The organism is Stenotrophomonas sp. 116085_Sma (assembly GCF_056479585.1).
On sequence record NZ_CM151057.1, the window covers coordinates 1,744,533 to 1,801,084 of the forward strand.

The following is a 56,552-nucleotide window of genomic DNA, read 5'->3' on the forward strand; positions in this document are numbered from 1 at the left end:
GGATCAGGGTGGCGCGGAAGTTCTGCAGGAAGATCAGCATCACCAGGAACACGAGGAACACCGCCTCGAACAGGGTCTTGACCACTTCCTGGATCGAGATCTTGACGAAGGTGGTGCTGTCGTACGGCGAGAACCAGGTGACGCCGGCCGGGAAGCTGGGCTGCAGTTCGTCCATCTTGGCGCGCACCGCATCGGCCACGTTCAGGGCGTTGGCGCCCGGCAGCAGCTGGATGGCGAAGGCACCGGTCGGCTTGCCGTTGTACTGGGTATCGAAGCCGTAGTTGTTGGCACCGAAGGCAACGCGGGCGATGTCCTTCAGCAGCACGCGCGAGCCATCAGCATTGGCGCGCAGGATGATGTTCTCGAACTCCTGCGGCGAGCTGAAGCGGCCTTCGGCCGAGACCGTGGCGGTGAAGTGCTGGCCTTCCGGCGACGGGTCCGAACCCAGCGCACCGGCAGCGAACTGCACGTTCTGCGCACGCACCGCTGCCAGCACCTGGCTGGCCGACAGGCCGTAGCCCTGCATCTTTTCCGGGTTCAGCCAGATGTTCATGGCGTACTCGGAACCGAACTGCTGGGTGCTGCCGACGCCGGGGATACGCGAGACCTGGTCGAGCACGCGCGAACCGACGATGTCGTTCAGGGCATCACGGTTGATGGCCGGCGTATCGGACTGCAGCGCGATCACCATCAGGAAGCCGGCGTTGGCCTTGGCCACCACCACGCCCTGCTGGGTCACTTCCGATGGCAGTCGGGGCGTGGCCAGCGAGACCTTGTTCTGCACCTGCACCTGGGCGATGTCCGGATCGGTACCGGTCTCGAAGGTCAGCGTGATCTGCGCACGGCCGTTGGAGGCGGACGAGGAACTGAAATACAGCAGGTGATCGATACCGGTCAGCTGCTGCTCGATCACCTGGGTGACCGATTTTTCAGTGGTGTCCGCACTGGCGCCCGGGTAAGTGGCCGAGACGGTCACCTGTGGCGGGGCGATGTTGGGATAGGACTCCACGCCCAGGTTGAGGATCGCGATCACGCCGCTGAGCGAGATCAGGATCGCAACCACCCAGGCGAAGACTGGATGTTCGATGAAAAATTTAGGCATGACGGAAGGTTCCCGTTACTGCTTGTTCGAATCGGTGGCGGCGGGCTTGGCCGCATCGGCCTGCTCGGGCTTGGCTGCGTCGGCCGGTGCCTTGCCTGCGGCCGGTGCCGCGCCCGCCGGAGCGGCGCCGCCCGCGGCAGGCTTGCCGTTGGCGTCCTGCCCCGGGGTCCACGGCTTGGCCACCGCCGGTGCACCTTCCTTGACCTTCTGCACGCCGGCCACGATCACCTTGTCACCGGCGGCCAGGCCGTCGCTGACCAGCCAGTTGCCGTTCTGTGCGCCATCGGTCTTCACATTCTTGCGCACGACCTTGCCGTCGGCGCCGACCACCATCACGTAGCCGCCGGTGGTGTCTCGCAGCAGGGCCTGCTGCGGCACCAGGAAGGCGTTGTTGCGCTCGCCCAGGTTGGCCTGGAAGCTGACGAAGGCACCGGGCAGCAGGATCTGCTGCGGGTTCGGCAGCAGCGCACGCAGCGACACCGCGCCGGTGGCCGGATCGACCGTGGTCGAAGAGAAGTCCAGCGTGCCCGGCTCGCTGTAGGTGCTGCCATCGGCCAGCTTCACGGCCACCGTGGCCTTGCCGTCGCCGGACAGCGCCAGCGCGCCCTTGGCCTGCTGCGCACGCAGCTGGGTCAGCTCATCCACGCTGAGCGAGAAGTTCACATACAGCGGGTCGAGCTGGTCGACGGTGGTCAGCAGGGTCACATCGCCCTGGCCGACCAGCGCGCCCTCGGTGACCTGCTGCTTGTTGGCCACGCCACTGATCGGCGCAGTCACCTCGGCGTAGCCCAGGTTGATCCGCGAGGAGGTCACTGCCGCTTCGGCCTGCTTGACCGCAGCCAGCGCGGTACGTTCGGCCGATTCGGCGTTGTCCAGGTCGGACTTGGAGACGAACTGCTGCGGCGCCAGGGAGCGGGCGCGATCAGCGGCCACCTTGGCATTGGCGTAGGTGGCGCGGGCCGAGGCCAGCTGTGCTTCGGAGGCGTTGAGCGAGGCGCGCAGCGGCGCCGGGTCGATCAGGAACAGGGTCTGGCCCTGCTTCACCTGCGAGCCTTCCTGGTAGACGCGCTTGAGCAGCACGCCCGGCACGCGCGCGCGGACGTCGGCGCTGCGGAACGGCGACAGGCGGCCGACCAGCTCGCGCTGCAGCGGCAGGGTCTGCGGCTTGGCGTCGATCACGCCCACCTCCGGCGGCGGGGGCATCTGCTGTTCCGGCTTCTTGCAGGCAGCCAGCGCGACAGCAACGGCGCACGTCAAGGCAAGGGTGCGGAGTGGGGCGGTCATCAGGAGGAACTCCGGGGTTGGTTTGTAGGAGGGGCCGGCAACGGCTGTGGCGCGAATGCGCGCAGGAAGCTGTCGACGGAGAACTCTGCCCAGCGCCGACGCAGCAGCGCGTCATCACGATGGGGGGTATGGAAGCGCTGTTTGTCGAAATCCTGACCGGCGATCATGCTCAGCAGCAGTTCGGCCATGAAGTGCGGGTCGTCATGCCGGAGCTGGCCACGCATGCAAACGGTTTCAATCCATTCAGCAAGATGAAGCGTCAGCGCGCCGGCGCCATGCCGGTACAGCGTACGCGCCTCTTCGGGAAACTGGGCCGCGTCGGCAGCGATCAGCCGGCAGGCCTGTCCTACGTGCGGTTGGTTGAAATGCTCCAGGAAGTCGGTGGCGAACTGGAGCAGGCTGGCACGCAGGTCGTCAGTGCGGAGTGCACGGACCATGGCGCCAGTGGCGTGGCCGACATGGCGCTGCATCACCCGGCGCAACAGATCCTGCTTGCTGCCATAGCGCGAGTACAGGGTCTGCTTGGAGCAGCCGGCGTGCTGGGCCACCGCCTCCATGCTCATCTGCATGCCCTGCTGGGCCAGCAGTTCGCGTACGGCGTCGAACACACGCTCATCGCGTGCATCGAGGGCAACGGGTAGGTAAGCCGGGTTCACGCGGTGGACTATACCGTCCAGTTCAGGATTGTGGAATCGCATCGGCGTCGCCGCGTGTGTCTTCCGGTAACACGTTTTGCCGATCCTGTCGGCAGTGCTGAAACAGGTGCCAGCACCGTACCGGTGCGAACTGAATAGGCGTCTAAACCGCAGCAAACCCGAATCTGCTTATTCCGTCCTGCAGCAAGGCCTTTTCGTGCGGTAGGGCTACAATTTCATTTTCCCAACTGAGCAAGCGCATCGCTCTGCCATGAAACCGCAAAATACCGCAGCCAAGACCGTGAAAAACAAGACCAAACCAGCAGAGTCGGAGGTCGCAGTGACCGCTGGTTTCTCCCTGGAGCCGGTGTACACGGCATTGCGCAAGCGCTACCCCGCGGCCGCACAGGCCGAAGCAGTGGCCTTCGCCACTGACTTCTACAAGCGCATGGAGTCGGACGAGTTCCCGCACCACAGCGCTGAAGAGTGGGCCGCTCTCGCGGCTGAGACGCTGGAATTCGCCCGTGCCCGCAAGGCCGGCAAGGCCAACGTCCGCGTGTTCAATCCGACCGCGAAGGCCAATGGTTGGGAATCGCCGCACACCGTGCTGCAGATCGTCAACGACGACATGCCGTTCCTCGTCGATACCGTCACCATGTCGCTGGCCGAACAGGGCGTGGGCGTCCACGTGCTGGGCCACCCGGTGCTGCGTTTCACCCGCGACAAGGCCGGCAAGCTGGTCAAGGTCGGCGAGGGTGATGCCGAGTCGGTGATGCTGCTGGAGATCGACCGCCAGCCGGCCGAAGCCATGGCCGCCATCGAACAGGCCATCAACAAGGCGCTGGACGAAGTGCGCGCGATCGTGCGCGACTGGCAGCCGATGAAGGACAAGGCGCTGGCACTGGCCGACGACCTGGGCAAGCGCCAGCTGCCGGTCGACGATGCCTCGCGCAAGGAAGCACAGGAATTCCTGCGCTGGGCCGCCGACAACCACTTCACCTTCTTCGGCTACCGCGAGTACCGCGTCGAGAAGCAGGGCAAGGAAGAGGTGCTGGCGCCGCTGAACGACACCGGCCTGGGCCTGATGCGCGGCAAGGACAAGTCCGCCGCCCGTCCGGTCAAGACGCTGGCCGCGCAGGGCCTGAACACCACGTCCGGTTTGAAGGATGCGCTGATCCTGACCAAGACCAATGCCCGTTCGCGCGTGCACCGCGCCGGCTACATGGACTACATCGGCGTGCTGGAGTTCGACGCCAAGGGCAAGATCATCGGCGAGCAGCGTTTCCTCGGCCTGTTCACCTCCAGCGCCTACAACCGCCGCCCGTGGGAAATCCCGCTGGTGCGCCAGCGCCACGAGCACGTGATGAAGCAGTCCGGGCTGGCCCCGGCCAGCCACAGTGGCAAGGCCCTGCGCCATATCCTGGAAACCCTGCCGCGCGAAGAACTGTTCCAGTCCAGCGAGGACGAACTGTTCCGCACCGCGATGGGCGTGCTGGGCCTGCAGGAACGCGTGCGCAGCCGCCTGTTCCTGCGGCGCGACAAATACAGCCGTTTCATCTCCGCGCTGGTCTACCTGCCGCGCGAGCGCTTCAACACCGACGTGCGCCTGCGCATCGAAGCGATGCTGAAGGACGCGCTGCACGGCGAGTTCGTCGACAGCTCGGTGGTGCTGGGCGAATCGCCGCTGGCGCAGGTGCACCTGATCGTGCGCCCGAAGCCGGGTGAAATGCTCGACGTCGATACCGCCGAACTGGAGCAGAAGCTGGCCCAGGTGCTGCGCAACTGGCAGGACGACCTGCGCGAAGCGCTGGTGAGCCGCCACGGCGAGACCGAAGGCCTGCGCATCGCCGCCCGCATCGGCAAGGCGCTGCCGGCCGGCTACATCGAAGACAACAGCACCGCGGTTGCCGCCAACGATGTCAGCCAGCTCGACGCCCTGACCGGCCCGGACGACCTGCGCCTGAGCCTGCAGGCCGTGCCGCGCGAAAGCGGCGATGGCCTGCGCCTGAAGCTGTATCGCCAGCTCGACGACATTCCGCTGTCGGACGCGCTGCCGATGATGGAAAACATGGGCCTGCGCGTGATCGCCGAGCGTCCGTACCGCCTGTCGGTCGACAACGCGCCGGTGTATGTGCAGGACTTCGAGGTCGAATCGACCGCCGGCGCGATCGATGCCGCCAGCGTCGATGAAGCCTTCGGCGAGACCTTCGCCCGCGTCTGGCACGGCGATGCCGAGAACGACGGCTTCAACCGCCTGGTGCTGGCCGCTGGCCTGCACTGGCGCCAGGTCGCGATGCTGCGTGGCTACTGCAAGTACCTGCTGCAGACCGGCGTGCCGTTCTCGCAGGCCTACGTGGAAGGCACCTTCGCGCGCTACCCACTGCTGGCCCGCCTTCTGGTCGAACTGTTCGAAGCGCGCTTCGATCCGGCCACCGGTCATGAAAGCAAGGAAGACATCGCCGCTGGCCAGGCCCAGCTGAAGGCCCACCTCGATGTGCTGGCTGCCGGCGACGAGGCCACCCTGAAGGTGCTCAAGACCGTGGTCGACGCCCGCAAGGGTGACCGCGATGCGCAGATGCAGGCCGCGCGCGATGCGCTGCTGAAGCTGATGGACCGCGTGTCCAGCCTGGACGAGGACCGCATCCTGCGCTCGTTCATGGGCGTGATCGACGCGACCCTGCGTACCAGCTACTACCAGACCGATGCCAACGGCCAGCACGGCCATGTCATCAGCTTCAAGTTCGATTCGGCGCTGGTGCCGGACCTGCCGAAGCCGCGTCCGTACCGCGAAATCTTCGTCTACGGCCCGCGCGTGGAAGGTACCCACCTGCGCTTCGGCGCCGTGGCCCGTGGCGGCCTGCGCTGGTCGGATCGTCGCGAAGACTTCCGCACCGAGGTGCTGGGCCTGGTCAAGGCGCAGATGGTCAAGAACACCGTCATCGTCCCGGTCGGCGCCAAGGGCGGCTTCTTCGCCAAGACCCCGCCGGTGAACGGCGACCGTGATGCGGTGTTCGCCAACGGCGTGGCCTGCTACAAGCTGTTCATCCAGGGCCTGCTGGACATCACCGACAACATCGTCAACAACAAGATCGTGCCGCCGGTGGATGTCGTGCGCCACGACATGGACGATCCGTACCTGGTGGTGGCGGCCGACAAGGGCACCGCGACCTTCTCCGACATCGCCAACGGCCTGGCCATCGCGCACGGCTTCTGGATGGGCGATGCGTTCGCTTCCGGCGGTTCGGTCGGCTACGACCACAAGGGCATGGGCATCACCGCACGCGGTGCGTGGGAGTCGGTCAAGCGCCACTTCCGTGCGCTGGGCCGTGACAGCCAGACCCAGGACTTCACCGCGGTCGGTGTCGGCGACATGTCCGGCGACGTGTTCGGCAACGGCATGCTGTTGTCGCGCCACATCCGCCTGGTCGCTGCCTTCGATCACCGCCACATCTTCCTGGACCCGAACCCGGATGCGGCCACCACGTTCGTCGAACGTGAGCGCCTGTTCACCGTGCCGCGTTCGAGCTGGGCGGACTACGACGCCAAGCTGATCAGCAAGGGCGGCGGCGTCTATCCGCGCAGCCTGAAGTCGATCGAGATCACCCCGCAGGTGCGCGAAGCGCTGGGCCTGGACGAAAACGTCAAGGCGCTGTCGCCGAACGATCTGATGAGCGCGATCCTGAAGGCGCCGGTCGACCTGCTGTGGAACGGCGGCATCGGTACCTACGTCAAGGCCGCCAGCGAGCAGCACAGCGATGTCGGCGACCGCGCCAACAACGCGCTGCGCGTGAACGGTGGCGAGCTGCGCTGCAAGGTGGTGGGCGAGGGCGGCAACCTGGGCATGACCCAGCTGGGCCGCATCGAAGCCGCCCAGGCCGGCGTGCTGCTCAACACCGACTTCATCGACAACTCGGCCGGCGTGGACACCTCCGACCACGAAGTCAACATCAAGATCCTGCTCAACGATGTGGTGCGGGCCAAGAAGCTGACCGTCGAGCAGCGCAACAAGCTGCTGGCCTCGATGACCGATGAAGTCGCCGAGCTGGTGCTGAACGACAACTACCGCCAGAACCAGGCGCTGAGCCTGATGGAGCGGATGGCGGTCAAGCGCCTGGGTTCCAAGCAGCACTTCATCCGTACCCTGGAACAGCAGGGCCTGCTGGATCGCCAGATCGAGTTCCTGCCGTCCGACGCCGAGCTGTCGCAGCGCAAGGCACGCGGCCAGGGCCTGACCCGTCCGGAGCTGTCGGTGCTGCTGTCCTACTCCAAGCTGGTGGCGTTCGCTCAGCTGCTGGATTCGGACATCCCGGAAGATCCGTACCTGTCCAAGGAACTGCAGCGTTACTTCCCGACCCCGCTGCAGAAGAAGTACGCCGACGCGATGGAGCGTCACCGCCTGAAGCGCGAAATCATCGCCACGGCCGTGACCAACCAGACCATCAACCGCATGGGCGCCACCTTCCTGATGCGCATGCAGGAAGACACCGGCCGCTCCATCGCCGAGGTCGCCAAGGCCTACACCATCAGCCGCGAAACGCTGGATGCACGCGCGCTGTGGGCGCAGATCGATGCCCTCGACGGCAAGGTGCCGGAGTCGGTGCAGATCGACGCACTGGAAGTGATCTGGAAGCTGCAGCGTTCGTTCGTGCGCTGGCTGCTGTCGCGCCCGGGCGCGATGCCGGGCATCACCGAAGCGGTCAACCGCTACCAGGGCCCGTTCAACGACATCCGCGTTGCTTCGGGCGTGCTGCCGGATTCGCAGCGTCCGACCTACGAAGCCCTGGTGGCGGAGTGGAAGGAAAAGGGCCTGCCGTCCGCGCTGGCGCAGCAGCTGGCCGAACTGCACTTCCTGGAGCCGGCATTCGACATCATCGAACTGGCCCGCACCCGCAAGCTGAAGCCGGTGGACGTGTCCAAGGTCCACTTCCGCCTGGGCGATGCCCTGCAGCTGCCGTGGCTGTTCGAGCAGGTCGACGCGCTGGAGGTCAACGGCCGTTGGCATGCCGTGGCACGTGGCGTGTTGCGTGACGAACTGGCGGCCAATCACCGCAACCTGGCCGGCCAGGTGCTCGGCACCAAGGGCGGCAGCGCGGAGGCCAAGGTCGCAGCCTGGATGGGCCGTGACGACAACAGCCTGCGCTTCACCCTGGCGATGCTGGCCGAACTGGCAGAGCAGAAGACCCTGGACTACCCGACCGTCTCGGTCGCGGTGCAGCGTCTGGGCCAGCTGGCGGCACACGGCGCGTAAGTGAAGTAGTGCCAGGCCACGCCTGGCATGAGTAGAACAGAGCGGCCCCGCGAGAGCGGGGCCGTTCTGTTTCAGCCCTTGACCTTTGCGACCAGCTGACCCGACGCCCGCCGTGAACCTGCCAGGTGGATGACCCGCATATCCGCTGGGACCGTGAGCGCCATGGATGGCGCGATCGAGCCCCCAGGGATGGGTTTACGGCGTGTCCCGGCGGATATGCCGGTCATCCGCCCCACGGGCTCCAACTCCCGGCGCTCGGTTATGCTCTCCATCAAACCTCCCCGGATCCACCGATGAGCGACACCCCCCGCATCGCTTTCCTGGCCAGCACCACCGAGCCCGCGCAGATGGCCCGCGCGGCCATGGTCTCGCGCTATGGCGACTACGCGCCCGAGCAGGCCGACGTGCTGTGCCCGCTGGGCGGTGATGGCTTCATGCTGCAGACCCTGCATCGGCATGGGCACCTGGGCAAGCCGGTGTTCGGCATGAAGCTGGGCACGGTCGGTTTCCTGATGAACCAGTACCGCGGCGACGAAGACGTGCATGCCCGCATCGCCCGCGCCGAGCCGGCCCATCTGCGCCCGCTGGAAATGGTGGCGCTGACCGAGTCCGGTACCAGTACCGGTTCGCTGGCCTACAACGATGTTTCGCTGCTGCGCCAGACCCGGCAGGCCGCGCATATCGGCATCGACCTGAACGGCCAGGAGCGCGTGGCCGAACTGATCGGTGACGGCGTGCTGGTGGCCACCCCGGCAGGCAGCACCGCCTACAACTATTCCGCGCATGGCCCGGTGCTGCCGCTGGGTTCGCACACCATCGCGCTGACGCCGTTGGCCCCTTACCGGCCAAGGCGCTGGCGCGGGGCCATCCTCAAGGCCGACACCGAAGTGCGCTTCCGGGTGCTCGATCCGTACAAGCGCCCGGTCAGCGTGACCGCCGATTCGCACGAGACCCGCGATGTGGTCGAAGTGACCATCCGCGAGTCGAAAGACCGCCGCGTGACCCTGCTGTTCGACCCGGAGCACAACCTGGAAGACCGGATCCTGAGCGAACAGTTCGTTTTTTGAGGACAATGGGCGGCCGGCCGTGCCGAACGCTTGAAGGACCCCCACCGATGGGCGACAACTCTCCCCGTTTGCTGACCGTCGCGGTGACCTCGCGCGCGCTGTTCGATCTGGAAGAAAGCCACGCGCTGTTCGAGAGCGATGGCGTGGCGGCGTATGCCGAATTCCAGCGCCAGCACGAGGACGACATCCTCGGCCCCGGCGTGGCGTTTCCGGTGGTACGCAAGCTGCTGGCATTGAACCAGGGCGCCAGCCCGGAGAATCCGCGGGTCGAGGTGATCCTGCTGTCGCGCAACTCGGCCGATACCGGCCTGCGCATCTTCAATTCGATCCAGCACTACGGCCTGGGCATCATCCGGGCTACGTTCACCGCTGGCGAGCCGACCTGGCCGTACGTGAAGCCGTTCGGCACCGATCTGTTCCTGTCGGCCAATCCGGAGTCGGTACGCAGTGCGCTGCGCCACGGGATCGCGGCGGCGACCATCCTGCCCAAGCCGCCGGGTGAAACCGCTGCTGCGGCGGCTGACCAGATCGATACCGGTCGCCCGGCCGGGCAGCTGCGCATCGCCTTCGACGGTGACGCGGTGATCTTCGGTGACGAAAGCGAGCGCATCTCGCGCGAGCAGGGCGTGGAGGCGTTTGGCCGGCACGAGCGCGAACGCGCCCGCGAGCCACTCAGTGGTGGACCGTTCCGCGGCTTCCTGTCGGCCCTGCATACGTTGCAGGAGGTATTCCCGGCCGGCGAAAGCGCACCGATCCGCACCGCATTGGTGACCGCGCGCTCGGCACCGGCGCACGAGCGGGTGATCCGCACCCTGCGTGAGTGGGGCGTGCGCCTGGACGAAGCGCTGTTCCTCGGTGGTCGCCACAAGGGACCGTTCCTGCACGCATTCGGAGCCGACATCTTCTTCGACGATTCGCAGCACAACATCGACAGTGCGCGCGAACACGTGGCCGCTGGCCACGTACCACATGGCGTCGCCAACGAGGGGTAGGGCCTGGTGGCTGCCAACCCTAGTTGGCGCCGATGCATGGCACTGCCAACCAAGGTTGGCACCCACCGGGGCACTGTGCTCTGGTAGTTGCCAACCTTGGTTGGCACTGCCGTCAGGCCACGGGTCCGATCAAGGGTTACCGGACATCCCCAACTGCAGATCCACCACCTTCCAGCGCAGGCCCTGCGGTTCCAGCACCACCTTCAACGGCGGCTGGCCGGCGCCGCGATCGACGTCGATCACGAAGCGGTCCAGCGCTTCAAAGTGATGCTCGGCGTTCTTCAACGGCCGTGCCGGTTCGGTCGCGCCGAACGCATCGCCGCCCTGCAGTTCATTGCGGCCGCGCTTCCACAGCACGTGGCCCTGCAGCATCGCGCCGATGCCCGTCGGGGTCACCATGGTCTCCACCGCTGCACCGCCGAGCTGGTCGCCCAGGCCGTAGAGCAGGGCACCGAACGGGCTGGCTGCTATATCCGGGCCTGCCTGGCGCACCAGATAGTCGTTGAGCTGTGCGCGCAGGCTGCCGCGCACGCGCGGGAAATCGACGTAGCGCTCCAGTCGCACCGTGTCACGTTCTTCAATGGCCTGGGACAGGCCGTGCACGGTCATGTAGGGGCCGCCGAACCACCACGCGGCCAAGGCCAGGACCAGCAGCACAGCCAGTGCAGTGAGTTTCTTCATGCTGTCCAGACTGCCGCAAGTGAGGCAGCCAGTGGTGAACGGCAGGTGATGCGGCTCAGAACTCCAGGTCCAGTGCCGCGCACAGGTAGTCGACGAACGGGCCGAGCCCAGCCAGGTCCTTGCCCAGCGTGGACAGCAGGCGCGGGCCGGTCATGGTGGCATCGTCCAGCGAGCGCCACATCACCCAGTTGCGGTGCTTGAGGTCGTCAATGAACTCGAAATCGGCCGGGAAGCCACGTGGCGGGCGCACCAGCTTCTCGCTCTCCTCGAAATCGAAGCGCTTGCGCAGCGCCGGGGCATGCGCGGCGGCCTTCCAGCTGCCCGGGTTGTCGAGAATGAAGTGGCGCACGCGGCGCTGCGTCTCGGGTTCTGGATGCCACAGGCCAGCGCCGACGAAGCTCTCGCCGGGCTGCAGGTGCACGTAGAAGGAGGGCGCGGCCACTTCACGGCGGCGCTCATGGAACAGGCGGGCACCCTGCCAGGTCTTGTACGGCGACTTGTCGTTGGAAAAACGCGCGTCGCGATGGATGCGGAACAGCGAGCCACCGACGCCGCGGGTATCGGCGCGGAAGTGCTCGCTGACCTCGGCCAGGGCCGGCTGCAGGTCGCCCAGCAGGCGCAGGAACGGCTGCCGCACGTGGTCTTCGTACTGCTGGCGGTGATCGTTGAACCAGGCCTTGTCGTTGTGCCGCGCAAGGCCGCGCAGGAACTTGAAGCTGGCGTCAGAGAAATAAGTGCTCACAGCGTCTCCTGCAGGTGCTGGCCCCAATCGCGCAGCGATTGCAGCAGCGCCTGGCGCCGGGTGTCATCGGGCGCTTCGGCGGCCAGTGCATCCAGCTGCTGCTGGTACTGGGGCAGGGTGAGTTCGCCCAGGCCGCCGTCTCCGAGCAGGCGCTGGCGGCGGTAATCCTGCCAGCGCTGGCGTTCAGCCGGCGCGAGGCTGTCGGGATGGTTGCGCGCGCGGTAGCGGAACAGCAGCTCGGGCAGGCGCGGGTCACGGAAGCGGCCTTCCAGCGCGGCCAGCTGATCCGGCGCGGTGGTACGGGCCAGGGCCAGCAGCGGTTTGTCACCGTTGCCCAGGAATCCGTCGTACAGCGATGCATCGACATCGGCCACGGTGGCCACGCGCGGCTGGTTGTAGACCTGGCGCGCCTTCTCCGCCAGCTGTGGGGCGAATTCGCGCAGGCGCTCGATCTTGGCGTCGATGGCCGCCACGTCCAGGCCCAGGCGCTGGTGGTCGTCGGCACGCAGGTGGTTCCAGGCGATCAGCGCCGGCACCTTGTTCAGGTGCACCTCCTTCAGCGGCACCCGTGCAACGCCCTCGGGCAGCTCGCTGGCGCGCATGTACAGGCGCTGTGCGATCACATCGGCTGGTAGTGCCAGCAGGTCGTCGATGTCGCCGTCGAGGTCGAACACGATCACCCGGTTGTTGATGGTCGGGTGCACCGCCAGCGGCAGCACCGGCGCCGCGCACAGGCGGCTGGCCGGGTAGCGCATGGAAATGTGCAGCACCGGCTTCATCGCGGTTACATCCAGCAGGCTGCCTACGAAACGCTTGTCGCGCAGCTTCAGGGCGTAGTCCCACAGGCGCGGCTGCGACTGCTTGAACAGCCGTGCCATGCCGATCGTGGCGCGCACGTCGGACAGCGCTTCGTGCGCATCACCCTCGCGCACGTTGTTGGCTTCGGCCAGGTGCTCGAGCTTGAACGAGGTGGCACCGTCCTCGCGCAGCGGCCACTGGATGCCGTCCGGACGCATCGCGCGCATCAGCCGCAGCATGTCCAGCAGGTCCCAGCGCGAATTGCCGTTGCGCCACTCGCGCTCGTACGGGTCATGGAAGTTGCGGAACAGGCCGTAGCGGACGAATTCATCGTCGAAGCGCAGCGTGTTGTAGCCCAGTGCGCAGGTGCCGGGACGCGATAGCTGCTCGTTGATGCGGTCGAAGGCTTCGGCCTCGCTGATGCCCTCGGCCAGGGCCTGCTGCGGGGTGATGCCGGTGACCAGGGTGGCCATCGGCGAGGGCAGCAGATCGTCGGCCGGGCGCACGAAGAAGCTGACCGGGGTGTCGATCTCGTTCAGATCGGCGTCGGTACGGATCGCGGCGTACTGCGAGATGCGCGTGCGCCGCGGGTCCTGGCCGAAGGTTTCCAGGTCGTAGAACAGGAAGCTGTCAGCCATCAGTGCGCGCCCTCCAGGACCGGCAGCTGCGCATGGACCTGTGCTTCCAGTGCGGCCCAGTCGATGTTGTCCAGCGAATCGTGGCCGGCCGTGGCCGCCACCAGCATGTCGCGCTGAAGCTCGGTGCGGCGCAGGGCTTCCGCGTACGGCGTGTGCAGGAAGGTGACCATCGTGTAATGCGGTACGAACCGGGTCGGCCAGCGCCGCTGCAGTTCCTGTTCCAGTTCGCGTTGCAGCAGGAACGCAGGATCAGCCACGCGGTCGCGCATTTCCAGATAGTTTTCCAGCGCCATCTGCTGGATTGCGCGTGCGTTCGGCTTGCGCTCGGCTTCGAAGGCTTGGAACGCGCCTTCCAGGTCGTCCGCTTCCATCAGATGGCGGGCCAGAGCCACGCAATCCTCGAATGCGCAGTTCATGCCTTGCCCGTGGAACGGCACCATCGCATGTGCGGCGTCGCCAATCAGGACCGCGCGGCCCTGCTGGTGCCAGCGATCAAGCGTCAGCGTGCCAAGCAGGCCGGGTGGGTGCTGTTCCCAGTCCGCGCGCAGGTTCGGGATCAGCGGCAGGGTATCGGCGAACTCGCGCGCGAACAGTGCTTCGGCCTGCGCGCCGGTGTTGACCGTGGCGAAGCTGGGATCACCCTGGTTGGGCAGGAACAGGGTGACGGTGAAGGTGCCTTCGTGGTTGGGCAGGGCGATGCACATGTAATGGCCACGCGGCCAGATATGCAGCGCGTTGCGCTCGATGCGGAAGCTGCCGTCGGCGGCCGGCGGAATTTCCAGCTCCTTGTAGGAGTGGTCGAGGAAGGCGATGTCCTCGCCCAGCGGCGCCCGCCGGTTCATCGCCGCGCGCAGCGCCGAGCCTGCACCATCGGCACCGATCAGGGCGTCGAAGCGGATGTCGTGCGGGCTGTCATCGCGGTCGTCGATGAAACGCGCGTAGCCGGCATCGAAATCGACGGTATGCAGGCGGCGGTGGAAGTGCACGGTCGCGCCAGCCTGTTCGGCGAGTTCCAGCAGCGTCGTGTTCAGGTCGCTGCGATGGATCGACCAGATTACTTCGCTGTCGTCGCGGCCGTAGCGTTGCAGCTGCGGTTCGCCTTCGCGCGGATGCACCATGCGCCCGCGCATCATTACCGCGCGCGCCATCACCTCGTCTTCCACTCCCGCCTGGCGCAGGGCGTTGCGCCCGCGTTCGGCCAGCGCCAGGTTGATCGAACGACCACTCTCGTAGTCGGCAATGCGCGGATCGCCGCGGCGTTCGTACAGGGTGATGCGCCAGCCCTGCCGTGACAGCAGGATGGCCAGCAGGGACCCGGCGAGGCCGGCACCGATAATGCTCAACGAGCGGGAAGCGTGTGCGATCAACGAACTGTCCAGCAGTAGGGGAGGGGCCGGCTCAGAGGCCGGCCCAGGCTTCCACTTCCTCGACGAAGTGGTGCACGTCCAGGTAGCGGTTGTAGAGCGGGGTAGGCGAGATGCGGATCACGTCCGGCTCGCGCCAGTCGCCGAGCACGCCGATGCTGCGCAGGTGTTCAAACAGTGCGCGTCCGCGCTCGCGCCCACCGATCACGCGCAATGACAGCTGGCAGCCGCGACGCTGCGGCTCGGCCGGAGTGATGATGTCGAGCACGCCGGACAGGCGTGCGCGTACAAGCGCTTCGAGCATGCCGGTCAGTGCCAGTGATTTGCCGCGCAGCGCGTCCATTCCGGCACGCTCGAACAGGTCCAGCGAGGCGCGCAGCGGCGCCAGGCCGAGAATCGGCGGATTGCTCAGCTGCCAGCCTTCGGCACCGATGGCGGGGGTGAACTGCGGTGCCATCTGGAAGCGGGTGGATTCCTCATGGCCCCACCAGCCGGCAAAGCGCGGCAGCGTGGTGTCGCGGTGATGGCGCTCGTGCACGAACGCGCCGGCCACCGCACCCGGGCCGCTGTTGAGGTATTTGTAGTGGCACCACACTGCGAAGTCGGGTGCGATGTCATGCAGGCGCAGCGGCAGGTTGCCGACCGAGTGCGCCAGGTCGAAGCCGATGCGCGCGCCCTGCAGGCGGGCAGCACGGGTGATTGCATCAAGGTCGAAGGCCTGGCCGGTGCGGTACTGCACGCCAGGCCACAGCACCAGCGCCAGGCGCTGGCCGTGTTCGGCGATGGCGCGCTCGATCGCAGTGAGCGAGATCGTTCCGTTGGCTTCGTCCGGCTGCACTTCCACCAGGCACTCGGCCGGGTCGAACCCATGGAAACGGATCTGCGCTTCCACCGCGTGGCGGTCGGTCGGGAACGCACCGGCTTCCATCAGGATCACCGGGCGCTGCGCGGTCGGCCGGTAGAAGCTGACCATCATCAGGTGCAGGTTCACGCTCAGCGTGTTCATCGCCACCACTTCGCTGGGCAGTGCACCGACCACGCGGGCCAGCTGCGCGCTCACCAGGCGGTGGTAGGACAGCCACTGGGTAGGACCGGTGAAGTGGCCTTCCACCGCCAGATCCCCCCACTGCTTCATCACTTCCTGCACCGCGGCCTGGGCGCCGCGCGGCTGCAGGCCCAGCGAGTTGCCGACGAAGTAGGTCTGCTCGCCGCCGCCATGGCGCGGAATCAGGAATTCGTTACGCAGCGGACGCAGCGGATCGGCGGCGTCCAGGGCAATGGCGTGGGTGCGGCTGAGCAGGTCGGACATGGTCGGGCAACAGGCTGCAACGGGGCTGCCAGTGTAGCGCCTGGGATGGTGGGACCGACGCCCGGAATGCCTGCGTGCCGCTCTTGCTGTAGAGCCGAGCCCGTGCTCGGCTTCGGTGCCCGGCGGCCGAGCATGGGCTCGGCTCTACATGGGCAGGTGCTCAGCCCGCTGCAGGCGCCGGCAGCGGATCCACGTGCCCGCACTGGCTGCAGGTACGCAATTCCAGGCTGGCGTGATAGCGCGCGAACACCTTCGGCAGGTCGGTCTCGATGTTCTGCAGCTGGAAGAACTCTTCGTGCAGCTTGTGGTTGCAGCGCTCGCAGTGCCAGATCACGCCGTCCATCTCATGCGGCAGGCGCTTGCGTTCGACCACCAGGCCGACCCCGCCGGGCGGGCGCCGCGGCGAGTGCGGCACCCTGGCCGGCAGCAGGAAGATCTCGCCGGCGCGGATCGGAATGTCGCGCACCGCGCCGTCTTCCTGGACCTTCAGCACCATCTCGCCCTCAAGCTGGTAGAACCACTCCGGGCCTTCGTCGTAGTGGTAGTCGGTGCGCGAGTTCGGCCCGCCCACCACCATCACGATGAAGTCGCCGTTGTCGATCATCTTGTTGCCCACCGGCGGCTTCAGCAGGTGGCGATGTTCTTCGATCCAGGCGTGCAGGTTGATCGGCGAGGCGAGCATGGTCGTGGTCCGTAGGGAGGTCAGTCGCGCCGGCCCTGGCGCGGAACATAGGACAGCGCCTTTTCATAGGCCGGCTTCAGCTCTTCCGGCGCACCGACGTCGATGCCCATTTCGCTGACGCGGCCGTTCTTCAGGCTGTAGACCCAGCCGTGCACCATCAGCTTCTGGCCGCGCGCCCAGGCGTCCTCGACGATGGTCGAACGGCACAGGTTGGCGACCTGCTCGATCACGTTCAGTTCGCACAGGCGCGCGTGCTTCAGCTCGTCATCCTCGATCGCATCGAGGATGCCCTGGTGCTTCTGCACGACATCGCCGACATGGCGCAGCCAGTTGTCGGCCAGGCCGACGCGGGTATTGTGCAGGCAGGCGTGCACGCCGCCGCAACCGTAGTGGCCAACGATCAGGATGTGCTTCACCTTCAGCTGGTCCACCGCGTACTGCACCACGCTCAGGCAGTTCAGGTCGCTGTGTGCCACCACGTTGGCAACGTTGCGATGCACGAAGACTTCACCCGGCGCCATGCCGATGATCTGGTTGGCCGGCACCCGCGAGTCGGAGCAGCCGATCCACAGGTATTCCGGATGCTGCTGCTTGGACAGGTGCTGGAAGAACTCAGGGTCCTCCTTGGCGATGCGGTCGGCCCAGTCGCGGTTGTTCTGCAGCAGGCGGTGGATGTCTTTCATGTGCGGTATCCCTGGCGTCGGGTGGGGGCAAGGCGCGGCCGTTCTGGTCGCGCTGTCGCGGGAAGCTGAGGTGATCAGCCGCTGGACGCGGACTGTTCACGGTGCCAGCGCATCCACTGCGCCAGCTCATGGGAGGACGGGGAGGCGAGCGCGTCCAGTGCGGCGATCACGGCCTGCTGGTTGGCGTCGGGATGGTTCTGGCTGAGTTTCAGCTTCAGCTGTACGTGTTCAACCTGGAAGCGGAAGCCGACGATGGCGCGCAGCTCCGGGCCGTGTTCGGCGCGCGCGGCATCGAACCGCCAGGCCTGGCCGACGCTGGCTTCGAAACGGTCGCTGATCGCGCCGACCAGTTCAGCCAGCGCACCGGCATCGTCGAACGTGTGCAGCTGGCCGCGCAGCTCGGCAGCCGCATAGTTCCAGGTCGGCACCCGCGCAGCAGGCTCCTTGTCCGGGTACCAGCTGGCCGAAACATAGCCGTGCGGTCCATCGACCAGCACCTTGGCGGTGCCGCGGTGGCGCGACTGCGGGTTGGCGCGGGCCCAATGCCCGCACAGTTCGATGCGATCGCCGTCACGCCGGTACAGCACCGGCATCCGGGTCAGCTCTGGCAGGCCATCGCCGCCGGTCGTGAGCACGGTGACGAACGGGTCGCGTGCCAGCAGGCGGTCCAGCCAGAGCAGGTCGGTCTCGGCGAAGGCGCGCGGGGTGAACATGCTGAGGTCAGGCGCGCCCGCCCAGCGACTGGATCATGCGGCCACGCAGGCCCTCGTCGCTGTCGGCCTGCGGCGGCTGCACTTCGTGCAGGCTGAACCCTCGCACTAGCGCATCTTCCTCGTCCAGGCCGTCGTACTCGACGAATTCGGCGTCGAACAGCTGCGAACGCGCGGTGTCCTCGCTGTCATAGCTCAGCGTGTTGCCATCGCTGTCGAGCACTTCGGCGGTGCCGGCAGGGCGAACGCGCAGGCGCGCCCAGATCAAGGTGTTGCCGAGGCTGGCCAGCCACCAGCTGTCGCACGAGGCGGTGATGTCATTCATGAGCGTATTACCAGAGCGAGGCCAGCCAGAGCAGGGCAGCCATGCCCAGTCCGGCCAGCAGGGTCAGCAGCGATACCCAGGCCGGTGTCGCCAGCCCGGACAAGGAGCGGTCCGGTTGCTGCCGATAGTCGCGTCGCAGCAGCCAGGCCAGGGCATCGGGCTTGAGGAAGGCGCCGCTGCCGAAGCGCGCGGCGAGCGCCGGATAGCGGTCGCGCACGTGCACCAGGGTCAGCGGCCAGAAGATCACGAAGGCACTGAACCCGGCCACTGCGACGCCGACGAAACAGAGGGCGAAGAACAGGGTCATGGGGGAAGTACCTCCGTGGTCGTATGGGACTTAGAAGTCCGCGCTGCCCGGGGCGCGCGGGTAGGGGATCGCATCGCGGATGTTGGACAGCCCGCAGACGTACACCACCAGGCGCTCGAAGCCCAGGCCGAAGCCTGCGTGCGGCACCGAACCATAGCGGCGGAAATCGCGGTACCAGCTGTAGTGCTCGCGATCCAGGCCGAACTGGGCCATGCGCGCGTCCAGCACGTCCAGGCGCTCTTCGCGCTGGCTGCCGCCGATGATCTCGCCGATGCCCGGGGCCAGCACGTCCATCGCGGCAACGGTCTTGCCGTCGTCGTTCAGGCGCATGTAGAAGGCCTTGATGTGCTCCGGATAGTTGGTCACCACCACCGGGCGGCCGACGTGCTCCTCGGTCAGCCAGCGCTCGTGCTCGGTCTGCAGGTCCAGGCCCCATTCGACCGGGAAGTCGAACTTCTTGCCGGACTTCTGCAGCAGGCTGACCGCATCGGTGTAGTCGATGCGCTCGAACGGGGCATTGATGAAGTCTTCCAGCTTGGTGATCGCGTTCTTGTCCACGCGCTCGGCAATGAAGGCCAGGTCGTCGCCACGCTCGTTCAGCACCGCGCGGAACAGGTACTTCAGGAACTCCTCGGCCAGGCGCGCGTCTTCGGCCAGGTCGGCGAAGGCGATTTCCGGTTCGATCATCCAGAATTCCGCCAGGTGGCGGGTGGTGTGGCTGTTCTCGGCGCGGAAGGTCGGGCCGAAAGTGTAGACCTTGCTCAGCGCCAGGCAGTAGGCCTCGACGTTCAGCTGGCCGGACACGGTCAGGAAGGTTTCCTTGCCGAAGAAGTCGCGGCTGAAATCGATCGCGCCCTTCTCATCGCGCGGCAGGTTCACCATGTCCAGGGTGGACACGCGGAACATCTGGCCGGCGCCTTCGGCGTCGGAGGTGGTGATGATCGGGGTGCTGATCCAGTTGAAGCCGTTCTCGTGGAAGAAGCGGTGCACGGCCTGGGCCAGGCAGTTGCGGATGCGGGTGACCGCGCCGAACAGGTTGGTGCGCGGACGCAGGTGCGCCACTTCGCGCAGGAACTCCGGCGACATCGGCTTGGGCTGGATCGGGTAGGTGAGCGGGTCTTCGACCCAGCCGACCACCTCCAGCGCGCTGGCCTGGATCTCGAACGACTGGCCCTTGCCCTGCGACTTCACCAGCGTGCCGGTGGCGATGACCGAGCAGCCGCTGGTCAGGCGCTTGATCTCGTCGAAGTTGGCCAGGGTGTCATTGGCCACGACCTGGATCGGGGCGAAGCAGGAGCCGTCGCTCACATTCACGAAGGCCAGATTCGCTGAACCGCGCACCGTGCGCACCCATCCGCGTACCGTGACTTCGCCGCCTTCCGGGATCTTCCCGGCAAGCGCATGTTCAACGCTGACCACCGTCATGACTTGAATCCTCTGCTGATCGACTCGATCTGTGAACACGGGAGTTTACCGGTTGCAGTGTTCCGCTTGCGAGGCATTTTTCATGGTAACGGCTCCTTATAATGTCCCCGTACCTCTGGAGTAGCCTCATGGCTGTCAGCCTGACCCCCATTGCCTTCGAGCGCGTGCAGCGCTTCGTCGCCCAGACCCCCGGCGCGCTGGGCCTGCGTTTCGGCGTGACCAAGACCGGCTGTTCCGGCTGGGGCCACGTGACCGACCTGGCCCGCGATGAGCGCGAGGGCGATACCGTGTTCGAGCAGGACGGCGTGAAGATCTATGTCGACGCCAAGAGCCTGGCGCTGGTGGACGGCACCGTGATCGACTTCGGCAAGCATGGCCTGAGCGAGACGTTCACGTTCAGCAACCCCAATGCCACCGCCGAGTGTGGCTGCGGCGAGAGCTTCACCACCGACGCCGACAAGGCCTGACGGCCGGCCGCCGGGCATGGCCCTGCGCTGCCCGCCTGGTGGGTGCCGACCTTGATCGGCACCGGGGCAGGGCACCCCGGTTCAGCATGTCGGGTACCCCCGGTTGCCCATCCTCCCCATCTGCGCCATAATGCGCGGCTTCCTGCCTACCCGGCGGGAACCCTTGCCCCACCGCGGTCTCAACGGCGGGGGGCTGTCCGGCCGCAAGGCCACATCCGAAAGGTAGAAAAAAACATGAGTCGTCATTACGAAATCGTGTTCATGGTCCACCCGGACCAGAGCGAGCAGGTCCCGGCCATGATCGAGCGCTACAAGTCGCTGGTCGAGAACGGCAACGGCACCATCCACCGTCTGGAAGACTGGGGCCGCCGCCAGCTGGCGTACCCGATCCAGAACCTGGTGAAGGCCCACTACGTGCTGATGAACATCGAAGCCGACCAGGCCGTTCTGAACGAACTGACCGAGAGCTTCCGCTTCAACGACGCCGTGCTGCGCAACCTGGTCATCAAGCGTGACGAGGCTGACACCGAGCAGTCGCTGATCATGAAGAGCAAGGACGAGAAGGGTGACAAGCCGGAGCGCGGTGAGCGCCGTCGTCGTGACGACGAAGAAGGCGAGTCCACCACCACCGCTGACAACGAAGCCGGCGACGACGCCGCTTCTGCCGCCTAAGGAGCCTTCCCATGTCCAAGTTCTTCCGTCGCCGCAAGTTCTGCAAGTTCACGGCTGAAGGTGTGAAGGAGATCGACTACAAGGATCTCAACACCCTGCGCCAGTACCTGACCGAGAACGGCAAGATCGTGCCGAGCCGCGTCACCGGTACCAAGTCGAAGTACCAGCGCCAGCTGGCGACCGCCGTCAAGCGCGCTCGCTTCCTGGCCCTGATCCCGTACACCGACAACCACGACGTCTGATGCCCGGCGGGGCGGCCCGGTGCCGCCCCGCTGTGCCAGCTATTCGGACAGCCTTTGTTGCGGGGCATCGCCTCGCTAACGAATAACTTATCTGGAGCAATACCATGCAGCTGATCCTCCTGCAGAAAGTCACCAACCTCGGCAACCTGGGCGACCTGGTCGACGTGAAGCCGGGCTACGGCCGTAACTTCCTCGTGCCGCAGGGCAAGGCCGTGCCGGCCACCGAGAGCAACAAGGCCGAGTTCGAAGCCAAGCGCGCCGAATACGAAGCCAAGGCCCAGGCCATCCACGCCGAAGCTGACGCCCGCAAGGCCAAGCTGGACGGCGCGAGCGTGACCATCCCGGCCAACGCTTCGACCGAAGGCAAGCTGTACGGCTCGGTCGGCGCCCGTGAAATCGCCGATGCCTTCACCGCCGCCGGCCTGCCGGTCAGCAAGAGCGAAGTCATCCTGGGCGAAGGCGCCTTCCGCAACATCGGCGAATACGACGTGCTGATCCACCTGCACGCCGACGTCGAGACCACCGTCAAGGTCGTCGTTGTCGCCGAAGCCTGATCCCACGCCGCAAGGCCTGGCATCACCGCAGAACGGGCGCCCGCAAGGGTGCCCGTTTTGTTTTATGGCTCCCGCTCCAGGGTGTCGAGGCCGGCCGGGCCGACGGGGCAGGGCCGGACAATGTTCCACGCCCATTCGTAGAACACGGCCACATCGGTATACTCAGGGCGTCACACCCGTTCCACGGTCATCGATCCCAACAGGATCAATGACTTGGAGGGTAAACGCAGGCCGCTTGCCGGCCCCAGTCCGGAACCCCTATGCGTCTTTCCACGATCAAGCTGTCCGGCTTCAAGTCGTTCGTCGATCCGACCACCCTGCACCTGCCGACCAACATGACCGGCGTGGTGGGGCCCAATGGCTGCGGCAAGTCGAACATCATCGACGCCGTGCGCTGGGTGATGGGCGAGAGTTCGGCCAGCCGCCTGCGCGGCGACTCGCTGACCGACGTGATCTTCTCCGGTTCCAACGCCCGCAAGCCGGTCTCGCAGGCCACCGTCGAGCTGATCTTCGACAACTCCGACCACACGATCTCGGGCGAGTACGCCTCGTTCAACGAAATCTCGGTCAAGCGCACGGTCAGCCGCGACGGCACCAGCAATTACTACCTCAACGGCACCAAGTGCCGCCGCCGCGACATCACCGACCTGTTCCTCGGCACCGGCCTGGGGCCGCGCAGTTACTCGATCATCGAGCAGGGCATGATCAGCCAGATCATCGAGGCGCGCCCGGAAGACCTGCGCGTGTACCTGGAAGAGGCGGCCGGCATCTCCAAGTACAAGGAGCGCCGCAAGGAAACCGAGACCCGCATCCGCCACACCCGCGAAAACCTGGACCGCCTGGGTGATCTGCGTGATGAGATCAGCAAGCAGCTCGAGCATCTCAAGCGCCAGGCCAAGCAGGCCGAGCAGTACCAGGCGCTGCAGGAAGAGCGCCGGGTCAAGGATGCCGAGTGGAAGGCACTGGAATTCCGTGGCCTCGACGGGCGGCTGTCGAAGCTGCGCGAAGGCCTGTCGCAGGAAGAAACCAGGCTGCAGCAGCTGATCGCCGACCAGCGTGACGCCGAGGCTCGCATCGAGACCTCGCGCGTGCGCCGCGAAGAGGCGGCCGACGCGCTCAACACCGCGCAGGCGGCGGTCTACCAGGTCGGCAGCACGCTGGCCCGCCTGGAGCAGCAGATCCAGCACCAGCGCGAGTTGTCGCAGCGCCTGCACAAGGCACGCGATGAAACCCAGCAGGCCCTGGCCGAACTGGGGCAGCACATCAGTGGCGACGAAGCCAAACTGAGGGTGCTGCGCGAGGCGGTGAAGGCCGCCACTCCGCAGCTGGAAGAGCTGCAGGAAGAAAACGAGATCAAGCAGGAAAGCCTGCGTGAGGCGGAAGACCGGCTGGCCAGCTGGCAGCAGCGCTGGGAACAGCACACCTCGCAGAGTTCGGAAGCCTCGCGCGCCGGCGATGTCGAGCGCACGCGCGTGGACTACCTGGACAAGCAGATCCTCGATGCCGACCGGCGTCGTGAAGCCCTGGCCGCCGAGCGCGCCGGGCTGGACGTGGATGCACTGGAAGAAGCCTTCGAGCAGCTGCACCTGCAGCACGACACGCAGAAGACCGCGCTGGATGAGCTGAGCGAAGACGTCGAGCTGCGCAAGCAGGGCGTGACCGCCGTGCAGGAGCAGCAGCGCAAGGGCCAGAGCGAACTGGCGGAACTGCGCAAGCAGGTCAACGGCCTGCGTGGCCGCCTGGCCTCGCTGGAAACCCTGCAACAGGCCGCACTGGGCCAGGAGCAGGGCGCGGCTGTGGCCTGGCTGAAGGCGCGTGGGCTGGATTCGGCGGCGCGTGTCGGCGAACGCCTGGACGTTGATGCCGGCTGGGAAAACGCGGTGGAAAGCGCGCTCGGCCAATTGATCGAAGGCGTGCTGGTGGATGACCCGGCCAGCCTGGTCGACGCGCTGGGCGAACTGGGCGATGGCCACATCGCGCTGGTTGCCAACGCCGGTGCCGACGTCAAGGCTGCACCGACCTCGCTGGCTGCACGCGTGCGTGGTCCAGCAGCGATCCGTCGCCTGCTGGCGCACCTGCACGGTGCCAAGGATCTGGCCGAAGCCAAGGCGCTGCAGGCCAGCCTGCCGGAAGGCGATTCGATCATCACCCAGGGCGGTGAGCGCCTGGGCGAGGGCTGGCTGCGCGTGTCGCGTTCCGGCGCGGCCCAGCAGGGCGCGCTGCTGCGCGAACGCGAGATCAATGAGCTGCGCGAGCAGATCGAGCAGCTTCAGGACCGCGAAGCCGAGCTGGAAGAACAGCTGGCAGGCTTCCGCGAGCAGTTGCAGGCCGCCGAACAGCAGCGCGAAGACGCGCAGCGTGCGCTGTACCAGGCCCATCGTGCGGTATCCGAACTGGCAGGCCAGCTGCAGGGCCAGCAGGGCAAGGTGGAAGCCGCACGCACGCGCATCGATCGCATCGAAGGTGAGCTGAAGCAGTTGCAGGAAACGCTGGAGGCCAACAACGAACAGGCGCGTGAAGCGCGTTCGCGATTGGAGAACGCGGTCAGCAGCATGGGCGACCTGGAATCGACCCGGCAGCGACTCGAGGGCGAGCGCCGCCAGCTGACCGAGGCCCGCGACCTGGCCCGCGACGCCGCACGTGCGGTGCGCGAGCGTTCGCACTCGCTGGCGCTGACCCTGGAATCGCAGCGGGCGCAGCTGGCTTCGTTGAGCCAGGCACTGGAGCGCATGGGCACCCAGCGCGGGCAGCTGGATTCGCGCCTGGGCGAGCTGCATTCGCAGCTGGACGAGGGTGATTCGCCGGTCGAATCTCTGCAGGCCGAGCATCAGAACGCGCTGGAAGAGCGCGTGCGCGCCGATCGCGTGCTGACCGAGGCGCGCACGCTGCTGGACGGCATCGACGCCGAGCTGCGCAATTACGAACAGACCCGCCACCAGCGCGACGAACAGGCATTGGCCCAGCGTGAGCGCATCTCGCAGCGCAAGCTGGATCAGCAAGCGCTGGTGCTCAGCGCGGACACCCTGCAGGGTGCGGTGGAGAAGGCCGGTTTCGTACTGCAGGACGTGCTCAATGCGCTGCCCGAAGATGCTCGCTTGGGCGACTGGGAGCAGGCCGTGCACCAGATCGATGGCCGCATGCGCCGGCTGGAGCCGGTCAATCTGGCGGCCATCCACGAGTACGGTGAGGCGTCGCAGCGCTCGGACTACCTGGATTCGCAGCACACCGACCTGACCACCGCGCTGGAAACCCTGGAAGATGCCATCCGCAAGATCGACCGCGAGACCCGCGGCCGCTTCAAGGACACTTTCGACCGCGTCAACGCCGGCGTGCAGGCCCTGTACCCGCGCCTGTTCGGTGGCGGGCACGCCTACCTGGAGCTGACCGGTGAAGACCTGCTCGACACCGGCGTGACCATCATGGCGCGTCCGCCGGGCAAGCGGGTGTCCAGCATCTCGCTGCTGTCCGGTGGCGAGAAGGCGATGACCGCAGTGGCGCTGGTGTTCGCCATCTTCCAGCTGAACCCGGCACCGTTCTGCCTGCTGGACGAGGTGGACGCACCGCTGGACGAAGCCAACGTCGGCCGCCTGGCCAACATGGTCAAGGAAATGAGCGAGAAGGTGCAGTTCCTGTTCGTCAGCCACAACAAGGCGACGATGGAGGCTGCGCACCAGCTGTCGGGCGTGACCATGCGCGAACCAGGCGTCAGCCGCCTTGTCAGCGTGGACCTGGAAGAAGCCGCACGATTGGCGGGCGCGGCCTGACGTGCCATCCTAATTACCTGAATGAACTAGCCGGAGAACCTATCGAATGTCCGACACGGCACTGTTGCGCATCGGCATCCTGGCCGCCGGCCTGCTGTTGATCGCCGCGATCTTCCTGTTTGGCCGTCCGAAGAAGAAGCCCCAGGGGCGCCGCGTGGAAAGCGCGGAACCGACCAGCGGCGAGCGTCGCGAGCCGGTGCTGGGCGATGATGGCGTCACCGTGGCCGATGGCCGCGTGGAGCCGGGCCTGGGCCCGGAAGGCGAGCAGGCCGAGCTTGGCCTGGCCGACACCGACGCAGGCGCGGCCAGCGACCTTGGCAAGCGCGCCACCCAGGACTTCGACAAGATCGTCTCGCTGTTCGTGGCCGCTCGCGCCGGCGAGCAGCTGCGCGGCGAAGACATCGTGGTGGCGGCGGAGAAGACCGGCCTGGTGTTCGGCCACATGAACGTGTTCCACCGCCTGGCGGAAGGCCACCCGGAGCGCGGCCCGATCTTCTCGATGGCCAGCATCATGAAGCCGGGCAGCTTCGACATGGCCAACATCCGTGCGATGGAAACCCCGGCCATCGCCTTCTTCCTGACCCTGCCGGCGCCGCTGACCGCGCTGGATGCCTGGGAGAAGATGCTGCCGACGGTGCAGCGCATGGCCGAGCTGCTGGACGGCCTGGTGCTGGATGACAGCCGCAACCCCCTGGGCCGCCAGCGCATCGCGCACATCCGTGACGAGCTGCGTGCCTATGATCGCCAGCACCAGGCACCGCCGCTGACCAAGACCCCGCGCTGGTAAGCGCGGTTTGCCATGGTGTGCCGACAACGGTCGGCACCCACCCCCGGTAGATCCACGCCATGCGTGGATGCGGTCTACGCCGGGACGCCGGCCACCTTCGCGAACGCGCGGCGGAACGCGGCCATCTCCTCCTCGGTGCCCACCGTTACCCGCACGCGCTGCGGCCAGATCGGCCAGCTGCGTCCGATCACCACGCCGTTGTCCGCCATCGCCTTGGCGAACGCACTGCCGTCGCGCTGCACATCCACCAAGAAGCAGTTTGCTTCCGACGGAACGCAGCTGAAACCACGCTTGCCCAACCACGCGATGGTGGCCTGGCGCGCCTTGGCATTCTGCAGGCGCCGCTGCGGGATCAGCTGCGGGTCGCGCAGGCTGGCCAGTGCCGCGGCCAGGGCCGGCACCGGTAGCGGGTTGTCGCCCAGGCGGGCCAGTTCGCGCAGGCGGTCGGGATGTGCAGCCGCCACGCCCAGGCGCAGGCCGGCCATGCCGTACAGCTTGGAGAACGTGCGCAGCACGATCAGGTCATCGCGCTGCGTCACCTGCGCGATCAGGCTCGGCTGCTCGCTGTACTGCAGGTAGGCCTCGTCGACCAGCACGCGGGTGGCGGCAGGCTTGTGGGCCAGCAGCCAGGCAAGCTCATCGGCAGGGCTGACCGAGCCGGTCGGGTTGTTCGGGTTACACACATACAGCAGCCCGGTCGGCCGTGCATGTGCGGCGGCGACCATTGCACGAAGGTCATGTGCGCCGTCGTCGCGCAGCGGCACTTTCTGCACGTCGGCACCGTGTGCGGCGGCGACCTCGCCCAGCGTCTCGAAGGTCGGGTCGGCTACCACCAGGCCCTCCTGCGGGCCCGTCCACACGGTGGCGGCGCGATTCAACGGTTCACTGGAGCCGGGATAGAGGCGCACATGGTCGGCCGGCAGTCCTGCCTGTTCGATGAAGACGTCGCGTACCTGTCCGGCCAGTGCGAAACGGTAGCGGCCGCAACCGGCGATGCTGTCGCGCGCGGCCTGCTGGGCAGCGGGCGAGGGGCCGTAGGGGCATTCGTTGAAATTCAGCAGTACGGCACCTTCGCGAGGTGCGGGCGCAGCGGCCGAGGCCGGTTGGGCCTGGGCAGGGCGGGGAAGGCCGGTGCCGGCCATGGCGAGGCCGGCACCGGCCAGCTGCAGGAAGTGACGGCGGGAGGCGGGCGGGGTCATGGGCGGAATTCCGATGAGAGGCGACGCACGCTAGCGCTGGAGGGGGCGGGCGGCAAGCTGATTCTGTAGCGTCGAGCCGTGCTCGACTGCAGACGTGCCAACCAAGGTTGGCACCTACCGGAACGGGGCGAAGATTGGCAGCTACCGGAACGGGGCGAAGGTTGGCAGCTACCGGAGCGGGGGCGATGGTTGGCAGCTACCAGAGCGGGGGCGGCAGCCGAGCATGGCTCGACGCTGCAAAGGCGGAGGCGCTACCGGGCCTGACGGCCGGGCGCGGTAGAATTCCCGGCCATCCCAGAACCACCGGATCCCGATGAGCCCCAGCCCCGCCGAACGCGCCGCAGACCTTCGCAGGCAGATCGCCCAGGCCAACCGCGCCTACCACGAGCTGGACGCGCCGGAGATCCCCGACGTTGACTACGACCGGATGGTGCGCGAGCTGGAAGCGCTGGAGCGCGAGCATCCGGAACTGGCCCGTGCCGACAGTCCGACCCAGCAGGTCGGTGCGCGGCCCTCCGGCCGTTTCCCGGAAGTGCGCCACGCGGTACCGATGCTGTCGCTGTCCAATGCCTTCAGCGATGAAGAAGTGGCCGATTTCGTGCGCCGCATCGACGAGCGCCTGGGGCGTCGCAGCCTGCGGTTCTCGGCCGAGCCGAAGATGGACGGCCTGGCGATCAGCCTGCGCTACGAGGAGGGTCATTTCGTGCTCGGCGCGACCCGTGGCGATGGCAGTACCGGCGAGGACGTGACCGCCAACCTGCGCGAGATCGGTGACATTCCCAAGCGCCTGCACGGCAAGGACTGGCCGGACGTGCTGGAGGTACGCGGCGAGGTCTATATGGCGCGTGCCGATTTCGAGGCCTACAACGAACGTGCCCGTCAGCACGGTGGCAAGGTGCTGGCCAATCCGCGCAACGCCGCGGCCGGCTCGCTGCGCCAGCTCGATCCGAAGATCAGTGCGCAGCGCAGGCTGAGCTTCTTCGCCTACGGCACCGGCGAGGTGCAGGGTGGCGAGCTGCCAGACACGCATTCGGGCACGCTGGCCCAGCTCGGCGCCTGGGGTTTCCCGGTCAGCGCACTGTGCAAGGTGGTGGAAGGGACCGACGGCCTGCTGGGGTACTACCGCGATATCGGTGAGCGCCGCGACGGCCTGCCGTTCGATATCGATGGCGTGGTCTACAAGCTGGATGACCGCGCCGGCCAGCAGGCGATGGGCTTCGTCTCGCGCGCACCGCGCTGGGCCATCGCGCACAAGTTCCCGGCGCAGGAACAGAGCACCACGGTGGAGGCGATCGAGATCCAGATCGGCCGCACAGGTGCTGCCACGCCTGTTGCGCGCCTGGCGCCGGTGGCCGTGGCCGGCGTGATCGTGTCCAACGCCACGCTGCACAACGCCGACCAGATCGCGCGCCTCGATGTGCGCGTCGGCGACAGCGTGATCGTGCGTCGTGCGGGCGATGTCATTCCCGAGGTGGTCAGCGTCATTCTCGACCGCCGCCCGCAGGGCACCACGCCGTGGCAGATGCCGACGCGCTGCCCGGTGTGCGGCTCGGAGATCGTGCGTGAGGAGGGGGCGGCGGCGTGGCGTTGTTCGGGCGAACTGTCCTGCCCGGCGCAGCGCAAGGAAGCCATTGCCCATTTCGCCTCGCGCCGCGCCATGGACATCGACGGCCTCGGCGACAAGTACATCGAAACCCTGGTCGATGCCGGCATCGTCAAGAGCGTGGCCGACCTGTACCGGCTCAGCCGCGATACGCTGCTGCACCTGAAGCTGGTGCTGGATGCGGAGGATCCGTCGGCGCTGGCAGCGGCGCTGAAGCTGCACCTTCCCGCCGAGGGCAGTGGTGCCGTGCTCAATGCGGTGCTCAAGCTGGACGGCAACGATCCGGGCTGGCGCGCGCAGGCGCTGGCGCAGCCGGCCAGCTTCGAATGGAACACGAAGAAGATCGCCACCAAGTGGGCCGACAACCTGATCGCAGCAATCGACGCCAGCCGGGCCGCCACGCTGGAACGCCTGCTGTTCGCACTCGGCATCGAGCATGTGGGCGAGAGCACTGCCAAGGCGCTGGCGCAGTGGTTCGGTGACCTGGAACTGATCCGCCATCTGCCGTGGCCGCTGTTCAAGCGCGTGCCGGACATCGGTGGCGAAGTGGCGCGGTCGCTCGGCCACTTCTTCGAGCAGCAGGGCAACCAGCAGGCCATCGATGACCTTCTGCAGGTCGGACAGGTCCGCATCAGCGATGTGCACGCGCCCAGCGCCAAGTTGCGCGAGGGGCTGGACCTGGCGCAGCTGCTGGTCGAATCGGAGATCCCTGGCATTACCCGCCTGCGCGCGGAAAAACTGGTCGCCGCGTTGCCCGGTGCACAGGCGGTGCTCGACGCCGAGCATGGCCAGTTCGTCAACGCCGGGCTGCCGGATGACACGGCGCGTGGTCTGGCCGAGTGGCTGGACGCCGATGGCCACGGTGCGATGCTGTTGGCCGCCGAGAACGCGATGCGGCAGATCCTGGCCAAGGCGCCGGCGCTGGCCGAGATCGTGGCCGGTCCGCTGGATGGGCAGACCGTGGTACTGACCGGCACCTTGGCCCAGCTTACCCGCGATGCCGCCAAGGAGCGCCTGGAGGCGCTTGGTGCCAAGGTGTCCGGCAGCGTGTCGAAAAAGACCAGTTTCGTGGTGGCCGGCACCGAGGCAGGCTCCAAGCTGGACAAGGCACAGTCGCTGGGTGTGCCGGTGTGGGACGAGGACCGCCTGCTGGCCTATCTTGCTGAACACGAATGATGACCCCGCCGGGTGCCCCTGCGCCCGGCATGAAACACAAAGGAACACCGATGCAGACCGCCCCGCTGGATTTCCGCCTGGCCACCCGAGCTGACGAGGAGCTGCTGATCGCGTTGATGCGCGAGTTCTACGCCGAAGACAGGATCGACTTCGACGACGCGCGCGTGCGTCGCGGCGTGGATGCGTTGCTGGCCGATCCGCGTAATGGCGAAGTGCTGCTGTGGCTGGACGAGGCCGGCGAGGTGGTCGGCTATGCGGTGATCGCGATGGGCTTCAGCCTGGAACAGGGCGGCCACTTCATGCTGCTGGACGAGCTGTACCTGGCCCACCGTGCACGTGGTCGTGGCCGCGGCAAGCAGGCGCTGGCGATCTGCGAACAGCGTGCGCGCGGCCGTGGCGTCAGCCGCCTGCGCCTGGAAGTGAACCACCACAACGAGCTGGCCCGTCGCCTTTACCTGGCCAGCGGCTACATCGACGACACCCGCGATCTGCTGACCCTGCCGCTGGACCATCCGCGCCCGGAGGGCATCCTGTGAGCGAGGCCCTGCTGCGGGCGCTGCAGCAGCGTGCCGCGCTCAACGCGCTGGTGCGCCGTTTCTTCGCCGAGCGCGATGTGCTGGAGGTGGAAACGCCGATCCTGTCGGTGGCGGGCAACACCGAGCCGAACATCGACAGCTTCCATACCGATTTCACCGGCCATGTCGATGCAGGTGGCCGTCGCCGCTGGCTGCGTACCTCGCCGGAGTATCCGCTCAAGCGCCTGCTGGCCGCCGGCGTCGGCGACTGCTACGAACTGGGTCGGGTGTTCCGCAACGGCGAGGCCGGTGGCCGCCACAATCCGGAATTCACAATGCTGGAGTGGTACCGGGTTGGCTGGGATCATCATCGCCTGGTGGAGGAGACCGCCGAGCTGGTCGGCCAGGCGCTGGCGCTGGTCGGACGCAGTGCGACGCTGCGCGTGCTGAGCTACCGCGAGCTGTTCCAGCAGTACGTGGGCGTGGACCCGTTCAAGGCCGATGAGGGTGCATTGCGGGCCGCGCTGGGTGATGTGCACATCGATCCGGTCGGTTTGACCCGCGACGACTGGCTGGACCTGTTGATGACCCATCGCATCCAGCCGCAGTTTGATGACACGGTGATGACCGTGGTCCATGACTGGCCGTCCAGCCAGGCTGCACTGGCGCGTATCCGGCCCGGCACGCCACCGTTGGCCGAGCGTTTCGAGTTGTACCTGGGCGCGGTGGAGCTGGCCAACGGCTATCACGAACTGAACGACGCCCACGAGCAGCGCGCGCGCTTCCAGCGTGACCTGCAGCGGCGCCATGAACGTGGCCAGGTGCAGCCGGCGCTGGACGAGGCGCTGCTGGCTGCGCTGCCATCGATGCCGGCGTGCGCTGGCGTAGCGGTGGGCGTCGATCGCCTGCTGATGGCGATGAACCGCACGCCGCGCATCGCCGATGTGCTGGCCTACGACTTTGCCCACGCATGAGCGACGCGCGTTCCTGAACTTCGAAGACTGAACGGAATACCGCGTTTCCGCGCTTGCTTCGGTAAGCAGGATGATGCTCTTATCACGGCAGATGCCGGACACTGGCACGCAGTTCATCCATTCCTGTTGGGGAAGGCTTTGGTCAAGTGGTTTGCGGTTGTCGCTGCACCGGTGTACTCCATCGCGCTATGGGGTGCCTGGCTGCCGTCATCGGCATCTGCCCAGCAGGCCGGCTACGACGGTGAAGTGGTGACCTGTGAATCACGCGACATGGGCTGGGTGCATTGCGATATCGATGTCAGCAACGGCATCGACCTGGTGCGCCAGCTCTCCAACAGCAGCTGCATCCGTGGCAGCGAATGGGGCACCGACCGCAGTGGCGTGTGGGTCACGCTGGGCTGCCGCGCCGAGTTCCGCGCGCGCCGCGCTGCAGGTGTCGCGCCGGTAGCCAGCGAGGGCAAGCGCCTGGTCCGTCGCGTGGTGCGTTGTGAATCCAATGGCCGCCCGCAGAGTTGCCCGGTGCGCCTGGATGGGGCGCCAGTGCGCCTGCTGCGCCAGCTGTCGGCGCTGCCATGCCGCGAAGGGCAGGGCTGGGGCTACAAGCGCAATGAAGTCTGGACCAGTCGCGGTTGCCAGGGGGACTTCGAAGTGGCTGACGAGGACGGCCGATTCGTTGACGTACCACGCCGGCTGACCTGTGAATCGAAGTCGAAGAAGCGCCGTTTCTGCGGTGCCAGCATCTCGGTTGGTGCCGCTGTCTTCGAGCAGCTGTCCAGCACGCCGTGCGAGGAAGGCAGTACCTGGGGCTGGAGCCGCAACGGCATCTGGGTGGACGGCGGCTGCCGCGCCGAATTCTCGGTGAATTGAGTCCGGGCGGGCTCCAACCCCGGGGGCGTGGCCCTACAATGGGCCCATGAACACTGCCTCAGACATCGACTACGCCCGTTACGACCACATCCGCCCGATCCTGTGGACCGGCGATGCCCTGCAACTGCTGGACCAGCGCAAGCTGCCGTTCGTGGTCGAGCATGTGGTCTGCCATGACAGTGACGAAGTGGCTGCGGCCATCCACGCGTTGACCGTGCGTGGTGCGCCGGCCATCGGCATCGCCGCCGCCTGGGGCGTGGTGCTGGCGGCGCGCGACGTGCAGGCCGCTGACGGTGCACATGCCCTGCAGCAACTGGAGCCGGCGCTGCAGCGCCTGAACGCCTCGCGCCCGACCGCGGTGAACCTGGCCTGGGCGCTGGCGCGCATGCGCCGCTGCCTGAATGCTGCCGGCGCTAACTGGAAGGCCGCGCTGGAAGCGGAGGCGCAGGCCATCGCCGAGGAAGACCTGGCGGCCAACCGCCATATGGGCGCGCTGGGCGCAGGCCTGATCGAGACCGGTAGCGGTGTGCTGACCCATTGCAACACCGGCTCGCTGGCCACCGCCGGCTTCGGCACCGCGTTGGGCGTGATCCGTGCCGGCATGGCCCAGCACCGCATTGCCCGCGTGTTCGCCGGTGAGACCCGGCCGTGGCTGCAGGGCGCGCGTCTGACCGTGTGGGAGCTGCAGCAGGATGGTATCGACGCCACCCTGATCGCCGATGCGGCTGCCTCGCACCTGATGAAGACCGGTGCCGTGCAGTGGGTGATCGTGGGTGCCGACCGCATCTGCGCCAACGGCGATACCGCCAACAAGATCGGCACCTACCAGCTGGCCATCGCCGCGCGCCACCACGGGGTGAAATTCATGGTCGTGGCGCCGTCCTCGACGGTGGACATGGACACCGTTGACGGCAGCCAGATCGAGATCGAGCAGCGCGATCCGGGCGAGCTGTACGGCGTGGGTGGCACCCGCACCGTGGCCGAGGGCATCGCTGCCTGGAACCCGGTGTTCGACGTCACCCCGGGCGAGCTGATCGACGCCATCGTGACCGAGCGCGGCGTGATCCTGAACCCGACCGCCGGGAACATGCGCGCCGCCTTTGGCGGTTGAGCCGGGACTGGGTCGAGGATGTCTGTAGAGCCGAGCCCATGCTCGGCTCCGCCGGGGAATCCGCCGCAGCCGGGCATGGGCTCGGCTCTACAGGGGCGGATGAACCCCCTAAGTTCCTGATTTGTGCAGGTAAAATCCCCGTAAAGGGAGGCGGAAAACGGCCTGTTGTGGTAGTATCCACAGGTTGAATCGAGGTTCCGGCACGACCCCCTTCCGCAGAGGGCTGCGCCGGACTGGACCGCTACCAGACAACGGAACCCGAATGGCAGAAACCGCCAAGGAAATCATCCAGGTCAACCTGGAAGACGAGATGCGCAAGAGCTACCTCGATTACGCCATGAGCGTGATCGTGGGCCGTGCGCTGCCGGATGCGCGCGACGGCCTCAAGCCGGTGCATCGTCGCGTGCTGTTCGCGATGAACGAGCTCAACGCGCACAGCAACAAGCCCTACTTCAAGTCGGCGCGTATCGTCGGTGACGTCATCGGTAAGTACCACCCGCATGGCGATCAGTCGGTGTACGACACGCTGGTGCGCCTGGCACAGCCGTTCTCGCTGCGCTACATGCTGGTCGATGGCCAGGGTAACTTCGGCTCCATCGATGGCGACTCCGCCGCGGCGATGCGATACACCGAAGCGCGCATGTCGCGCCTCGCGCATGAGCTGATGGCCGACATCGACAAGGAAACCGTCGATTTCCAGCCCAACTACGACGAAAAGGAACTGGAGCCGACGGTCATGCCGACCCGGTTCCCGAACCTGCTGGTCAATGGTTCGGCCGGTATCGCGGTGGGCATGGCGACCAACATCCCACCGCACAACCTGAGCGAATCGATCAACGCCTGCATCGCGCTGATCGACAACCCGGACATCGACGTCGACGGCCTGATGGAGTACATCCCGGGCCCGGATTTCCCGACCGCCGGCATCATCAATGGCACCGCCGGCATCGTCGCCGGCTACCGCACCGGCCGTGGCCGCGTGCGCATCCGTGCCAAGGCCGATATCGAAGTGGCCGACAACGGCCGCGAATCGATCATCGTCACTGAAATTCCTTACCAGGTGAACAAGGCGCGTCTGATCGAGAAGATCGCCGAGCTGGTCAAGGAAAAGAAGATCGAAGGCATCAGCGAGCTGCGCGATGAGTCCGACAAGGACGGCATGCGCATCTACATCGAGATCAAGCGCGGTGAATCTGCCGAGGTTGTGCTGAACAACCTGTACCAGCAGACGCAGATGGAATCGGTGTTCGGCATCAACATGGTGGCGCTGGTCGACGGCCGCCCGCAGCTGATGAACCTCAAGCAGATGCTGGAGGCGTTCGTCCGCCACCGTCGCGAAGTGGTCACCCGCCGCACCGTGTTCGAGCTGCGCAAGGCGCGCGCCCGTGCCCACGTGCTGGAAGGCCTGACCGTCGCGTTGGCCAACATCGACGAGATGATCGAACTGATCAAGACCTCGCCGAACCCGAACGAAGCACGTGAACGCATGCTGGCGCGCGTGTGGGAGCCGGGCCTGGTCGGTGCCATGCTGGGTGCTGCCGGTGCCGAAGCCTCGCGCCCGGAAGACCTGCCCAAGGGCGTGGGCCTGATCGAGGGCGGCTACCAGCTGACCGAGATCCAGGCCACCCAGATCCTGGAAATGCGCCTGCACCGCCTGACCGGGCTGGAGCAGGACCGCCTGACCGACGAGTACAAGCAGCTGCTGGAAGTGATCGCCGGGCTGATCCACATCCTGGAAGATCCCGACCGCCTGCTGCAGGTGATCCGCGAGGAACTGGTCAGCGTCAAGGCCGAGTTCGGCGACGAGCGTCGTACCGAGATCCGCCACAGCGAAGAAGACCTGGACATCCTCGACCTGATCGCGCCGGAAGACGTGGTGGTCACCGTGTCGCACGCCGGTTACGTGAAGCGCCAGCCGGTGAGCGTGTACCGCGCGCAGCGCCGTGGCGGCCGTGGCCGTAGTGCGGCGGCGACCAAGGAAGAGGATTTCATCGAACAGCTGTGGCTGGTCAACACACATGACACGCTGCTGACCTTCACCAGTTCGGGCAAGGTGTTCTGGCTGCCGGTCTACCAGCTGCCGGAAGCGGGTTCCAACGCCCGTGGCCGTCCGATCATCAACTGGATTCCGCTGGAACCGGGCGAACGCGTGCAGGCCGTGCTGCCTGTGCGCGAGTACGCCGATGGCCAGTTCGTGTTCTTCGCCACCAAGAACGGTACGGTCAAGAAGACCCCGCTGGGCGAGTTCGCCTTCCGTCTGGCCCGCGGCAAGATCGCGATCAACCTCGACGAGGGCGATGCGCTGGTTGGCGTCGGCCTGACCGACGGTGAGCGCGACATCCTGCTGTTCGCCTCCAACGGCAAGACCGTGCGCTTCGGCGAGGACAAGGTCCGCTCGATGGGCCGTACCGCGACCGGCGTGCGTGGCATCAAGATGCCGGCCGGCGAGGAAGTGGTCAGTCTGATCGTGGCCGAAAGTGCCGGTGGCATCGAGGACGAGAACGAGGACGACAACGGTGTCGAAGAAGCCGCCGCCAATGGCGATGCGGTGATCGACGGCGCCGACGACGCCAGCGTGCAGTACATCCTCACCGCGACCGAGAACGGCTACGGCAAGCGCACCCCGCTGCCGGATTACCCGCGCAAGGGTCGTGGCACCCAGGGCGTGATCGGCATCCAGACCACCGAGCGCAACGGCAAGCTGGTCGCCGCGGTGCTGATGGGTTCGGATGACGAAGTGCTGCTGATCTCCGATGGCGGCACGCTGGTGCGTACCCGTGGCTCGGAAATCAGCCGCGTCGGCCGCAACACCCAGGGCGTCACCCTGATCCGCCTGTCCAAGGACGAGAAGCTGCAGGCGGTGGAACGCATGGATGCCTCCATCGAAGAGGACGAGGACGAGGTGGCGACTGCTGCCCCGGCCGCGGCCGAAGGCGCACCGGCTGCGGCCAGCAGCGAGGACGCCGCGCAGGAGTGATCCCGCCGCGATGAGACGTACCCGACGACGCCGGCCCTGTGCCGGCGTCGTCATTTCTGCGGATCTTCCGGTCGTGGTGGATTCTCCGATCGCTGCGGACTATCTGATCGCTGCGGACCATCCGATCGCTGCGGTAGAGTCGACTGTTAGTCGACTGCTCTGCGCACGGCGATGAAAAGCCCGCGCTGCGCGCGATAGTCGACTAACAGTCGACTCTACCCAGCCGACGATCACCCAGCCGACGATCACCCAGCCGACGATCACCCAGCCGACGATCACCCAGCCGACGATCACCCAGTCGGCAACCACCCAGCCGACGATCACCCCGTCAGGTCCACCCAGAAAATACGCGCGCGCTTCACATGTGCGGTGGGATAAGGGCGCATGCTGCCCCCGGAGATCGACGATGTCCGCCACGCCGCAGTCCGCTTCTGTCCTCGTCCGCGCCTCCCGCCATCCCCTCGTCACCGTGCTGTCGCTGTTGCTGGTGGTGCTCGGCCTGGTCATCGGCGGTCTCGGTGCATGGCTGCTCAGCCTTGGGGGTTCGGCGTACTACGCCATCGCAGGATTCGGCCTGCTGGCCAGCGGCATCCTGCTGTTCGGCAACCGTCGCAGCGGCGCGCTGCTGTACGCGCTGGTGTTCGTCGGCACACTGCTGTGGACCTGGTGGGAGTCGGGCAGCGACTACTGGCGTTGGGTGCCGCGCCTGGGCCTGGTTACGGCGCTGGGCATCGTGGTGGCGCTGCTGGCACCGACCCTGCGCGAACCGGTGTCAAAGCGCCTTTCCCGTAGTGTGGCTGGCCTGCTGATGCTGGTGTTCGTCGCCGCGTTCGGCCTGGCGTTCGCGCCGCATGGCGAAGTGGACGGGCACCAGCCGTTCCCGGAAGGGGCGGTCAGTGCCGGCCTGGCCCCGACGCGTGATACCACCGGCCTCCAGCCCGCCGACCAGCCTGCCGACGGTGACTGGCCTGCCTGGGGCCGCAGCAATGCTGCCACCCGCTATTCCCCCCTGCAGCAGATCACGCCGGCCAACGTTGCCACGCTGCAGCTGGCCTGGCAGTTCCGTACCGGCGACCTGCCGAAGAAGCGCTGGGGCGCGGAATCCACGCCGCTGAAGATCGGCGACCGCCTGTACCTGTGTACCGCGCGCAACCGCTTGATCGCACTCGACGCCAGCAGCGGCAAGGAACTGTGGCGGTTCGATCCGAAGGTCAAGGACGCTTCGATTCCCTATACAGCTGCCTGCCGTGGCGTGAGCTACTACGAACAACCCAACGCGCCGACCATCGCCGATGCGGTGCTGGCCGATGTCGCCGCCGACCTGGCCCTGCCCGAGCCGCCGCCCACGGTCACCCGCAGCGCCGCGCCGGGCAGCCGTCCGGCCTGCTGGGCGCGCATCATTGAAGGCACGCTGGATGGCCGCATCATCGCAGTGGATGCGGACAGCGGCCGCCCGTGCGCCAACTTCGGCAACAACGGCCAGATCGATATCACCCTGGGCATGGGCGAGGTGCCGCCGGGCTATGTGTCGATCACCTCGCCACCGGCGATCGTGCGCGGCGTGATCGTCACCGGCCACCAGGTGCTGGACGGCCAGCGCCGCGATGCACCGTCGGGGGTGATCCAGGCTTACGACGCGGTCACCGGCAAGCTGCGCTGGGCGTGGGACATGGACCAGCCCGAGCGCAACGGCCTGCCGCCACGCGAACAGACCTATACGCGCGGCACGCCCAACATGTGGACCACGGCCACCGGTGATGAGGCGCTGGGCCTGGTCTACCTGCCGCTGGGCAACTCCGCCGGCGATTACTGGAGCGGCTCGCGCACGGAAAACCAGAACCGCTATTCCACCTCGCTGGTGGCGATCGACGTGGCCACCGGCAAACCGGCCTGGCACTTCCAGGCCGTGCGCAAGGATGTATGGGATTACGACCTGGGTTCACAGGCCAGCCTGATCGACTACCCGACCGCGGCGGGCAAGGTGCCGGCCATCCTGCTGCCGACCAAGCAGGGCGACCTCTACATCCTCGACCGCCGCAACGGCCAGCTGCTGAGTGCCGCGGAGGAACGCGAGGTGCCTGTGGGCGGTGTCGAGCCCGAGCAGCGCTCACCTACGCAGTTGTTCTCGCTGTACCACACGCTGCGCCGCGAGCATGACCTGACCGAGCGCGACATGTGGGGGCTGACCCCGATCGACCAGCTGGTCTGCCGCATCCAGTTCCGCAAGGCCTATTACGAAGGCTTCTACACGCCGCCCAGCAGTGACCGCCACTCCATCGAGTACCCGGGTTACAACGGTGGCTCGGACTGGGGTAGCGTCTCCATTGATACGCGCCGTGGCGTGATCGTGGCCAACTACAACGACATGCCCAACTACAACCGGCTGGTGCCGCGTGCCGAAGCCGACCGGTTGGGCTGGCTGCCGCGCGAGAAGGTCCGCGCCGACAAGGGCGGTGGCGAGGGTGCAGGTGATCCGCAGGTGGGCACGCCGTATGGCATCCAGGTCAATGCCGGCTGGCGGCTGCCGTTCACCGGCCTGCTGTGCAAGCAGCCGCCCTACGGCGGCATTCGCGCCATCGACCTGCGTACCGGCAAGCTGCTGTGGGATCGCCCGTTTGGCAGTGCGCGCGGCAATGGTCCATTCGGTATCCGCTCCGGCCTGCCGATTGAAATCGGTACGCCGAACAACGGCGGTTCGGTGATTACCGCCAGTGGCCTGATCTTCATCGCCGCCGCCACCGATGATCTGCTGCGCGCGATTGATCTGAAGACCGGCAAGGAACTGTGGCACGCCAAGCTGCCGGCCGGTGGCCAGGCCAACCCGATGGTGTACGAACAGGGCGGCCGCCAGTACGTGGTGATCATGGCCGGTGGCCACCATTTCATGGAGACCCCGAAGGGCGATTACGTGATGGCGTTTGCGCTGCCCAGATAGAGCCGACAGGGTATAACCGGCTGGATAGAGCCGACCGGGTAGAGCCGACCGGGTAGAGTCGACCGGGTAGAGTCGACTGTTAGTCGACTGCTCTTCTCTCCCACGCTGGAAAGCCCGCGCTTCGCGCGATAGTCGACTAACAGTCGACTCTACCCAGGCGACTCCACCTTCCCGGACGCTGTATCGAGAGGATCCCTGATCCTGGCGTTGGCAGGGAACCGATGCCGGAAATCCATGCGAGCGAGCATTCTCAAGCTCATGCCCAGCCCCCAACTGCTTGCCGGCCGGCGATCCATCGTCGGCAACGTCTACGCCATCACCATGGTGTGCCGGAACCGCCATCGCGTCTTCGATTGCCCTGCCAATGCCGATCTTGCCATGCAGCTCCTCGGATCGATGGACCGGGAAGGCCTGACTGCGTCGCTTGCCTGGGTCATCATGCCGGATCATATCCACTGGCTGGCTCAACTACGTGGCCATTCGCTGGGCTACTGCGTGCAGCGCTTCAAGGCGCGCAGCAGTTTTCTGATCAACCGGCGGCGAGGGAACCAGGGTGCAATCTGGCAGGCGGGTTATCACGATCATGCGATCCGCAGTGACGCGTCGATGCACAGACACGCTTGCTACATTCTGTCAAATCCCGTTCGAGCCGGTCTTGCCGCGCAGATCGGTGACCATCCGTACGGGTGGTGTCGCTGGCCGCTGAGCGAGCTGGAGTCGGTCCAAGAGGATGAATTCTGATACGGCCAACTCTACCTCGTCGGTTTACTGAAGGGTTCGCGCGATTCCACGCGACTGCGCGCTTCTACGGCCGACTGGGCCGAACCGACTGGGTAGAGTCGACTGTCAGTCGACTGCTCTTCTCGCCCACGCTGGAAAGCCCGCGCTTCGCGCGATAGTCGACTAACAGTCGACTCTACCTCGTCGGTTTACTGGCGGGTTCGCTCGATTCCAGACGACTGCGTGCTTCTGCAGTCGACTGCACTTCTCGCGCGCGCTGGAAAGCCCGCGCTTCGCGCGATAGTCGACTGGACAGTCGACTCTACCTCGTCGGTCTGCTGATGGGTTACACCGTCACCACCACCTTGCCGATCTGTTCGTTCGATTCCAGATAACGATGCGCGTCCTGGATCTGCGCGAACGGAAACACCCTGGCGATCTTCGGTGCCAGCAAGCCCTTGTCCAGGCCATCGACGATGAAGGCCTTGGCACGGGCCAGCACGGCATCGTCGGAGACGATTTCCGAGTACAGGTAGCCTTTCAGCGTCAGCGACTTGCCCAGAACGTTGAACAGCGGGAACGGGGTCGGTTCGCTGCTCAGCGCGCCGTACTCCAGCAGGATGCCACCGCGCGCCATCGCTTCGGTCAACGCGTTGAACTGCGGGCCGCCGATCGGATCGAACACCACGCGGGCACCGCCGCCGCCGGTGATGCGCGCCACTTCGGCTGCCAGATCCTGTTCCTGGGTGGCGATGACATGGGCGGCACCGGCATCGAGCAGGGCCTGGCGCTTGCCCGGGCCGCGGGTCACCGCGATCGGGGTGGCACCCACGGCATTGGCGATCTGGATCGCAGCCAGGCCGACACTGCTGCTGGCGGCGGTGATGATGACGAAATCGCCGGCCGCCAGATGCGCCTGCTCCAGCAGTGCGCCCCAGGCAGTCACGTACTGCATCCACACCGCGGCGGCCGTTTCCAAGTCCAGTGCCTGTGGGTGCTTCACCACCAGCCGCGCCGGTACATTGGCCAGTTCGCCATAGGTGCCCCAGCGCGCGATGTCCAGCGGCGGCACCACACTGACGGCATCGCCAATGGCGAACCCGTTCACGTCATTGCCGAGCGCTTCGACCACACCGGCTGCTTCATAGCCCAGCCGGCTGGGGAACTGCGCTTCCTGCAGGTAGGCGCCGTTGCGGAACATCACCTCGGCGCGGTTCAGGCCGATCGCCTTTACCCGGATCTGGATTTCGTCGGCGGCGGGGGCGGGAACGTCGATGTCGTCGATGCGCAGTACATCGGCGTTGCCATATTCGTGGATGCGGACAACCTGGCTCATGGGGGAACTCCGGGGAAGGACCGGCGATCAGGCCGGCGGGGAAGTGGCCGCTACTATGCACGTGGTCACTATCCAGAATAATGGGTAATCTTGCGTTTCATTGAAAAACAATTGTTTGCAATGGACCTGATCGCTCCCCTGCGGACCTTCGCGAAAGTCGCCGAGGTCGGCTCCTTCGCCGCTGCCGCCGAGGCCCTGAACCTGTCGCCGCAGCTGGTCGGCAAGCATATCCAGGCGCTGGAGCAGCACCTGGGCGTGCGCCTGCTCAACCGCACCACGCGCAAGCAGAGCCTGACCGACTTCGGCCAGGCCTATCTGGCGCGTGCGCAGGTGATCCTGGAGGAAGTGGAGGGCGCCGAGCAATTGGCAGAAGTGGCGCGTGGGCGGCCGATGGGACGCCTGCGCATCAGCGCACCGGTCACCTTCGGCGTGCACGCACTGGGCCCGGCGGTGGTGGCCTACATGCAGCAGTACCCGGACGTGCAGGTCGATCTGAACCTGTCCAACAGCCTGGTGGACATCGTTGAAGACGGGTACGACCTGGTGTTCCGTACCGGTGACCTGGCCGACAGCGGGCTGGTGGCGCGACGGCTGGGGCCGTATCCGCTGGTCCTGTGTGCGTCGCCAAGCTATCTGGCTTCGCGCCCGGCCATCACCCATCCCAATGACCTGAGCCGGCACGAGTGCCTGGGCTTCGCGCATTCGATCATCCGCACACGCTGGAGTTTCCGCGATGCCGATGGCAGCGTGCTGACCGTGCCCGTGTCCAGCCGTTTCATGGTCAACCAGGCCGAGCCGTTGTTGACCGCCGCGGTGGGTGGGTTGGGGCTGATCCTGCAGCCGCACGAGATGCTGGCCGCCGCACTCGCGCGTGGTGAACTGGTGGAAGTGCTGCCGGCGTTCGTGCCAGTGTCGACCTGGATCAATCTGCTGTACCCGCGTGATCGCCAGCTGACGCCCAAGCTGCGCAGCTTCCTGGATTTCTGCGTGGCACGTTTCAACGAGCAGACGATGGCGCGGCGATAGCGCGGCATCGGTTGGCATTCCTGCCACTGTCTGCGAAGGATCGCCCTGTGATGTCTCTTCCGCTGCCGGAGCTTACCGTTGGCTTCCTGCTGCTGGCGGCGTTGTCCGGCGGCAGCGAGATCGTGGAGCAAACCCCTGCGCAGGCGCTGGCCGAGTGGGAGCTGCAGGGACGTGCTGACGGCCTGGCGCGACCGGACACCCGCTGCCAGGATTTCCTGCAGGCGATGGGGCGGAAGCCTGCAGGCCTGGAATACGTAGGCTGCAGCCAGGACGACACGTCCTACATCAAACCGATGCAAGCCCACTACCGTGTTGCAGGTGCCCGTGCCGAGCAGGTCGAAGCGTATCTGCACACGACATTCGGCATGCCGATGCTGCGTTACACCTGCTGTGGCTGGAGCAATGGCGGGCCCTACAGCTGGCGCGAAGGTGCAGACACGGTGAGGTACCAGATCGGGATGGGCATTGAATCGCTGCCGCATCAGCGGAGCGAGTGGAAGCGCATCGAAGCATTCGACGTAACGGTTGAGGTGCTGCGGCAGAGTCCCTAGCGTGGATGCGGTAGGTGGATCCTTGGTCCAGGATGCGTGCAGCTGCTTCTCTGCACTGAGCTGGCGTATTCGGTTCTGATGGGCACGCCGGATCGACGTTACCCGGTCGGTGCCGGCACCCGTACCATCTTCGTCATCAGATGCTCCACCACGCCTGCAGGATCGGCAGTACGACCGACATGCGTGCTCGACATCTGCACAACCGAGCTGCGCTTGGCGGTGAGGAAATGGAAGCGCGCGCGTGCCGGCAGCTGCGCAATCGGCCCGGCCGTGGCGTCACCGCGGCAGATCGCCACGATCGCATCCAGCCACGGCTGCAATGCCTCCTGGTCCAGCGCCGGCGCGAATGCGCGCAGGCGTGCCGGATCGATCTCGATGGCTGCTTCCAAGTGCCGTGCACCGGGACAGGACACGATCACCCCGACATTGATGAACTCTTCGCGTTCCACCCGCGGTACCACGCGGATGACCGCATAGTCATACGTGTGCAGCGTGGGCACGGATGGCCTCCTGCACGAATACCGCACGCACTTTCAGGCGGTGCTTGAGATAGTCGATGTAGCCCTGCCGATAGGTCTGCGGGCTGTCGAACGCCGGCTCGCCCACCAGCCAGCTGTCCGGCACCAGGCCGACGATGCGCTCGATCTCGGCATCGGTCAGGCGTGCAGCCAGCTCGGCATCGACCTCGGCGATGCGGTTGGCGAACGACAGCAGCACATGGTCGCGGATCAGCACGAACGGCTTTTCGCAGGCATCGCCGGCGTTGGCCCAGTCGTGATGGAAGTACATGGCCGCACCGTGATCGATCAGGTACAGCTTTCGATGCCACACCATCAGGTTCGGATTGCGCGTGGTGCGATCGACATTGCTGGTGAGCGCATCGAACCAGACGATGCGCGAGGCCAGATCGGCATCCACCGGCATCGCCGCCGGGTCGTAGTTGATCGCACCGGGCAGGTAGTCCAGGCCCAGGTTCAGGCCCTCGCTGGCACGGATCAGCTCCTGGATTTCCGGGTCCGGTTCGGTGCGGGCGAACTCGCGGTCCAGCTCCACGAACAGGATTTCCGGAATCGGCAGGCCCAGCGTGCGCGCCATTTCGCCGGCGATCAGCTCGGCGATCAGCGCCTTCGGGCCCTGGCCTGCGCCACGGAACTTCAGCACGGCCATGCCGTCGTCGTCGGTCTCGACCACGGCCGGCAGGGAGCCACCTTCCCGCAAGGGAGTGATGTAGCGGAGGGCATGTACGGTGCGCATGGGCGCATTCTAGCGTGGTGCGGGTGCAACCCCCTGATCGGCGAGGACCGAGTTCGGCCTTCACCTGTCCCTTCCGCCTGCGATGGCAGCATCGTGCTCCAGGAACCCTTGGGTTCATGGGCGTACTGGCATTCTCGATGCAGAGGCTTCAGGCCGGGCACCTGCTCGGCTGCCAGCGACGCGCACTGCGAAGCGGAAACCTCATCCACGATGTCCTGCAGGCTACGGAGGTGCACCGATGAGCGACGAATTCACTCCCATGCTGCCGCCCTTGGACGACGCCAAGGTCGAGGAAATGATCGGCAAGGTCGTACTGGTAGGTGTGACCCGCTATGGCGGCGACGGCCAGGTAAAGGGGCTGGAGCAGTATGCCGGCACGGTGCTGCGCATCAGCGCCGACGAGGGCGTGGTGCTGGCCGACGAGAATGATGGCCACGAGCGCTACCTGCCGCCGATGCTGGACCAGTACCAGCCAGCTGAGCCCGGGGAGTACCGCATGCACACCAGTGGCATGATCGTGGTCGACCCCGACTACCTGGCCACCTGGGACCTGCACGCGCAGCAGTAGTGCCAGGCCAAGTCTGGCAGGTACAACGGATTGCCCTGTTGGAACCGAACTCAGCTTGCGCAGCCGTTCGGGCAATCTGCGGGTCAGCGGGCTCAATGCCTGACGATCGGGCCAAAGATCGGGAAAGATCTCAAATTTGAGATCGTCCCGATCTATCCCGGTGGTGAAATGTCGAACAAGCCTGTCCTGGAGGTCGTCACTCCCACACATGTTGGTCAGCTCGAACGCTTCGATCGCTTCCCGGTCTTCGTCGACTGAGAGGCTGTGCTTGATTACGGGAGCTTATGTGACATCAAGATCATTCCCGGGCCCTAGATCGATCAGCCGTTCACCAAAGAATAGGCTGTCGGCGGAACCCGTGAAATACTGCCGATCCATTGAGCTGCAGGGGCGAATTCAGTAGTTGGGAAGCTCAATCAGGCAACGGGTACCAATGGCTATCTTCCGCATTGCCAGTCGTTGGTGGACCACCGTTCCGACGAACACTTGGAACAATGGACGGTATTGGCTCAAGTCAGGGGAATCCCAAGAATCTTCACTTGAGCAGATATCGAAAAAGCGCATTACTGGTCTGTTGCGCATCTGCGCAATCGTGAATAGATCCTCCCTCAGATTGAGTACGACATGCTGCCCAGGCTTCCATCTGATAGTACCTGTCGACCTTTTGGCTGGATCTGAGGGATTCATAGGCTTGTAGAGCGATAGAGGATCGCCCCATCCTTCTGGCGGACAGTGATCGTGTCCTCGCACCACTCAAGACTGCCAAGTCGATGGGCAAAAATGATTTCGTCCGGCAGACATTCCAGGATGACCTCCCTCAGCACGGTATGACCGTCCTTGCTGATGTCCAGTGTCATGCTGAAGTTGTTTGGTTTGAGGCTGCAGTGGAGCGTTGCTCGAACCCGATCAGTGCGATAGTACTTGGTTTGGTGCACCCATTCGTTCTTGTACCCGCCGGCCCTGAATTCGGCAATCCCGTCGAGGATCTCCGAAATCGGGATGACGTGGTGTTCTGCCAGACCGGAGAGTCCGTCCAGGATCATGGCGATGTAAAGCTCGTGCCTGTTGTCATCGTCAAGTGCTTCATAAACGCTGGCGTTAAATGAAACACGCGGAACAACGGCATGGGCGCCCTGCACAGCCCATGTTGCCGTTTCCAGCTTCGATCCTTGAATACAGATCTTGTTGAAGCCAGCCGTTCTGAAACGCAGCTTCTTGAGGTGGCGCTCCAGGTAATTGCAGATATATCTGGTTTTGAATCCGAATGTGGTGCCCAGCGAAAACCCGAGATCTGAGATTGGATCGCCCCAATGCTCGTCTGGGTTCAGGTAGAGATAGATATTGCGCAGGATCATGAATTACAGGGTAGAAGATCGCATCTCCAATTTTTGGCGCGGTCGAGACCTGCATCCCATTGTTGACTCGAACGGCAATTTGCGCGGACAGAGCCGAAATTCGCTGGGACCCTTGGCCCGAAAGGCTTAGCGCGCTCTGCGGCTGGCTGTTGACAAGCGGGGAGGCTGCGCTTCGGGCCGCACTTTGCCCCATCCGGCCACTAGCCCTTCCGGCCCATTCACGACAACCCCTGCGGTGCTAGATTCGGGCCTATGCCCGATGCCGGGTACCCATTCACACTCAGGGGATAAGGATGCTGATCCGTCGAACCTCTCTGGCGGCGGCTGTTGCCGTTGCCACCGTCGGCCTGCTGGCCGCTGGCCCGGCCCTTGCCGACTACGCGAAGCCGCCGGAGCACCTGCTCAAGGTGCTGAAGGCACCGCCGCCGCCGGCGCCGAACGTGGCCCCGGGCGGCCAGCGCCTGCTGCTGACCACCGCGCAGACCTATCCGTCGATCAGCCGCGTCGCGCAGCCGTACCTGAAGCTGGCCGGCGTGCGCCTGGAGCCGAAGAACCGCAGCCGCCATGACACCCCCGGTGGCTACGGCATTCCGGCCTGCGTGGCCGACTTCACCCTGGTCGATATCGCCAGCGCCAAGGAGACCAAGATCAACCTGCCGCAGGGTTGCGCGACCGGCGCGCTGTGGTCGGCCGATGGCAGTCATTTCGCGTTCCAGAACGCAGTCGATACCAGCGTGCAGCTGTGGGTGGGTGATGCGGCCACCGGGCAGGTGAAGCAGATCCCGAACGTGCAGCTGAACCCGATCTTCGGCAACACCGTGCAGTGGCTGGGCGGCAGCCAGAACCTGCTGGTGAAGCTGGTGCCGGCCAACCAGGGCCCGGCGCCGTCCAATGGCGGCGTGCCGACCGGCCCGGACGCGCAGGAGTCGCTGGGCAGCAGTGGCGAGAGCAGCACCTATGAGGCGCGCGACACGCTGACCAGCGTGCATGACGAGAAGCTGTTCGCTTACTACGGTGCCTCGCAGCTGGCCGTGGTCGACACCGCCGCCGGTAGCGTGCGGCCGGTAGGGCAGCCGGCGTTGTTCAACGATGTCAGCGCCGCGCCCGATGGCGTGCATGTGCTGACCGAGTCGATCAAGGCACCGTATTCGCATGCGGTGACCTACCAGCGCTTCGCCAACGACGTGGCCGTGCTGGATATCGCCAGCGGCAAGTCCACGCCGATCGCCAGCCTGCCGCTGGCCGACCGCGTGCCGGTGCACGGCGTGCCGGAAGGCCCGCGTGGTTTCGACTGGCGTGCCACCGATCCGGCCACCTTGGTCTATGCCGAAGCGCTGGACAAGGGCGACTGGAAGGTCAACGTGCCGCATCGCGATCGCGTGCTGATGCTGAAGGCACCTTTCAACGGCAAACCGACCGAGATCACCCGCACCACGCAGCGCTTCGAAGGTTTTGCGTGGACCGCCGATCCGGCCGTGGCGTTCCAGTACGAGAACGACGAGAACCGCCACTGGATGCAGACCCGCGTCGTCGATGTGGATCAGCCGAAGAAGGAAGGGCGCCTGCTGTGGGACATGTCCAGCGACGAGCTGTACGCCAACCCCGGCAATCTGGTGTTCACCCGCCTGCCGAATGGCGCCCAGGTCGTGCGCCGTGAGGGCAACCATGTGTTCCTCAGCGGCCGTGGCGCGTCGCCGCAGGGCGATCGTCCGTTCCTGGACCGCCTTGACCTGGGCACGCTGAAGAGCGAGCGCCTGTTCCGCAGCAGTGCCGACGCCTACGAACAGTTCCTCGGTTTCAGCAGCACGCCGGGGCGCTACCTGACCTGGCACCAGTCGGTGATCGATCCGCCGAACGCCTTCATCCGCCAGCAGGGTGAGGCGGTGGCCGACGCGAAGGCCGGCGAGGCGCAGTTCGCGTCCACCGCCACCGCGCTGACCAAGCTGGTCGACCCGACCCCGGAAGTGCGCCAGATCAAGAAGCAGCTGGTGACCTACAAGCGGGCCGATGGCGTGGACCTGTCGTTCACCCTGTACACGCCGCCGGGCTACAAGGAAGGCCAGCGTGTGCCGGCGATCCTGTACGCCTACCCGGCCGACTTCGCCAACGCCGCACAGGCGGGCCAGGTATCGGGTTCGCAGCAGACCTTCACCCGCCTGCAGCCGTACCGCCTGATGCTGCTGGCCGGCTACGCGATCATCGACAACGCCTCGTTCCCGATCGTGGGCGACCCGAAGAACGCCTACGACACCTACCTGGAGCAGCTGGAAGCCGATGCCAAGGCTGCGGTGGACAAGGCCGTGGACATGGGCGTGGTCGACCGCAACCGCATCGGCGTGACCGGCCACAGCCACGGTGGCCTGATGACCGCCAACCTGATCGCCCACACCAACCTGTTCAAGGCCGGCGTGGCGACCAGTGGCTCGTACAACAAGACCTTCACCCCGTTCGGCTTCCAGAACGAACGCCGATCGGTCTGGCAGGCGCAGGACGTGTACCTGAAGGCCTCGCCGTTCTTCTATGCCGACAAGATCAAGCTGCCGCTGCTGCTGGTCCACGGCGAAGACGATGCGAATCCGGGCACCGAGCCGTTCCAGTCGCGCAAGCTGTACCAGGCGATCCGCGGCAACGGCGGCACCACCCGTCTGGTGATGCTGCCGAACGAGCCGCACTGGTACACCGCGCTGGAGTCCAACGAGCAGCTGGTGGCGGAAATGCTGAACTGGTTCGACACCTACGTGAAGAACGCCAAGTAAGGGAACAGGAAGGCCACCTCCGGGTGGCCTTCCTGCATCCTGCTGTAGCGCCGAACCGACGTTCGGCGATCCGTCCGCCTGTAAACAGTTGCAAGTGCCCTGCAATCAACTGTGGAGACTCGGTAACGACGTGTTACCGGCACATTCGCATGCCATGCAAATGGTCTAGGCTGAAGCTGTAAGTCCGTTCCGGGTCGGTGCAATGAAAGCCATCCTTCTTGCTGCAACGTTGTCGTTGTTCCTGGTCTCAACTGCGGGCGCCCAGTCGCTGCCCGCCGAACTGGCGCAGCTGGGGATCATCGCCGGCATGCCTTACGTCAAGGCCAAGCGCCTGCTGGATGCGGCCGGTTGGCAGGTGAAGCCGATGGAGGGCGCGCCGGAGTCGCTGGAAGGCTTTCCGGAAGTCGGATGCCAGAAGGGTGGGAAGCAGTGTGCGACGACTTTCGAGAAGGGCGGACAGCAGGTCGCGGTGCGGCTGGGCACTACCCTGGCAGGGCAGCCGTTCGTGCAGGGCGCTGATTGAGCGCCTGCTGCGCTCACGCCAGCGGCAGGCGGTCCTGCGCGTGCGCCAACCGGTCGTGCAGTTCGCGCACGTGCTCGGCCTTCGCATGGATGCGCGTGGTATCACCGAAACTTCGCAGATAGGCGCAGGCGGCAAAGCCAGCGCTCTTCTTCTCGTATTCGGCAATCCAGGCCAGGCGGTCCGGGTTGTTGGCCTGTTCGGCTGACCACGCGGCCACCGGTGGGCGGATGCGGTACTTCAGGCCGACGCGCCACGGCTTCGGTGTCAGTCGCGCACGGAAGCAATGCTGCAGCCGGCACATGCGCGCGTAGAGGGCGTCGGTGCCCAGTGCCTTGAAGAAGGCCTGCAGCTGCTCGTCCTCGGGGGAGAACGTGGCATGCATGGCCAGCACGCGTAGTCCGGCCGGCGTGCGGTACGCGCGCAGATGCCAGTCCGGATGCTGTTCGCTGAAGGTCGCGACCCGCTGCAGCGCTACACCTTCGGCGCCACCGGCCGCGGCCAGGCGCCGCTTGCGCTGCATCAGCATCGCCGTGTTGACCAGCAACACCGCCGCCACCCCCAGTACCAGTCCCACCAGCCAGTGCCAGAGCAGGGTGCCGATGATGGCGCCGGCGAACAGCAGCACTGCCGCGATGATTGCAGGCAGCACGCAACCTGCCGGCGGCTGCGCATGGTCGATGTCGGCGAACAGCACATCAGGGGTATTGAGGCAGAGCGCACCGTAGCTGTTGCGGGTGATGATGACGTCACCGTCGCGCTGCACGATCTGCTCGCGGATCGGAACGCCTTCCACGCCGTAGTTGCTGCGCACTTCGCGACGCGGCAGCACCTGCCCGGCAAGAATGGCATTGAGTGCTTCGTTGGCACGGCGGTCGGCGTGACCCTGGGCTTGGGCTGGGCCTTCGTCGGACCAGCCAAAGCGGCGCACCACCACCGGCCGGCCACGGAAACGGGCCTGCAGGCGGGCTTCGGCCCAGTACGCGGGAACGATCATCATCGTGCGGTGCTCCATCTTCCATGGCAGGTGCCGAAGCGAGTCTGGCACAGCGCCGGGGCGCCCGCATCCGCCTGCTGCAGTGGGCCGGGCGGAGTGATAGATTGCGCGCTTCGCATGCACTCCACCAAGGACGGAGCGATGTTCATTAACCTGCGCGGCCTGTTAGCCCTGGCCTGTGCCGGGGCGATGGGCGCGGCCACCGCAGCGGTACCGGCAGGGCCGCAGATCCTCACCGAGGATGCCAGTCGTTTCTATGCACTCTATGACAGCGCTGGCGGCAAGCCGAGCGTTGCGCAGCTGCGTGGATACATGGCGGAGGGTTCGGCCGGCCTGGCCGAGTTGGCCAAGGCACGCCGGGTCACTCCGGAGCGGATTGCCGAGTCCATCGCCAGCCAGCCGGAGCTGTATGCGCAGGGGCGGAACTGCCTGGCCGAGCTGCCGGCGGTCAAGCAACGGCTGGTACAGGTGTTCGCCAACCTGCAGGCGATCTACCCGCAGACCCGGTTCCCGCCAGTGACCATCGTGGTGGGCCGCGGCCGTCCTGTAGGGCTGACGTCGAAGAGCGGGGTGATCATCGGCCTGGAAGCGTTGTGCGCGGCCGACTTCATGCATCCCAATGTGCAGGACCGCTTCGTGCACGTGATCGCACACGAATACGTGCACATCCAGCAGACCGGCCTGACCGACTTCGAGCCGGGTGACCCGCAGGCGACGGTGCTGCGTGTTTCGCTGGGGGAGGGCATCGCCGAGTTCATCGCCGAGTTGATTTCCGGCAACGTGGGCAACGGGCGCCACGCGGCTTGGACCCGTGGCCGCGAAGTACATATCGAAAGCGCGTTCGCGCTGGATCTGGACAGCACCGATCTGTCGCCATGGCTGTACAACTACAAGCCGGGCTCGCAGGAGCCTTACGACCTGGGGTACTGGGTGGGTTATCGCATCGCCAAGGCCTATTACCTGCAGGCCAAGGACAAGCGTGACGCGGTGCGAGCGCTGATACAGCAGGACAACCCGAAAGCGATCCTGGCCGCCAGCGGCTGGACGCCGGGCATGTGGATGCCGGCAAAGGTCACGGGTGTGGCGGCGCGTACGGCTGCACGCTGAGCGCAGCACAGGGCGCTAGACTGCTGAAGTTGATTTCAGGAGTACCCGCATGCGTGGACCTGTTGAGCTTGCCGCCGTGACTGTCGTGACGCTGGGCCTTGCGTTGGTTTCTCCGCTGGGTGCCGCAGAAACTGTCGCAGTCAATCCACTGCTGCTGACGCCTGTCGAGCAGTTGCGCCCCGACGAGGTTCGTTTCATGCAGCAGCGCTTGGCCGACTGGCCGCAGCTGCAGCACTATCGCGACGCCAACGCACGGTTGCCTGCCGCAGTACCCGGGCAGCCACGCGTAGTGTTCTTCGGCGATTCCATCACCGAAGGCTGGGGCAAGGATGGCAGCGCTGGATTCTTCCCCGGCAAGGGGTGGCTCAATCGTGGCATCAGCGGCCAGACTACGGCACAGATGCTGGTGCGGTTTTCCCAGGACGCGCTGGCGCTCAAGCCGCACGTGGTGGTGATCCTGGCCGGCACCAACGACATCGCCGGCAATACCGGCCCATCCACGCAGGGGATGATCGAAGACAACCTGCACGCGATGATGGAGCTGGCCCGTGCACATGGCATCGCCGTGGTGCTGGCCTCCGTGCTGCCGGTGAGTGAGTACCCGTGGATGCCGGGCATCACGCCTGCGCCGAAGGTGCGCGCATTGAATACGGCGTTGAAGCGCTATGCCGAGGCGAAGCAGCTGGTCTATCTGGACTACTACACGCCGATGGCCAATGCGGCTGGTGGCCTCGATCCGCAGCTGGCCGAGGACGGCGTGCATCCCACCGCGAAGGGCTATGCGGTGATGGCGCCGTTGGCCGAAGCGGCGGTCAAGCGCGCGCTGCAGCAGAAGTAGCTCCCGCGGGCAGACTCGCCAGCAGCCACTCGCAGAAACTGATCACCAGCGGATCGGCCGCGCTGTCCTGGTGCACCAGCCAGCTCCAGCGCGGGCCGCGCACGCGCGCCTCATCCAGCGGTAGCAGCAGGCCTTGATCGCAGGCGCGGGCCGCCAACAACTCGCTGACCAGGGCGATGCCCAGCCCTTGGCAGGCTGCATCCAGCAGCTGCCCGGGCTCGGAGAAGTTCATGCCTTCGCGGCGCTGGCCAACATCGGCGCCCCCCTGTACCTGCCACTGGCTCCAATCCATTTCGCGCTCGCCATGCAGGGTCAGGCGTTCATGCACGGGCGTGGCCAGCAGGTCGGGATGGCAGGCCGGAAAGAGGCGATCCTGCAGCAGCACGCGATGCTGGCACTGGGCCTGTGAGTCCAGGTCGTCGCGTACCGCCACGTCCAGCGTCTGCGTGGTCATGTCCGGCGCGTCCTCGCTGGTCAGCAGCCACAGGTCGGCGTCGGGATGCAGGCGATGGAACCCGGCCAGGCGTGGCACCAGCCAATGGCGCGCAAAGGCCGGGCTGGTGTTGACGATCAGTTGATTCGGCTTGCGGTACTGATCGAGCCGGCGGATGCCACTGGCCAGCTGCCGCAGCAGGGACTGGGTGGTTTCCAGCAGGTCGATGCCGGCGTCGGTGAGGGTGACGCTGCGGCCCTGCCGGAAGAACAACGGCTGCTGCAGCGAGGCTTCCAGGCCCCGGATCTGCTGGCTGATGGCCGACTGGGTCAGATGCAGTTCCTCGGCGGCCCTGTGGAAACTACCCAGGCGGGCGGCGGCCTCGAAACCACGCAACGCGTTCAGCGGTGGCCAATGCTTGAGCATTTCAGGTAAGTAAAACTGTTCAATTGATGGCTGAAGCTATCGTTTGTTCTTATGGATGGGCAAGCGCAGCATAGCTTCCATCCCACACCGGCCCTGGAGCCCGTCATGAGCAGCCGTCGTCACTTCCTCACCCAGCTGGCCGGCGCCGCTGGTCTTGGCGGCTTGGCCGCCCTCGGCCTGGCAGGGCTGCCGGGCCGCGTGGCTGCAGCGGGGCCGGGCGCGGGTATCTGGCGGATGCCCGACGAGCACGGCCCGCAGGAGCGCGTCTTCCTGGCCTTTGCTGCGCAACCGCGGGTCTGGGGTGCGCAGGCCGACGCGGTGAACACCGCCGTCGCCCGCCTGGCCCGCACCATCGCCCGCTATCAGCCGGTCAGCGTGCTGTGCCGCCCGGCGCAGCGGAAGCTTGCGCAGGATCGCTGCGGCCGCGACAACATCGAGTTCCTCGAGGTGCCGCTGGATGACATCTGGGTGCGCGACTACGGCGGTTGTTTCGTCACCGATGGCAAGGGCGGGCTGGGCCTGGTTGATTTCAACTTCAACGGCTGGGGCGGCAAGCAGAGCGCACGCAACGATGGTGCGGTGGCGCCGTGGCTGGCGCAGGTGACCGGTGCCACGCTGCTGGAAAGCGATCTGGTGGGCGAGGGCGGCGGCATCGAAGTCGATGGCCATGGCACGGCCATCCTCACCGAAAGCTGCTGGGTGAACCGCAATCGCAATCCCGGCTGGTCGCGCACGGATATCGAGGCCGAGCTGAAGCACCACCTCGGCCTGCGCAAGGTGATCTGGCTGCCCGGCATCGCCGGCGAGGACATCACCGACGCACACGTGGATTTCTATGCGCGCTTCGTGCGTCCGGGCGTGGTGATCGCCAACCTGGACAATGATCCGGAGTCCTACGATCACGACCTGACCCGCGAGCACCTGGAGATTCTGCGCGGGGCCACCGACGCCGATGGCCGTCGCCTGCAGGTGCACACGTTGCCGCCACCGCTGGACGGGCGCGACAACGTGCATACCCGCCACAACGACGACCTGGCGATGGGTTACGTCAACTACCTGCCGATCAATGGTGCGGTGGTCGCGCCGCAGTTTGGCGACGACGCTGCCGATGGCTACTGCCGTGAACTGCTGGAGGATCTGTACCCCAGCCGGGAGATCGAGCCGGTGGACATCGACGCGATTGCGGGCGGCGGAGGTGGCATCCATTGCGTGACAAAGAACATGCCGAAGGTCGGGTGACGCGCTTCAGGCGTGGTCCTGCTTCAACGCGGCATCGGCCGCCAGCAACGCCTCGGCGGCCGCGCTGAGTGGCGGCGAGGGCGGGGCGACCACGCCGATCGCTTCCATCATCTTTGGCATGCCCAGGAACTGGCGTGAGCGGCGGTCGTAGATGCCGGTGACCAGCAGCGCGCGCGTGGCGATCTTCTGCTCAGCGCCGATCAGTACGCGCTGCTCCATGATGCCGCGCGAACCGACCCAGCCCACCAGGCGCGTTTCCAGGGTGAAGCGCTGGAACGGCTTCAGCTCGCGACGGAACTGGATGGTGCCTGCGCCGACGATCGGTGCCCACTTCTCGCGCAGCGCCACCCGGCCCAGGCCCATGCGCAGGATCAGGTCCAGCCGGCCCAGGTCGAAGATGTTCCAGTAGCGGCCGTTGGTCATGTGCAGGTTGCTGTCCAGATCGTTGGGCAGCACCCGGAACTGCAGGCGAGACACCCCGAACGGGGCCTCCAGCTTGGGCCGGAACAGGCTGCACAGCAGCAGGTGGAGCAGGCGGAACCAGAGATTCATGGCTATGACGACTGTTATAGAACGGCCGGTACGCTAATCTATGACGACTGTCTTAGCAAGGCGATCACCGTGAGCCCACGACCCTCTGATGCCCCGCAACGGGTGATTGATGCCGCAGCACAGATGCTGGCGCGGGTAGGCCTCAATGCCACCAGCATCCGTGAGGTGACCAAGCTGGCCGAGGCGCCGCTGGGCTCCACCTACCACCACTTCCCGGGCGGCAAGCAGGAACTGCTGGCGCGCGCCACCTACATGGCCGGCGACAAGGTGGAGGCGCTTCTCGTCGAGCTGTTGAAGGGCGGGGCCGTGCTGGGCCTGCGGCAGTTCCTGGCAATGTGGCGCGAGCGCCTGCTGCGCTCCGGGTTCCGCGCGGGCTGTCCGGTCCTGGCCGCGGCAGTGGAAGAGCCGGTGGAAGCCGTGCCCAGCCAGCCACGTGTTGCCGCTGCCGAAGTGTTCGCGCGCTGGCAGGGGCATCTCGCCGCAGCCTTCATTGCCGACGGCCACGATCCTGCGGCGGCGGATGGACTGGCCAGCCTGGTGATCGCCAGCGTGGAAGGCGCCGTGGCGATGTGCCGCGCACTGCAGGACATCGCCCCGTTCGACCAGGTCGCAGCGCAGTTGCTGAAGGCGACCGCGCCGCCCTGATCCGGCTATTCGTGTGCGGGAGACGCGCGGCAGGTCATCTGAAGATCACCAGGTAACCCCAGCCGAGCACGATGGGCAGGAAGGCTGCGACGGCCGACGCGCCCAACCAACGAAGGTAGCTGCGGGAGGCGGGCGCTCCCTGCCGCTTGAGGGCCCAGGCATTCGCCGGGAGCACCAGCAACGCCTGCACCGCAAAGGTGACCACGGCGGCAAGCCAGGCCACCAGGACGCCGAGGCAGCCATCGCTGAAGCAGCGGCTACCAAACCACGAACCCCAAGCGGCGAGGCCAATCATTGGAACGAACATCACGAGCGCGGTGGCGCGGGTGAACTGGGAGGCCTGCATGCCGTGGCGCATAGTTCTTCTGGTGGAAAATCATAATCCAGCCGCCGG

50 protein-coding genes (1 of these 50 only partly in view) are annotated in these 56,552 nt (G+C 66.1%); 26 read left to right on the plus strand and 24 right to left on the minus strand.

The window, feature by feature from the left end:
- The 3 genes in view from ACZK0Z_RS08090 to ACZK0Z_RS08100 are tightly spaced (at most 15 nt apart) and all read right to left on the minus strand, a layout consistent with a single transcriptional unit that may run on beyond the window.
- Positions 1 to 1,102, minus strand: partial view of a multidrug efflux RND transporter permease subunit gene (locus ACZK0Z_RS08090; protein WP_049428353.1) — the 5' end (the start) only. The gene continues 2,072 nt to the left of window position 1, outside the view; the window shows 1,102 of its 3,174 coding nt (coding positions 1-1,102); it begins with the start codon at positions 1,100 to 1,102; the stop codon falls past the left edge of the window.
- Between the two features lie 15 nt (positions 1,103 to 1,117).
- Positions 1,118 to 2,386: an efflux RND transporter periplasmic adaptor subunit gene (locus ACZK0Z_RS08095; protein WP_197633584.1), complete on the minus strand. Its 1,269-nt coding sequence runs from the start codon at positions 2,384 to 2,386 to the stop codon at positions 1,118 to 1,120.
- Positions 2,386 to 3,042, minus strand: a complete 657-nt coding sequence (locus ACZK0Z_RS08100; protein ID WP_049428357.1) for a TetR/AcrR family transcriptional regulator — start codon at positions 3,040 to 3,042, stop codon at positions 2,386 to 2,388. The genes ACZK0Z_RS08095 and ACZK0Z_RS08100 overlap by 1 nt, the downstream gene beginning before the upstream one ends.
- 250 nt (positions 3,043 to 3,292) lie before the next feature.
- Here ACZK0Z_RS08100 and ACZK0Z_RS08105 point away from each other — a divergent pair, with 250 nt between their 5' ends.
- The 3 genes from ACZK0Z_RS08105 (at position 3,293) to ACZK0Z_RS08115 (ending at position 10,328) form a co-directional block, all read left to right on the plus strand.
- Positions 3,293 to 8,269: an NAD-glutamate dehydrogenase gene (locus tag ACZK0Z_RS08105; RefSeq protein WP_197633585.1), complete on the plus strand. Its 4,977-nt coding sequence runs from the start codon at positions 3,293 to 3,295 to the stop codon at positions 8,267 to 8,269.
- A gap of 293 nt (positions 8,270 to 8,562) precedes the next feature.
- Positions 8,563 to 9,336, plus strand: a complete 774-nt coding sequence (locus tag ACZK0Z_RS08110) for an NAD kinase (RefSeq protein ID WP_049428363.1) — start codon at positions 8,563 to 8,565, stop codon at positions 9,334 to 9,336.
- A 47-nt stretch (positions 9,337 to 9,383) separates the two neighbouring features.
- A complete protein-coding gene (locus tag ACZK0Z_RS08115; protein ID WP_049428365.1) occupies positions 9,384 to 10,328 on the plus strand; it encodes a 5'-nucleotidase in 945 nt (314 codons plus the stop codon).
- A 129-nt stretch (positions 10,329 to 10,457) separates the two neighbouring features.
- On the opposite strand, the gene ACZK0Z_RS08120 is transcribed toward ACZK0Z_RS08115, so the two are convergent.
- The 11 genes from ACZK0Z_RS08120 to asnS all read right to left on the minus strand — a co-directional run bounded on the left by ACZK0Z_RS08120 (position 10,458) and on the right by asnS (position 19,992).
- Positions 10,458 to 11,009: a DUF2939 domain-containing protein gene (locus tag ACZK0Z_RS08120; RefSeq protein WP_049428367.1), complete on the minus strand. Its 552-nt coding sequence runs from the start codon at positions 11,007 to 11,009 to the stop codon at positions 10,458 to 10,460.
- A 55-nt stretch (positions 11,010 to 11,064) separates the two neighbouring features.
- Complete coding sequence (locus tag ACZK0Z_RS08125) at positions 11,065 to 11,751, minus strand: DUF2461 domain-containing protein (protein WP_197633586.1); 687 nt, start codon at positions 11,749 to 11,751, stop codon at positions 11,065 to 11,067.
- Entirely contained in the window at positions 11,748 to 13,187 is a 1,440-nt protein-coding gene (gene sbcB / locus ACZK0Z_RS08130; RefSeq protein ID WP_197633587.1) for an exodeoxyribonuclease I, read from the minus strand. Before sbcB ends, ACZK0Z_RS08125 begins: the two co-directional genes overlap by 4 nt.
- The gene (locus ACZK0Z_RS08135) at positions 13,187 to 14,554 is read right to left on the minus strand and encodes an FAD-dependent monooxygenase (RefSeq protein WP_197633588.1); all 1,368 of its coding nucleotides are present in this window, start codon (positions 14,552 to 14,554) and stop codon (positions 13,187 to 13,189) included. Before ACZK0Z_RS08135 ends, sbcB begins: the two co-directional genes overlap by 1 nt.
- Before the next feature lie 31 nt (positions 14,555 to 14,585).
- Entirely contained in the window at positions 14,586 to 15,860 is a 1,275-nt protein-coding gene (gene kynU, locus ACZK0Z_RS08140) for a kynureninase (protein ID WP_049428375.1), read from the minus strand.
- 160 nt (positions 15,861 to 16,020) lie between these two features.
- Positions 16,021 to 16,542, minus strand: coding sequence for a 3-hydroxyanthranilate 3,4-dioxygenase (locus ACZK0Z_RS08145; protein ID WP_197633730.1), 522 nt, complete (start codon positions 16,540 to 16,542; stop codon positions 16,021 to 16,023).
- 20 nt (positions 16,543 to 16,562) lie between these two features.
- On the minus strand, positions 16,563 to 17,225 hold the full coding sequence (gene can, locus ACZK0Z_RS08150) for a carbonate dehydratase (protein WP_057495372.1): 663 nt from the start codon (positions 17,223 to 17,225) through the stop codon (positions 16,563 to 16,565).
- Positions 17,226 to 17,299: 74 nt separating this feature from the next.
- Positions 17,300 to 17,938, minus strand: a complete 639-nt coding sequence (locus ACZK0Z_RS08155; RefSeq protein ID WP_057493208.1) for an FMN-binding negative transcriptional regulator — start codon at positions 17,936 to 17,938, stop codon at positions 17,300 to 17,302.
- A gap of 7 nt (positions 17,939 to 17,945) precedes the next feature.
- Positions 17,946 to 18,260, minus strand: a complete 315-nt coding sequence (locus ACZK0Z_RS08160; protein ID WP_197633729.1) for a hypothetical protein — start codon at positions 18,258 to 18,260, stop codon at positions 17,946 to 17,948.
- A 7-nt stretch (positions 18,261 to 18,267) separates the two neighbouring features.
- A complete protein-coding gene (locus ACZK0Z_RS08165) occupies positions 18,268 to 18,567 on the minus strand; it encodes a hypothetical protein (RefSeq protein ID WP_197633728.1) in 300 nt (99 codons plus the stop codon).
- Between the two features lie 30 nt (positions 18,568 to 18,597).
- Positions 18,598 to 19,992 carry an asparagine--tRNA ligase gene (asnS, locus tag ACZK0Z_RS08170; protein WP_079222389.1) on the minus strand — a complete coding sequence of 465 codons (1,395 nt, stop codon included), beginning with the start codon at positions 19,990 to 19,992 and terminating at the stop codon, positions 18,598 to 18,600.
- Positions 19,993 to 20,120: 128 nt separating this feature from the next.
- Here asnS and ACZK0Z_RS08175 point away from each other — a divergent pair, with 128 nt between their 5' ends.
- The 6 genes from ACZK0Z_RS08175 to zipA all read left to right on the plus strand — a co-directional run bounded on the left by ACZK0Z_RS08175 (position 20,121) and on the right by zipA (position 26,478).
- Entirely contained in the window at positions 20,121 to 20,459 is a 339-nt protein-coding gene (locus ACZK0Z_RS08175; RefSeq protein ID WP_049428383.1) for a HesB/IscA family protein, read from the plus strand.
- 234 nt (positions 20,460 to 20,693) lie between these two features.
- Positions 20,694 to 21,131, plus strand: a complete 438-nt coding sequence (rpsF, locus tag ACZK0Z_RS08180; protein WP_006452997.1) for a 30S ribosomal protein S6 — start codon at positions 20,694 to 20,696, stop codon at positions 21,129 to 21,131.
- Positions 21,132 to 21,142: 11 nt separating this feature from the next.
- Positions 21,143 to 21,373 carry a 30S ribosomal protein S18 gene (rpsR, locus tag ACZK0Z_RS08185; protein ID WP_002804494.1) on the plus strand — a complete coding sequence of 77 codons (231 nt, stop codon included), beginning with the start codon at positions 21,143 to 21,145 and terminating at the stop codon, positions 21,371 to 21,373.
- Positions 21,374 to 21,477: 104 nt separating this feature from the next.
- Positions 21,478 to 21,927 (plus strand): 50S ribosomal protein L9, encoded by a 450-nt coding sequence (gene rplI, locus ACZK0Z_RS08190; RefSeq protein ID WP_043398478.1) that lies wholly within the window; start codon positions 21,478 to 21,480, stop codon positions 21,925 to 21,927.
- A gap of 260 nt (positions 21,928 to 22,187) precedes the next feature.
- A complete protein-coding gene (smc, locus tag ACZK0Z_RS08195; protein ID WP_197633727.1) occupies positions 22,188 to 25,691 on the plus strand; it encodes a chromosome segregation protein SMC in 3,504 nt (1,167 codons plus the stop codon).
- Between the two features lie 46 nt (positions 25,692 to 25,737).
- The gene (zipA, locus tag ACZK0Z_RS08200; RefSeq protein WP_459004508.1) at positions 25,738 to 26,478 is read left to right on the plus strand and encodes a cell division protein ZipA; all 741 of its coding nucleotides are present in this window, start codon (positions 25,738 to 25,740) and stop codon (positions 26,476 to 26,478) included.
- 74 nt (positions 26,479 to 26,552) lie between these two features.
- Here the strand turns inward: zipA and ACZK0Z_RS08205 are convergent, their stop codons facing one another.
- A complete protein-coding gene (locus ACZK0Z_RS08205) occupies positions 26,553 to 27,677 on the minus strand; it encodes a pyridoxal phosphate-dependent aminotransferase (RefSeq protein ID WP_336339883.1) in 1,125 nt (374 codons plus the stop codon).
- A 307-nt stretch (positions 27,678 to 27,984) separates the two neighbouring features.
- On the opposite strand from ACZK0Z_RS08205, the gene ligA reads away from it, so the two are divergent.
- From ligA to gyrA, 6 genes are all read left to right on the plus strand, one after another.
- Positions 27,985 to 30,456, plus strand: coding sequence for an NAD-dependent DNA ligase LigA (gene ligA, locus ACZK0Z_RS08210; RefSeq protein WP_180848944.1), 2,472 nt, complete (start codon positions 27,985 to 27,987; stop codon positions 30,454 to 30,456).
- Between the two features lie 50 nt (positions 30,457 to 30,506).
- On the plus strand, positions 30,507 to 30,992 hold the full coding sequence (locus tag ACZK0Z_RS08215) for a GNAT family N-acetyltransferase (RefSeq protein WP_024957227.1): 486 nt from the start codon (positions 30,507 to 30,509) through the stop codon (positions 30,990 to 30,992).
- Positions 30,989 to 31,945, plus strand: coding sequence for an EF-P lysine aminoacylase EpmA (gene epmA, locus ACZK0Z_RS08220; RefSeq protein ID WP_197633776.1), 957 nt, complete (start codon positions 30,989 to 30,991; stop codon positions 31,943 to 31,945). The genes ACZK0Z_RS08215 and epmA overlap by 4 nt, the downstream gene beginning before the upstream one ends.
- A 138-nt stretch (positions 31,946 to 32,083) precedes the next feature.
- Positions 32,084 to 32,812: a DUF3011 domain-containing protein gene (locus ACZK0Z_RS08225; RefSeq protein ID WP_049430097.1), complete on the plus strand. Its 729-nt coding sequence runs from the start codon at positions 32,084 to 32,086 to the stop codon at positions 32,810 to 32,812.
- Between the two features lie 46 nt (positions 32,813 to 32,858).
- A complete protein-coding gene (mtnA, locus tag ACZK0Z_RS08230; protein WP_197633775.1) occupies positions 32,859 to 33,923 on the plus strand; it encodes an S-methyl-5-thioribose-1-phosphate isomerase in 1,065 nt (354 codons plus the stop codon).
- A 262-nt stretch (positions 33,924 to 34,185) separates the two neighbouring features.
- Positions 34,186 to 36,900 (plus strand): DNA gyrase subunit A, encoded by a 2,715-nt coding sequence (gene gyrA / locus ACZK0Z_RS08235; protein WP_049430095.1) that lies wholly within the window; start codon positions 34,186 to 34,188, stop codon positions 36,898 to 36,900.
- 99 nt (positions 36,901 to 36,999) lie between these two features.
- On the opposite strand, the gene ACZK0Z_RS08240 is transcribed toward gyrA, so the two are convergent.
- Entirely contained in the window at positions 37,000 to 37,317 is a 318-nt protein-coding gene (locus ACZK0Z_RS08240; protein ID WP_197633263.1) for a hypothetical protein, read from the minus strand.
- Between ACZK0Z_RS08240 and ACZK0Z_RS08245 the strand changes: the two genes are divergently transcribed.
- Both ACZK0Z_RS08245 and ACZK0Z_RS08250 read left to right on the plus strand, forming a co-directional pair.
- Entirely contained in the window at positions 37,307 to 39,835 is a 2,529-nt protein-coding gene (locus tag ACZK0Z_RS08245; protein WP_197633264.1) for a membrane-bound PQQ-dependent dehydrogenase, glucose/quinate/shikimate family, read from the plus strand. The genes ACZK0Z_RS08240 and ACZK0Z_RS08245 overlap by 11 nt on opposite strands.
- A gap of 234 nt (positions 39,836 to 40,069) precedes the next feature.
- Positions 40,070 to 40,576: an REP-associated tyrosine transposase gene (locus ACZK0Z_RS08250; protein WP_197633265.1), complete on the plus strand. Its 507-nt coding sequence runs from the start codon at positions 40,070 to 40,072 to the stop codon at positions 40,574 to 40,576.
- Positions 40,577 to 40,901: 325 nt separating this feature from the next.
- Here ACZK0Z_RS08250 and ACZK0Z_RS08255 read toward each other — a convergent pair whose 3' ends face one another.
- Positions 40,902 to 41,891, minus strand: a complete 990-nt coding sequence (locus tag ACZK0Z_RS08255) for a zinc-binding dehydrogenase (RefSeq protein WP_197633266.1) — start codon at positions 41,889 to 41,891, stop codon at positions 40,902 to 40,904.
- A 120-nt stretch (positions 41,892 to 42,011) separates the two neighbouring features.
- On the opposite strand from ACZK0Z_RS08255, the gene ACZK0Z_RS08260 reads away from it, so the two are divergent.
- Both ACZK0Z_RS08260 and ACZK0Z_RS08265 read left to right on the plus strand, forming a co-directional pair.
- Positions 42,012 to 42,917 (plus strand): LysR family transcriptional regulator, encoded by a 906-nt coding sequence (locus ACZK0Z_RS08260; RefSeq protein WP_049430092.1) that lies wholly within the window; start codon positions 42,012 to 42,014, stop codon positions 42,915 to 42,917.
- A 50-nt stretch (positions 42,918 to 42,967) separates the two neighbouring features.
- On the plus strand, positions 42,968 to 43,468 hold the full coding sequence (locus tag ACZK0Z_RS08265; RefSeq protein ID WP_049430091.1) for a DUF4952 domain-containing protein: 501 nt from the start codon (positions 42,968 to 42,970) through the stop codon (positions 43,466 to 43,468).
- A 98-nt stretch (positions 43,469 to 43,566) separates the two neighbouring features.
- On the opposite strand, the gene ACZK0Z_RS08270 is transcribed toward ACZK0Z_RS08265, so the two are convergent.
- The gene (locus ACZK0Z_RS08270) at positions 43,567 to 43,968 is read right to left on the minus strand and encodes a DUF3037 domain-containing protein (protein WP_049430090.1); all 402 of its coding nucleotides are present in this window, start codon (positions 43,966 to 43,968) and stop codon (positions 43,567 to 43,569) included.
- Entirely contained in the window at positions 43,946 to 44,722 is a 777-nt protein-coding gene (locus ACZK0Z_RS08275) for a HipA family kinase (RefSeq protein ID WP_197633267.1), read from the minus strand. The genes ACZK0Z_RS08270 and ACZK0Z_RS08275 overlap by 23 nt, the downstream gene beginning before the upstream one ends.
- Before the next feature lie 238 nt (positions 44,723 to 44,960).
- Here ACZK0Z_RS08275 and ACZK0Z_RS08280 point away from each other — a divergent pair, with 238 nt between their 5' ends.
- A complete protein-coding gene (locus ACZK0Z_RS08280) occupies positions 44,961 to 45,290 on the plus strand; it encodes a hypothetical protein (protein ID WP_010480503.1) in 330 nt (109 codons plus the stop codon).
- 683 nt (positions 45,291 to 45,973) lie between these two features.
- On the opposite strand, the gene ACZK0Z_RS08285 is transcribed toward ACZK0Z_RS08280, so the two are convergent.
- Entirely contained in the window at positions 45,974 to 46,645 is a 672-nt protein-coding gene (locus tag ACZK0Z_RS08285; protein WP_197633268.1) for a hypothetical protein, read from the minus strand.
- A 293-nt stretch (positions 46,646 to 46,938) separates the two neighbouring features.
- Here ACZK0Z_RS08285 and ACZK0Z_RS08290 point away from each other — a divergent pair, with 293 nt between their 5' ends.
- Positions 46,939 to 49,401 carry a S9 family peptidase gene (locus ACZK0Z_RS08290; protein WP_197633269.1) on the plus strand — a complete coding sequence of 821 codons (2,463 nt, stop codon included), beginning with the start codon at positions 46,939 to 46,941 and terminating at the stop codon, positions 49,399 to 49,401.
- A gap of 202 nt (positions 49,402 to 49,603) precedes the next feature.
- Positions 49,604 to 49,924, plus strand: coding sequence for a hypothetical protein (locus ACZK0Z_RS08295; protein WP_197633270.1), 321 nt, complete (start codon positions 49,604 to 49,606; stop codon positions 49,922 to 49,924).
- A 13-nt stretch (positions 49,925 to 49,937) separates the two neighbouring features.
- Here the strand turns inward: ACZK0Z_RS08295 and ACZK0Z_RS08300 are convergent, their stop codons facing one another.
- A complete protein-coding gene (locus ACZK0Z_RS08300) occupies positions 49,938 to 50,921 on the minus strand; it encodes a hypothetical protein (RefSeq protein WP_049427606.1) in 984 nt (327 codons plus the stop codon).
- Positions 50,922 to 51,059: 138 nt separating this feature from the next.
- Between ACZK0Z_RS08300 and ACZK0Z_RS08305 the strand changes: the two genes are divergently transcribed.
- Together ACZK0Z_RS08305 and ACZK0Z_RS08310 are read left to right on the plus strand one after the other, a co-directional pair.
- Positions 51,060 to 52,025, plus strand: a complete 966-nt coding sequence (locus tag ACZK0Z_RS08305) for a DUF2268 domain-containing putative Zn-dependent protease (protein ID WP_049427566.1) — start codon at positions 51,060 to 51,062, stop codon at positions 52,023 to 52,025.
- Between the two features lie 49 nt (positions 52,026 to 52,074).
- A complete protein-coding gene (locus ACZK0Z_RS08310) occupies positions 52,075 to 52,863 on the plus strand; it encodes a GDSL-type esterase/lipase family protein (RefSeq protein ID WP_197633271.1) in 789 nt (262 codons plus the stop codon).
- Here ACZK0Z_RS08310 and ACZK0Z_RS08315 read toward each other — a convergent pair.
- Entirely contained in the window at positions 52,838 to 53,722 is an 885-nt protein-coding gene (locus ACZK0Z_RS08315) for a LysR family transcriptional regulator (protein ID WP_049427569.1), read from the minus strand. The two genes, ACZK0Z_RS08310 and ACZK0Z_RS08315, sit on opposite strands and share 26 nt — an antisense overlap.
- A gap of 105 nt (positions 53,723 to 53,827) precedes the next feature.
- Here ACZK0Z_RS08315 and ACZK0Z_RS08320 point away from each other — a divergent pair, with 105 nt between their 5' ends.
- The gene (locus ACZK0Z_RS08320) at positions 53,828 to 54,961 is read left to right on the plus strand and encodes an agmatine deiminase family protein (protein ID WP_197633272.1); all 1,134 of its coding nucleotides are present in this window, start codon (positions 53,828 to 53,830) and stop codon (positions 54,959 to 54,961) included.
- A 6-nt stretch (positions 54,962 to 54,967) separates the two neighbouring features.
- On the opposite strand, the gene ACZK0Z_RS08325 is transcribed toward ACZK0Z_RS08320, so the two are convergent.
- Complete coding sequence (locus ACZK0Z_RS08325) at positions 54,968 to 55,513, minus strand: thioesterase family protein (RefSeq protein WP_197633273.1); 546 nt, start codon at positions 55,511 to 55,513, stop codon at positions 54,968 to 54,970.
- Between the two features lie 69 nt (positions 55,514 to 55,582).
- Between ACZK0Z_RS08325 and ACZK0Z_RS08330 the strand changes: the two genes are divergently transcribed.
- The gene (locus ACZK0Z_RS08330) at positions 55,583 to 56,158 is read left to right on the plus strand and encodes a TetR/AcrR family transcriptional regulator (RefSeq protein ID WP_049427574.1); all 576 of its coding nucleotides are present in this window, start codon (positions 55,583 to 55,585) and stop codon (positions 56,156 to 56,158) included.
- A 34-nt stretch (positions 56,159 to 56,192) separates the two neighbouring features.
- On the opposite strand, the gene ACZK0Z_RS08335 is transcribed toward ACZK0Z_RS08330, so the two are convergent.
- Positions 56,193 to 56,516 carry a hypothetical protein gene (locus ACZK0Z_RS08335; RefSeq protein WP_049427576.1) on the minus strand — a complete coding sequence of 108 codons (324 nt, stop codon included), beginning with the start codon at positions 56,514 to 56,516 and terminating at the stop codon, positions 56,193 to 56,195.
- Positions 56,517 to 56,552: the final 36 nt, after the last annotated feature.

Excerpts from the sequence above, each read along its gene's own strand:
- ACZK0Z_RS08095 (WP_197633584.1), bottom strand. The coding sequence starts at position 2,386 with ATGACCGCCCCACTCCGCACCCTTGCCTTGACGTGCGCCGTTGCTGTC.
- ACZK0Z_RS08105 (WP_197633585.1), top strand. The coding sequence starts at position 3,293 with ATGAAACCGCAAAATACCGCAGCCAAGACCGTGAAAAACAAGACCAAA.
- ACZK0Z_RS08110 (WP_049428363.1), top strand. The coding sequence starts at position 8,563 with ATGAGCGACACCCCCCGCATCGCTTTCCTGGCCAGCACCACCGAGCCC.
- ACZK0Z_RS08115 (WP_049428365.1), top strand. The coding sequence starts at position 9,384 with ATGGGCGACAACTCTCCCCGTTTGCTGACCGTCGCGGTGACCTCGCGC.
- ACZK0Z_RS08120 (WP_049428367.1), bottom strand. The coding sequence starts at position 11,009 with ATGAAGAAACTCACTGCACTGGCTGTGCTGCTGGTCCTGGCCTTGGCC.
- sbcB (WP_197633587.1), bottom strand. The coding sequence starts at position 13,187 with ATGGCTGACAGCTTCCTGTTCTACGACCTGGAAACCTTCGGCCAGGAC.
- kynU (WP_049428375.1), bottom strand. The coding sequence starts at position 15,860 with ATGTCCGACCTGCTCAGCCGCACCCACGCCATTGCCCTGGACGCCGCC.
- ACZK0Z_RS08145 (WP_197633730.1), bottom strand. The coding sequence starts at position 16,542 with ATGCTCGCCTCGCCGATCAACCTGCACGCCTGGATCGAAGAACATCGC.
- can (WP_057495372.1), bottom strand. The coding sequence starts at position 17,225 with ATGAAAGACATCCACCGCCTGCTGCAGAACAACCGCGACTGGGCCGAC.
- ACZK0Z_RS08155 (WP_057493208.1), bottom strand. The coding sequence starts at position 17,938 with ATGTTCACCCCGCGCGCCTTCGCCGAGACCGACCTGCTCTGGCTGGAC.
- ACZK0Z_RS08160 (WP_197633729.1), bottom strand. The coding sequence starts at position 18,260 with ATGAATGACATCACCGCCTCGTGCGACAGCTGGTGGCTGGCCAGCCTC.
- ACZK0Z_RS08165 (WP_197633728.1), bottom strand. The coding sequence starts at position 18,567 with ATGACCCTGTTCTTCGCCCTCTGTTTCGTCGGCGTCGCAGTGGCCGGG.
- asnS (WP_079222389.1), bottom strand. The coding sequence starts at position 19,992 with ATGACGGTGGTCAGCGTTGAACATGCGCTTGCCGGGAAGATCCCGGAA.
- ACZK0Z_RS08175 (WP_049428383.1), top strand. The coding sequence starts at position 20,121 with ATGGCTGTCAGCCTGACCCCCATTGCCTTCGAGCGCGTGCAGCGCTTC.
- rpsF (WP_006452997.1), top strand. The coding sequence starts at position 20,694 with ATGAGTCGTCATTACGAAATCGTGTTCATGGTCCACCCGGACCAGAGC.
- rpsR (WP_002804494.1), top strand. The coding sequence starts at position 21,143 with ATGTCCAAGTTCTTCCGTCGCCGCAAGTTCTGCAAGTTCACGGCTGAA.
- rplI (WP_043398478.1), top strand. The coding sequence starts at position 21,478 with ATGCAGCTGATCCTCCTGCAGAAAGTCACCAACCTCGGCAACCTGGGC.
- smc (WP_197633727.1), top strand. The coding sequence starts at position 22,188 with ATGCGTCTTTCCACGATCAAGCTGTCCGGCTTCAAGTCGTTCGTCGAT.
- zipA (WP_459004508.1), top strand. The coding sequence starts at position 25,738 with ATGTCCGACACGGCACTGTTGCGCATCGGCATCCTGGCCGCCGGCCTG.
- ACZK0Z_RS08205 (WP_336339883.1), bottom strand. The coding sequence starts at position 27,677 with ATGACCCCGCCCGCCTCCCGCCGTCACTTCCTGCAGCTGGCCGGTGCC.
- ACZK0Z_RS08215 (WP_024957227.1), top strand. The coding sequence starts at position 30,507 with ATGCAGACCGCCCCGCTGGATTTCCGCCTGGCCACCCGAGCTGACGAG.
- mtnA (WP_197633775.1), top strand. The coding sequence starts at position 32,859 with ATGAACACTGCCTCAGACATCGACTACGCCCGTTACGACCACATCCGC.
- gyrA (WP_049430095.1), top strand. The coding sequence starts at position 34,186 with ATGGCAGAAACCGCCAAGGAAATCATCCAGGTCAACCTGGAAGACGAG.
- ACZK0Z_RS08245 (WP_197633264.1), top strand. The coding sequence starts at position 37,307 with ATGTCCGCCACGCCGCAGTCCGCTTCTGTCCTCGTCCGCGCCTCCCGC.
- ACZK0Z_RS08250 (WP_197633265.1), top strand. The coding sequence starts at position 40,070 with ATGCGAGCGAGCATTCTCAAGCTCATGCCCAGCCCCCAACTGCTTGCC.
- ACZK0Z_RS08255 (WP_197633266.1), bottom strand. The coding sequence starts at position 41,891 with ATGAGCCAGGTTGTCCGCATCCACGAATATGGCAACGCCGATGTACTG.
- ACZK0Z_RS08260 (WP_049430092.1), top strand. The coding sequence starts at position 42,012 with ATGGACCTGATCGCTCCCCTGCGGACCTTCGCGAAAGTCGCCGAGGTC.
- ACZK0Z_RS08265 (WP_049430091.1), top strand. The coding sequence starts at position 42,968 with ATGTCTCTTCCGCTGCCGGAGCTTACCGTTGGCTTCCTGCTGCTGGCG.
- ACZK0Z_RS08275 (WP_197633267.1), bottom strand. The coding sequence starts at position 44,722 with ATGCGCACCGTACATGCCCTCCGCTACATCACTCCCTTGCGGGAAGGT.
- ACZK0Z_RS08280 (WP_010480503.1), top strand. The coding sequence starts at position 44,961 with ATGAGCGACGAATTCACTCCCATGCTGCCGCCCTTGGACGACGCCAAG.
- ACZK0Z_RS08285 (WP_197633268.1), bottom strand. The coding sequence starts at position 46,645 with ATGATCCTGCGCAATATCTATCTCTACCTGAACCCAGACGAGCATTGG.
- ACZK0Z_RS08290 (WP_197633269.1), top strand. The coding sequence starts at position 46,939 with ATGCTGATCCGTCGAACCTCTCTGGCGGCGGCTGTTGCCGTTGCCACC.
- ACZK0Z_RS08295 (WP_197633270.1), top strand. The coding sequence starts at position 49,604 with ATGAAAGCCATCCTTCTTGCTGCAACGTTGTCGTTGTTCCTGGTCTCA.
- ACZK0Z_RS08300 (WP_049427606.1), bottom strand. The coding sequence starts at position 50,921 with ATGATGATCGTTCCCGCGTACTGGGCCGAAGCCCGCCTGCAGGCCCGT.
- ACZK0Z_RS08305 (WP_049427566.1), top strand. The coding sequence starts at position 51,060 with ATGTTCATTAACCTGCGCGGCCTGTTAGCCCTGGCCTGTGCCGGGGCG.
- ACZK0Z_RS08310 (WP_197633271.1), top strand. The coding sequence starts at position 52,075 with ATGCGTGGACCTGTTGAGCTTGCCGCCGTGACTGTCGTGACGCTGGGC.
- ACZK0Z_RS08315 (WP_049427569.1), bottom strand. The coding sequence starts at position 53,722 with ATGCTCAAGCATTGGCCACCGCTGAACGCGTTGCGTGGTTTCGAGGCC.
- ACZK0Z_RS08320 (WP_197633272.1), top strand. The coding sequence starts at position 53,828 with ATGAGCAGCCGTCGTCACTTCCTCACCCAGCTGGCCGGCGCCGCTGGT.
- ACZK0Z_RS08325 (WP_197633273.1), bottom strand. The coding sequence starts at position 55,513 with ATGAATCTCTGGTTCCGCCTGCTCCACCTGCTGCTGTGCAGCCTGTTC.
- ACZK0Z_RS08335 (WP_049427576.1), bottom strand. The coding sequence starts at position 56,516 with ATGCGCCACGGCATGCAGGCCTCCCAGTTCACCCGCGCCACCGCGCTC.